Below are 57,671 nucleotides of genomic sequence, written 5' to 3' on the forward strand. Positions count from 1 at the left end.
ATTATTGAGGCAGTTAACTTAATTTTTTTCTTCCCGTGTAATACACGGGAAGGGAGGTTTCTCCTCTCCATGTAATACGCGGTACAATCGGCGTTTTTATGTTAAGTAATGTTTCGCCAACGGTATCAGTTACGCTCCCTAATGGGACATGAAAGTATCCAAACCACTTTACGTTATCAGAAAGTTACTTCACAAAAAGCAGAATCAGCTGCACGTCATGCTTTAAATATTCTGATAAATCCAGACACTTAGAAGCAACATTTATTGCCTATTCGTCATCTCCATCAACAGCATCATTTACCAAAAAAGTGCTGAAATTAATTCAATTAATTATCTCTACCCAAAAGAATATAAAATACTATGGGGTTGAACAGTGAGGGATCAAGCACCATCTAGTTGTTTTTGGTATTTTTTATGTTTTAAATATCACCTTAATGACCTTAATTGACCGTACTGCATATCCTAAATTCAAACAATTTCCCAACCCGAAAGAGCTTGCAGAGCTTTATACACCACAAAGCGCAGAAATCAAGTTTGCAAAGTCCAAAACTAAGAGCCACGAAGGATTTCTTAGTTTTATGGTCATGCTAAAATCCTTCCAACGGCTTGGTTATTTTCCCCACCCCGAACTAGTACCAATTGCGGTTATCAAACATTTACGGTCGTGTTTAAAGTTACAAGATTGGGTAAAAGCAATTCCATCTGAACGCCAACGCTACACTTATCTTCAGGCGATTCGGGATTATCTGAAAGTCAAACAGTATAATAAAACAGGTCAAAGATTAATAGCCGCATTAGTTGCAGAAGCTGCGGAGGTTAAAGACCACCCTGCTGATTTAATCAATGTAGCCATTGAAGAATTAGTTAAAGAACGATACGAGTTACCAGCATTTAGCACTCTTGACCGATTAATTCGCCACATTCGTTCAATGGTCAATAATCGCTTGTTTGTACTTTGTTCTGAGGGGCTTTCCATCAACGAGCAGATTTATTTAGACCAATTGCTAGCGGTGACAAATAATGAAGTAGATGAAAATGCCACTCTTAATTTACTAAAATCGCCACCTAAAAGTGCCAAACTTAGTGGGATGAAACTCCTACAAAGTAAGTTTGATGTTCTCATGACCTTTGGTGATGCCAAGCGACTGCTACAAAGTATTGCCATCACCAAAGTTAGACATTTTGCGGCACAGGCTAGGGCTTTGGATATCTCGGAATTTCAAGATATTAATTTACCCAAACGTCGGACGTTGCTGTTATGTCTATTGTACGAGGCACAGGTTAACACCCGTGATTATCTTGTCGATATGTTTATTAAACGTATCCTCAAGATTCAAAATAATGCTAAACAGCGATTGCAGGAATTACGCGACAAACATTTGACGGAAACATCAGAGTTATTGGCTACCTTTGGGCAAGGTAGTGCGAACAATGTTTTTGCTCGACTATGTTTCTAATGTGGCTCTTCGGCATGAGATTACAGCGATAACGAATATTGTGGAGATGTACAATGCCTTTCTGGACTGGGTGTTCTTCGGTAAGCTGGGAGCGATTACTGAAAATGATCCTATTGAGCAGGAAAAGCGGCTGAAATATCTTGATTTGGTAGCAAGCGCAGTTATTTTGCAGAATACGGTTGATATGTCGTTGGCTATCCAAACGTTAATGTCACAGGGAGAACTGATTCCTATGCGACACCTTGCAGCAATGAGTCCATACATAACAAGACATATCAAAAGATACGGTGATTATGTGGTGAATTTACATAATATTCCCCAACCATTGGAGGCTGCTATTAATCTCCCACCAGAAATCTTTGAAATGTAGATATAGCAACGCTTTCCAGACCATCTTGCAGGTTTTTACATTCGCTATATTTACCCCTTATAAACTAATCTTATCATTAAGCCTAGCAGTTAGCTTTTGTATATTTCCGCCAAAAACTGTATCTTAAACTACCATTTTTTAGCGATCGCAAAAGTTTTCGGTCTACTGACCTTGGCAGAAGTCTCAGGGTAATTTGACCCCTGGAAGAGTTGCTCAAGCTATGGGTGGAGTTTTCGCGGCCATTGGTACTCCTGCCCAACCACCCAAACCTCGCGGAAAGTCCCCGGGTTGGGAAGCAGGAAAAAAGCGTCACCGTAAAAACCGATGCCCGATTGTTAAAAAAATCGTAACACGACCACGTAAAGAGCCATCAGTTGCGGTTTAATACTAAAGATTATTCTTGTGCTGTGGAATACTTACTATTTGGATTTTATCTGCTGCAATCTCGTCAAAATCAGTACTCATAGACACTTCCCTCCAAGCATCTAATTCTGATTTCATAAACTCTAATGCAGCTTCAATAGTTTCTACCGTATAGGCTCCCAGAGCCAATCTAGCTGGTGGATTATCGCTATCAACCACTTTAGTTATTGCCAGAGCCACTTTTTTCGGATCACCTGGTAAGCCCCCGTTGATAACCTCTTGCACACCCTGGCGTATTTCATTAATCAATGGCTTATAGTCCTCAATTTGAGTTTCAGTTAAGACAAAAGAGCGCGTGAAAAATTCTGTACGAAGACCATTCGGTTGAGCTGATGTTACTCTTATACCGAAAGGTGCAACTTCGCCAGCCAAAGAACCAGAAATTCCCTCTAGCGCAAGTTTACTACTAGCATAAACCCCAGGACCAAGTTCAAAACAAGCAACTGATGAAATATTAATAATGTGTCCGCTACGTTGTTGTCGCATATGGGGTAATACAGCTCTGAGAATTTCTAATACACCAAAAAAGTTCGTTTCAAAGGTATGGCGAACTGCTTCATTACTAAGTTCTTCAATTACCCCCGCGACCTCACATCCAGCATTGTTAACTAGTACATCAATACGTCCAAAACTTTCAATTGCCTGTTTTACAGCTTCTCGTACTTGTTCAGGTTTTGTTACATCAAGTTGCACTGCTAATGTACGACCCGGAAAACTTGCAGCTAAATCTGCTACCTGCTGTGGATTTCGTGCTGTTAGCACCACAGTCTCACCCCGTTCGAGTACTGTTTCTGCTAATGCTCGACCAAGGCCACTTGAAGTACCAGTAATAAACCATACTCGTGTATGTTTATCTGAGGACATTACCATGGAAATTCTCCTTTGAAAATATGGACGTTGCATCATTGCAGGATTACAGTTAAATTTGCATAAGCTGAAACTATGATAAATGCCCAAATTCTTTTGCTGTCAGCCAAAAAACTACCAACATAAATATAAAATCTGCCAATATTGAACCAATATATATACCTTTTAAACCAATTAAGCTTGAGAGAAATATCATCATTGGCACATTTAATACTATGCTTTTAATAAATAATGCTAATAAAACAACTTTAGGCTTACCGATAGATAAAAAAAGGATATTACTACAGTAAGCTAAAGGCCATATTGGTACTAGTAGATTGAGAATCCTAAAATTAATTATATCTTCTATCGTAAAATTAATACCTGGCAAAATCATATTCAAAGATACTGTTGGAAATATTTGTAAAGGTAGCCAAATAAATAATAGTAATGTAGTTCCTATTATTGCGAAAATTAAGTATGCATTCTTAACCCTTTTGTACTTCTTCGACCCATAGTTCATACCTATTACTGGTTTTAATGCTTGTGCTAAACCGACAATAGGAATAGCCATCAATAAATTCACTTTCATTGTTGCACCGAAAAAAGCAATATCAATATTTTTTCCATAATCAGAAATTAGATTCAACATTACAAACTCTTGAACCAATATCATCACTGGATAAAACAGGGAAGATATTCCTATTGAAAATATTTCTGTAAGCAAGTCTATCGCGATCGCTAATTTTTTGATATGGACAGGGATAATACTTTTACCCGTAATGAAATAAGATAGATTCAGAATACTAGAAACCAGCATTGCCATAACTGTAGCAAGAGCAATGCCTTGAATTCCCCAATTATATACAGTAATAAATATATAGTTTAATAAAATATTAACACTTACAAAAATAAAGTTAAATAGCGTGTTCAATCTAATATTTCCTTCTGCATTTATAACTTCACCACAAGCTTCTCCCAATATCAAAAATATAGAACCTAATACATATATTTTCAAATATTTTGTACCTTCTGATGCGGCTTCACCATTCCCACCCATGAGTGTAATCAATTCTTGACCAAACATATAACCAATAATTGTAATAAAAGAAGAAATTACAATACTTAAAATTATAATATTTCCAAATATTTTAGATTGAGTCTTAACATCTCCAGACCCAATGGCTCGACTAAGAACAGAAGCGGAGCCTTCCCCTATCAAGCTAGCAAATCCATTTACTATACTTGTAAGTGGCATTGCAAGTGAGATACCAGCTAAAGCATTTTCACCAATGAACCTTCCCGCAAATAAAGCATCGATAAAAATGTTTAAATTAAGCATTAATATCCCCAGAATACTGGGTATTGACAGCTTAAACATTAATTTAATCAAATTACCTTGAAGGATTTCGTTTGTAATTTGAGATTGTTTTTGTGAAGTCATTTATTTACTCAACCTTAGCCAAATAGCTAACACGATACTGCTTTAGTCATAATAAACCAAGTGTAATTTTTGGGTAAAGTTTCAGGGTCAGTCGTAACTTGCCAATATTGAATGGGATGGTGCTTGCCAAATACTATTTCCCGAATATACCTCGTTTCTTGTTTGCCATCTGAGAAAATACGATTATAAGGTCGCCAATTGTTATATCTTACTTGCTGACCTTGTGGTAGCCACACTCCATGATTGCTCCGAATCGCTACTACAAAATCTAGTTGCAATTCACACAATACGCTAAGAAAGTTGCAATCGCTTTCCCCATATCGCTTTCCCCATATCGCTTTCCCCATATCGCTTTCCCCATATAGACTATCTGCTAAGGCCAGCTTAAATTTAAACCCCATCGCTCGGAGTTTTCTAATCATTTTTGCAGCAATTTCTGGCTTGGTCTGATACACATCTTCTTCTAATAATCTTTGTTTGGGTTTATATACTTCAAACATCAAAGGAAATGTCATTCATAGGACTAATATTTGATTTTTGAAATACACGTAGGGTGGGTAATGCCTAACCTATCTGGGTTAAATCCGGGTTTTGGTGAACATTGCCCACCCTACAAATACTTAATTTTTTTCAAAAATCAAACCGGATTGCTATATCAGCCCGATAACACCTACTTCAAATGACCATAGTTAATCTTAAAATAAATATCATAAAAATACTGATGTGGGAGTAACCTTTTCAAGAGAGATATATAAGACGACAGCAAAATCGACGAAATTGAATAACCAAAATATTGTCTTTTAGGATTTCTATCTTCTAAGGACTTTAAAATAACATTTGCAATTTTTTCACAGGACATACCATTCATATGTCCTGCAACGGTTTCTTGAATAAAAATTCTAGAATTTTTATCATAAATAGCTTTAGCTTCTGACGACATATTGGCAAACGTCTTTTCATAGCTAGCTTCGACTTTTTTAAAAACCTCTGTTTTTAATTGTTGTGGAAAGATAGATATAACCTTAACATTAGAAGAACGTAATTCCATTCGCAAAGAATCTGTAAATGATTCAAGTGCAGATTTTGCAGCACATAAAAGTCCGAAATATGGTTCGGCGATTCTGCCACTAGCCGAACTAATGTTAATAACCCGTCCTTTGGCTTTTCTAAGCATTGGTAAAAATGCTTGAGTAACAGCAATTTGTCCTATAATACCTACTTCAAAATTTTCTCTTACGTCTTCTATGGGAACGCATTCTAAAGGTCCAAATACTATTGCAGTTGCATTATTGACTAATCCTAAAAGCCCTTCATCACCGACTGCTAACAAAACCAATTCAGATGCGGCTCGAATTTGTTCTTCTTTTGTGATATCCATGATGATTGGAGTTAAATTACCATACGCAGCCTGCTTTAGTGACTCTGCATCTTTTTCTGTGCGGACTCCTGCAAAAACTCGATACCCTTTTTTGTCAAGAAAAAGTGCAATTTCCCGACCGAGACCTGTGGATGTTCCTGTAATTACAACCGCGCCTTTACTACTCTTAGTCATACCTAATTTCTCCATATGCCCGTTATCTAATAGCTAAGCTAAAGCCAAAAAAGTTACTGTGATTGTTTTTTATTTATGTAAATACCGAATTCATAACCATTTTCACCCTACTTTTAGGATGACATTGGAGACCTACAATCCTTTCTTGTTCTGGTTGCCTATTAACCAGCGCTAATTCATAGCGAGAAAGAATTGTTGCTAACACAAGCTTCATTTGAAACATGGCAAAAGTACCTGCGATGCAACTACGAGATCCACCACCGAAAGGTAAAAATTCATAGGGAGAGAATTTTTTTTCTAGAAAGCGCTCTGGTTTAAATTGTTTCGGCTCTGGGTATACATCTTCTCGTTGATGTGTTGAATAAATATTACAAAAAACTTCTGTTCCCGGAACTAATTCGTAGCCCATAAGTTTTACTGGGAACTCAAAACGTAAATTATTGGTTTAGAACCATCCATGATGGTAAAGATATCGCCATAGCGCTTGTAAATAGAATCCATACAGCCAAGCGGATTAGTCAAAAGCTGTAGACCTAATAGCCAAGTAGGTGTTTTTGGACTTGGGGGTAGTGTCATAAATATTACTTGCTATAAAAAACTCCATAGATTAAACTGACCCAATTACTAATGATTGTGATTGTCCTTTATGTTGATACCGACCCTGCACGATCATCTTAACGCCAGAAGCCGGATAACAAAGAAGACCATCAAATTTTGGTTTTTCTGGTTGTTTTCTCACTAGCTTTAACTGATAGTGTAAAAGAATTGTTGTCAATACCAATTTCATTTCAAACAGAGCAAATGTTCCACCAATACAAACACGAGAACCGCCACCAAAGGGCAAAAATTCATAGGTAGAAAACTGTTTTTCGAGAAAACGCTCTGGCTTAAATTGTTTTGGCTCTGGATATAAATCTTTACGCTGATGTGTAGAATAAATATTTGCAATTAGTATTGTTCCCGGACTCAACTTATAGCCCATTATTTCAATAGGAGACTCTACTATCCTGGGAAACGCAAAAAGTTGAGTTGGGTAAATTCGTAAAACTTCGTTGCAAACAGCATTGAGATAAGGTAATGCCAAGATGCTTGTGATATTTGGGTTTTTGCCAAGGCGATTAAGTTCCTCTAGTAGACGATCGCGAACATGAGGTAAACGGTGAATCCAGTACAAAGCCCAAGCGATCGCAGTTGCTGAAGCTCCTTGAGCCGCTCCAATCGGTGAAATTAATAAATCTCGTATTTCCTCATCAGAAATCGGCTCACCTGTCTCATCTGTTGCCAATACTAATTCCGAAAGAAGATCAGTACGAGATGGATCTGCTTGCTTGTGGCATTCTTGAACTTCAGCATACAACAGTTGAAAAAGCTGTTGCCGGAGGTAAAGCAAATTTCCTTGAGGACTCCACCTTCCTAAATTCCATCCCCAAAAGGGTAGTTTTGCAACCAGTTGCAGCAGTGGGGAGAGTTCATGTTTAAAAACAGAAGCAAATAATTTTTTGATTCTTTCATAGCGTTCCCCTTCACGCAATCCCATAACAATTTCTATACCTATTGCTAAGGTAATATGCTCTAGCATTGAGTAAGCAAGAAAAGGTTTTCCAATAACTTGTTGACTCATAATGTTTTCTGTCAGTTCGCAGATATGTTGTCCGCAGGCTTGCATCCGCGCACCGTGAAAAGCTGACATTAACAATTTACGCCGATTTTTATGACGCGATCCATCTAGTTGGAGAACTCCTTTTTCTCCTGTAAATAAGGCAAACTCTTCTTTGTTTAATGCGCCCCTGGCTATAATTTCCTTACCTCGCATGAAAATCTCCTTTATTCCTGAAGGATTGCTGACATAAACTGTTGGTGTAGAACCAAACATTACAGTCACAATGTCACCGTAACGTTGAGAAATAGCATCCATATAGCCAAAGATATCAGCCTCAAATTGTAGAGCTAGTAACCAAGAAGGAGCTTTCGGTCCTGGAGGTAGTTGCATCAGTCTCTTTTACTCCTATTGCACATTTAAATTATGAACAGCATTATCAATGCATATTCTCAATTGTTTAGCTAATTCATGAATATGAGGTTCAAGTAGCATTGAAAAATGATTTCCTGGAACTTCAACAACCTGAGTCGATTCACTAGAATATTTATCCCAACCTAGAAAAAGGTCATCAGTACTCCAATCTGGATTATCAAAATCATGGATAATCTCTTCTTTTGCTCGAAAGACAGTTAAGGGACGGAGATAAACCCGTGGGACATAATCTCGCATTGCTTGGACATTGGCTTTGAAAAGTTGGTAATGACGGAGAAAATCCTTAAGCTCTACATCAGAAAAAATAAAGTTGGCTTTTTTGTTTACTAAATTCAGTTGCTCATCGAGCGACAAATCTCGAAGCTCCTCAAAGGGAACATAAAAATCGATGTCATTTTCTGTTTTGATTTCTTCAGCTATACGCAGCAAAAACTTTGCATCATCATCATTTGTTGATTCAATCGTTGTCTCTGGTAATATGGCATCTATAATAGCTACTAAACCTACTGCTTGACCCTGTTTTTGGAGTTGCTGCGCCATTTCAAAAGCAAGCACACCACCGTAACAATGACCACCTAATAAATAGGGCCCATTTGGTTGTACTTTCTGAATTTCTTGCAGATAGCGAGATGCTGTTTCCTCCACTGAAATAATTTTAGGTTGTTCGGGGTCTGGCCCATGTTCCAATCCATAAAATGGATATTCTTCACCTAGGATTTTGGATAATTTAAAGTATTGACTAATATCTCCGCCAGCACCATGCATACAGAAGAAAGGTAGCTTGTCACCAGAAGAGTTAATTGCTACCAAGTGAGAATTAGAAATTTTGCGAAATGGTTGACTAACTATTGCTGCTAGTTTTTCAATAGTTGGATTTTCAAAAAGAGTAGATAGGGGAAGATTATGTCTAAATTTATCATAAATTTGAGCCATTAGGCGAACACCTAAAAATGAGTGTCCTCCTAAGTCAAAGAAGTTATCTGTTACTCCAATAGGACTAGTATTGAGGAGATTTTCCCAAAGTTTTGCTAAGGCTAATTCGGTAAAGTTTCGTGGAGCAACAAAGGCTTTATTTGTATTTGATTGGATAACTTCACTACTTGGCAATGCACACTTATCTACTTTTCCATTAGGTGTCAGTGGAAGTTTATCAAGTACGATAAAAGCGGACGGCAACATATAGTTAGGTAGCTTCTGTTGCAAATATGATAACAGTTGTGTTGTTATATCCTGCTTGTTTGTGACAACATAGGCAATCAAACGGGAATTCTCTTGAGCATCATTGCTAGCAGTTACAACAGATTCTCGTACATCTGGATGTTGTGCGATCGCAGTTGCAATTTCACCCAATTCTACTCGAAAACCCCTGATTTTTACCTGTTCATCACAGCGACCTAAATATTCCAAATTACCATCTGGGAGATATCGGACTAAATCGCCTGTTTTATAAAGTTTATTTCCAGGTATAAAGGAATTATCAATGAATCTTTCCTGGGTTAATTCTGGGCGATGTAAATAACCCTTTGCTAACCCATCACCACCAAGATAAAGTTCTCCAATTACTCCTCTAGGTGTTGGTTGTAAATCACGATTCAATACATAAATCTGAGTGTTATCTATGGGGCGACCAATAGGCACACTGTCGGCTTGTTCTGGTAAGAGACTAGTATCGTAGTAAGTTGCATTGGCGGAAACTTCCGATGAGCCATAAAGGTTGATAAGTTTGGCAAATGGCATCAATTCTCGGAAAGTTTGAACTAATTTAACAGATAATGCTTCTCCGCTAGTTATCCAAAATTTTAAATGCGTTAATTTCTTAACTAGATGACTATAATTATCTAAAATTAGTCGCAGTAATGAAGGTACAAGTATAATTCGAGAAACTTTGTGTTGTGCTAGAGATTCTATAAATAATTGCGGGTCTAGTACAGTCGCATTGCTGATAATTACTGTGGGAATTCCTTGCAGTAAAGGAGCAAAAATTTCCCAAATAGAATCGACAAAACTAATAGCTGTTTTCTGACAGCAAACTTCTCCTGGAGTGAAAGGATAAGTCTTCCATAACCAGTGTAAGCCGTTTACTGTACCGCGATGAGTACCAAGCACACCTTTCGGTGTTCCAGTTGACCCAGAAGTGTAGATAATATAAGCAAGATTGTCTGAGAAAGATAAGTTAATGAGATTTTCTAAACTTTCTTGTGCAATTTCCTCTTTTTGGATATCCAAGCAAACAGTTTTAGCCGCAGATAATGATAGTTTTTCTAAAATTTCTTGCTTACTAATTAACAGCGATGCTTGGGAATCAGAAAGCATAAAATTTAAACGTTTCACCGGATAACTGGGGTCGAGGGGAATGTATGCACCACCAGCTTTGAGAATAGCTAAAATTCCCACTACCATATCTAGGTCGCGTTCTAAACATAGAGCAACTAAAGTTTCTTTTGTTACACCCTGTTTTTGTAAGTAATGTGCCAGTTGATTAACTCTATGGTTCAGTTGACGATAAGTTATTTCTTCAGAATCGCTAATTAGTGCTATAGATAATGGTGTTAGTTCAACTTGTTGCTCAAATAATTGATGTAGACATACGTCTTGAGAATAATCTGCATAAGTTTGATTAAACTTAAATAATAATTCTTCTTGCTCAGAAGCAGTTAGTAGCGATAATTCACTCAGACGTTGCTCTGGATTGGCAACAATATTTTCCAATAAAGTCTGAAAATTGTTGATAAATTGAGTAATTGTTGTTGAGTCAAAAATATCTGTGTTGTATTCTAACCAGCCTGTTAATCCCTCTTCGGATTCAGACATTGATAGAAAAATATCTAGTTGAGCAGTACCGCTATCAAACCCAAAAGTACGTAAAGTTAAACCAGACACTTCCTGAACGGAACTTGGAGTATTTTGCAGGACGAACATGAGATCATAAAGCGGATTTCGGCTTAAGTCCCGTTCGGGTTGCAATTCTTCTACAAGCATCTCAAAAGGCAAATCTTGATGTGCATAAGCATCTAGAGTCACCTCCCGTACTCGATGTAAAAGTTCGCGAAAACTGGGATTACCACTGAGATTATTACGTAACACCAAAGTATTAACAAATAAACCCAGCATCCCTTCCAATTCTGCACGGTTGCGGTTAGCAATTGGAGAACCGATTAAGATATCTTCCTGGTCTGTGTAGCGGTATAGTAATACGTTAAATGCTGCCAGCAAACTCATAAATAAAGTAGCGTCTTCTCGCTGGCTTAATTGCTTGAGAGCATTAGTTAGGGATGCTGAGAATGCAAAGTATTGCTTGGCTCCAGTGAAAGTATTAAGGTTAGGACGCGGACGGTCTGTGGGTAGTTGTAGTACAGGTAACTCACCTTGGAGTTGTTCCTTCCAGTAATTTAATTGGGTTGCGAGGAATTCACCCTGAATGCGATCGCGTTGCCAAATGGAAAAATCTGCATACTGAATCGGGAGTTCGCTTAAGGAGGAAGGTTGATTTGTTGAGAAAGCAGCATATAGCGTTGACAACTCGCGCAGGAACACACCGCAAGACCATCCATCTGTAATAATGTGATGCATGGTCACAAGCAAAATATGTTCTTCTTCACTCAATCGCAGTAAAGTAGCTCTCACCAATAGCCCTTTAGCCAAATTAAAAGATTTTTTAGCTTCCTCTGCTGCAAATTGTTTAACTTTTGGTTCCCAATTTTTACCAGATAAATGTTGTAGGTTAATAATAGATAAATTCCAAGTAAATTGGAGAGCAATTTCTTGTATTGGCTCTCCATTTACAAGTCTAAAATTTGTTCGCCAAACTTCATGACGCTTGAGAATTTCATTCAAGCTTTGCTCAAGTGCTGCAATATTGAGGTTTCCCTGTATGTGAAAAGCTATAGGAATATTGTAGAAAGAACTGCCGTGATAAAGCTGGTCAATAAACCACAGCCTTTGTTGGGAAAAAGATAAAGGGATATTCTGGCAACCTTGACGTTTAGGAATTACATCAGCTTGAAGTTTTCCCCCTTTCCATTTTTCCAAGAGAGCTTTTTTCGCTGGTGATAAGTTAGAATATTTTGTATCCATAACTAATAATTAACTATCAATTACAAATTAAATTGCTTCTACTAAAAGTAGATATGTCCGCATTTCTCACAAGCGGTGCGATCAGAACTTCGACCGTTTATACTATTGCAAAACAGATGGCTTACGACAAACAAACAAAGGAGCACTAACAGGTCCATCATCACCAAAATCTCTGGAACTATATTTATTAATTTCTATGAATCCAGCATTAGCTAAAGCAGATTTAATCTCTGATATCAAATAATCTTTTACTAGCATAGTACTATCTGAACGTTGCCAAACTTCATTTATCAATTCAAGGGAGGTAAACTTGACTTCCCTAATCTTTTCCTCGTGGTTGTGGTTGTAGTATCTTTCAATAAGAATAGATGTATCACCTTCAATAATTCTATTGAAATATTCAAAATTATATCTATTCTCAAATATTGTTGTGAGCCATGCTTCTTCTACTGTTGGAGTGGTAAATGCAAAAATACCATTACAACGCATCGCCGTATACACTTTTTGGAATACAGTTGTCAATTCTTCAAGGTTTAGGATATGACAGAAAACATCGATTGAAATAACCGCATCATAAATTGGTTGCAAATCTAATTTACGTATATCACCAAGGATAAATTTACTTTCAGGTACATTCGTTCGAGCTATACGCAAAAGTTTCAAACAGAGCATTATCACGCATCGCCCCCATAACGTTTTGGAAGACAGTTGTCAATTCCTCAAGATTCAGAAAAAAGCTGAAAACGTTTTTTGAATAAACCGCATCATAGATGGGAGGCGACTGAAATTTACGTATATCACTAAGGATAAATTTACTTTCAGGTGAATTTATTCGGGCAAAACGTAACAATTCCTCACAAACATCAAGTCCAGTAGTTTGATAACCTCTTATTTGAAGCTGTTGGAGTACCTGTCCGTTAGAACAACCAATATCGAGAATATGTGCTCCTTTGGGGAGATGTTTTAGCATTAATTGCTCTAAAACTGGCATTACAAGTTCTTCCGTATAGAAAGGGATTAGATTATATACCGACGCAATAGGAGAGTGATTTGCATCATTGTTAACTAAAGACATACGTTTGTTTGTTATTTTTCAAAGTAAGGTTTAAAATTGAACAATTCAAGAATTCTCTACAAGATTAGCTAAAAAAGTTTCTGCATCTTCTTCAGATAATTCCTCAATTTTTTCCAACAAAAGTTGCTCAACTATTTCTGCCTGCTTAATTGGTATCATCGCATCCAATAACAGGTCGCGTAGTGGTAAGTCTACAGGAAATTTAGCTCGCAATCGAGACATTAATTGAGTTGCAATTAGGGAGTCTCCCCCTAACTCATAGAAGTTGTCGTAAATACCGATTTCTGTAATCCCAAGTACCTCTTGCCATATCTCTGTAATTTGTTTTTCCAACTCATTTTTGGGAGCAACATAGGAATTACTTAGGCTTGGTCGAGAGTAGCGTGATGATGAATCTAATTGATTATTAGATTTTGAATCTACCAAAGAGTCCAGACTATTTGTATGATTTTTCCTTGCGTTAATGTCTACTGTAGAAAGAATACTTTGAGTTGGTTCCCTAAAAGAAAACACACGTTTAAATACTTCTACTGCTTCTACTGAGGTGATAGCTAATTCTGCTCCAGAAAATCGTTCCGGTGGTGTTTCGTTCTGGCTTGCACTCAGTTGGAATTTATCCCAATTTATAACATACCACGGCAAATAATTCTTTTGATTATGTCGATTGCTAAAAGTATCGATGAATTGGTTAACTGCTGAATATAAGCCTAACCCAAATCCTCCTAAAATGGAAGACAAAGAAGAAAAAATGATACAAAAATCTATATTAAAATCCTGTAAGACTTGTTCTAATACTAGAATGTTACTACTTTGTAATTCTAATAAATTTTCAAATTCTACTCCAGTAATTTCGAGAATAGAAGCAAATAGGTTATCGCGCTGGATACCAGTTGAATAAATTACACCATTAATTTGTTCAACATTTGCAGATGCAAAAGCTTGATGCATCTGCTCGTAATTAGTGGTATCGGCACGTAATAATAAAATTTCTGCACCTAATTTCTCTAATGCTAAAACTTGCTGGATTTTGAAACTCACTTCATCATCTTGAGGATGAGTTTCAAGCCATTGTGAGAAATTATCTTGCTCTGGAAATTTAACATTTTCAATAAATATGAGTTTTGCTTGGAAAGTTTTTGTTAAATATTCTGCAAGCACGACCTCAATAGTTTCTAAACCACCGGGAAAAAAGTAAACACTTTGTTTTCTTAAAGATATTTTTTTCTCAACTATTAGCTCTGTGTTAACTGACTCAAATATTTGTACCCAACGGTGGCGATCGCGATAAGCGACTACCGTATCTAAGGATGCAGAGGTTAACTCGTTCAAAAGTTTGTCAATAATATTACTCTCACAATTTTCTTGTCTTTCTTCTAAGTTTCTGCTGTAAGTTAAAGCAATATCAATGCACTGACAGCTAATATTGGGATACTCTTGAGGAATTACATTACATAAACTTAATATTGTAGCTTTCTCTGGGTTTAGTTCTTCATTCCCGTTAACCTCTTGAATGTTGTTTGATATCACCCTAAGTTGTAGGGAAGCACTAATTTTTAGTCTACTAAGGCTCTGGGTTAAAAATAGTAGGCTTTTAAATTCTAAATATTTTACTGATAGAAGGTTATCAAGATGAGTTAAACTCCATAGATAAACAATTTTTTCGGGAATTTTATTTAAAGATATTAGTTCTTGTAATAACTTATTATAATCTTCATTTATACATGGAGCAATTGTATAGATACCCTCACTGAGTTTACTAAACTCATCTCCTTGCTTAACAATAATTATACTTTTAACCTGATTTCTTAACTTATCAATTAGTTGCTCCCCTACTCCTAAATCATCAACAAAAAATAGCCATTTTTCTTCTTGTGTTGATTTTATTTCTTCGGATGATGTATAAGTCAGTAGAGAACGCTTCCATGAGGGAACATAGAACCAGTCGGCAATATCTTGCTTTTGATCTAATGTTGTCGCTTTGATGTTTACGGAATGCGATCGCGATTTAGGCTCAATCCAATAGCGTTGTCGCTCAAAAGGATAAGTAGGTAAAGGCAAACGATGACGCTGTTCGTAAGTATAAAATCCCGACCAATCTATTTCTACACCAGAAAGCCACAACCGACCCAATGTTTGTAATAAAAAGCTAACATCAGATTGTTGCTCTTTGACATGGCGTAACGAAGTCAATACCTGTTGTTTAGCATCTTTCTCTAAATGCTGCGTCGTTAACGTGCCTAAAGTTCGCCCCGGTCCCACCTCCAGAAAAACACCTTCAAACTGCTGTATTAATTGCAATATCCCATCTGAAAACCTGACTGTTTTTCGTAGATGCTGACACCAATAATCCGGACTTGTCGCTTGTTCTTGAGTAATCCAACTACCAGTGACATTGGAAATAAAGCGTATCTTTGGTGGATTCAGCTTAACTGTTTTAATTGCCTCAGCAAATGCTGACAATATCGCTTCCATCATCACAGAATGAAACGCATGAGATGTATGCAACTGACGACATTCAACTTCTTGAGAGGATAATTGCTTTTCTAGGGCTGCAACAGCGTCGTTTGTTCCAGAGACTACGCAGGAGGATGGGCTATTAATTACTGCAACTTGTAGAGATTCTCGATATAATTCGTTTCTATTGAGCAGCAGTTGCACATCTTTTTCCGGCAGCCTAATTGCCAACATACTTCCTGGGGATACCTGTTGCATTAACTGTCCCCTTTTTGCCACAATTTTCAAAGCATCTTCTAAAGAAAATACACCTGCAATCGTTGCAGCCACATATTCGCCAATACTATGACCAATCATCACCTCTGGACGCACTCCCCAAGACATGAATAACTGAGCTAGGGCATACTCAACTGCAAATAATGCACTTTGGGTAAGGGATGTTTGTTGGAGTTGATTGGAAACAGTTTCTGTTTCTTCTGGATTGGGATAAAGTAGGGAGCGGATATCAAGACCAAGGTGGGGTTGTAAAATAGCAGCGCAACTATCTACGTGTTTTTTAAACGTCAGTTCTACTTCATACAGTTCCCGACCCATGTTTGCATATTGTGACCCTTGTCCCGAAAACATGAAGATAACTGGACAGTGACCAGGTTTGTGCTGGTGGCTAAAAATACGTTGTGGATTTTGGCTGTCGAGGGATTTGATTGCATCATCTCGGTCTTGACAAATAATGATACGGCGATAGTCAAAAGCTCGCCGACCTACTTGCAGGGTGTAAGCTACATCTGGTAAGGGAGTATCGGGGTTTTGTTCGAGATAATCGCGCAGTTGGGTAGTTGCTGTATTTAAGGCGGTGCTGGTTTTGGCTGAGAGAAGTAATAACTGCCAAGGACGGGATGGTGGAAACGCGAAATTTCGCGTCTCTACAACTGGCGCTTCTTCTAATATGATATGGGCATTAGTTCCACCAATACCGAAGGAACTCACACCTGCTCTGCGGGGTGTACCGTTGGCTTTCCACTCGGTAAGTTTAGTGTTGACGTAAAACGGACTATTAGCGAAATCTATCTGCGGATTCGGCTTTTCAAAATGCAAACTGGGAGGTATTTGTTGATGTTTTAATGCCAGAACTGTTTTGATTAATCCTGTCACACCCGCTGCTGTATCCAAATGTCCAACATTGGTTTTGACTGAACCAATCGCACAAAATCCTTTTTTATTGGTGCTAGCGCGAAAAGCTTGTGTGAGAGCCTTAATTTCAATTGGGTCTCCTAAAATCGTTCCTGTACCGTGCGTTTCTACATAACTAATAGTCTCAGGTTCGATGGAAGCTAAAGCTAAAGCCTCTAAAATAACTTTCCTTTGACCATCAACACTAGGAGCTGTATATCCAACCTTTAAAGAACCATCATTATTAACGGCTGAACCTTTAATTACTGCATGAATATAGTCACCATCACTAATAGCATCCTCTAATCTTTTCAAGACTACCACACCTAAACCATTACCACCAATTGTTCCCTGAGCTTGAGCGTCAAAAGCTCGACAATGACCATCAGGAGATTGAATTCCTCCCTGTTCATAGTAGTAACCAGCTTTTTGTTGCACTCCAACGGTTACACCACCAGCTAAAGCTATATCACTTTCACCATTCAGTAAACTTTGGCAGGCTAGATGAACCGCAACCAATGATGTAGAGCAGGCAGTTTGAACGTTAATACTTGGCCCTTTGAGGTTTAATTTATAAGATATTTGTGTTGGTAAAAAATCTTTATCATTACCAATAACAATATTGTCTTCCGATTTTATTAAATCCTGATTAGTATATAAATTGGTCAGCAAGTATGTACTAATACCAACGCCAGCAAAAAGACCTATTTGACCACTATAAGTTTCCGAGTTGTAACCAGCATTTTCTAGAGCTGACCAAACACATTCCATAAAAAGGCGGTGTTGTGGGTCTGTAATTTCAGCTTCTCTGGGAGAAAAGCCGAAAAAGGAAGCATCAAATAACTCTATATCTTCTAATACACCGCTTGCTTTCACATAATTGGGATCATTCAGCGATGCTGAATCTATCCCAGCAGATATTAATTCCTCGTCTGTGAAAAAAGAAATTGACTCTACACCATCCCGCAGGTTTTGCCAAAAGCTATCAACTTTATTTGCTCCAGGAAAACGACCTGCCATACCAATAATAGCGATTTCGTCTTTATCATTTAAACTATGAATAAAATTCTCTGCTATGTCCATCGGTCAAAACCTGTTCATCAGTATTTTTTGTCTTCAATATGCAATTGAGATTTCTGAAGCAATCTGAATCTGGTCATTTAAAACTGCATCAATATCTGCTTCAGTAGTTAAGGGATTGGCAATGACTGCACGCATGGCGATTACAGGGATTTCTTTACCCAAACTGATAGTTGTTTTTGTCGTTCGGGAGATAAAAGTGCGACCAATCTGACGCTGCATCTTCTGCAAAGTCTCATTAAAATTATTAATCAATTGATTATCTGTTTCCGATAATTTTTTGTTGGCAACTATTTCTCTAAATTGCTCTGGAATATAACGGTAAAGCAACAAATTAGTATCAGGGTCTGCTAATAATTCAAATTCAGGCATTGCCGCAACCTGAGCAGCCATGTATTGAGTTTTACGGATTCCTTCGTCAATCAAAAACTCATATCCATTCAGACCAATTAGCTTTAGACCAGCATGTAAAAATAAAGCCATACCTGGTCGAGAACCTTCTAAAGCACGTTTACCTAAATCGAATGACCCTTTACGCATGGTATAGCTAGCCTGCTTTTCAATGGAAGAAGCCAAATGAGGGTTGCGGAAAAATACCATGCCAATACCCATTGGTAAATACAATTGTTTATGTCCATCAATGGTTACTGAATCAGCTTTCTCAATCCCAGCAAGCTTATGTTGATATTTTCGAGAAAAGATGACCGGACCACCCCAAGCAGCATCCACATGAAAATGTATATTATTTTCTTGGGCAATCTCTGCAATCTCTTCTAACGGATCAACGCTACCGGAATCTGTAGTTCCAGCAATGCCAACAATGGCGATGATATGCAAGTTTTGTTGGCGACAATCTGCAACGGCTTGACGTAAAGCTTTGATATTGACTCGATTGTTAGAATCTACTGGGACTCGCATCAAATTTTTAGTGCTTATGCCCATTAAATCCGCAGCTTTATCAAAAGAGAAGTGCATCAATTCGGAACCAATTACAACTGCTCCTTTGTAACCGTAAAAATTTAAAGCTGCACTTAAACCTTCTTTTTCTATACCTAAAAACTCATTCTTTGCACCTAAAGACTTATTTCGAGCGCACCACAGAGCAGTAATATTGGCTGTTGTGCCACCAGAAACCAAAATTCCTAATGTACTTTGATTATTTTGAATATGCTGGGCATAAAAATTATCGGATAAATTATAAATTTGCCGATGCATCATTGCTAAAGCTTCGCGTTCACAGAAGCTCAGGGCTTTAGCTGTCTCTATTTTGACAGCATTTTGATTCATCGCTGTCATTAGTTTGGCTAAAGGACGCACAAAAGCAGGAAGTGCCGAGGTCATATGACCGATAAATTGTGGTGCAGATGTGTGTATTGAATGAGCAACAACATTTTCATTTAAGGATTGAAAGTAGCTTTCAAAATTAGTAGGTTGTGCAGGTATTTTGGTATCGCCAAAGTTTTTAACTATACATTCAATATCAACATTGGTATTTGCACTGTCTGCAATTAAAAAATCTTGAGAGAAATCCTCAACCATTTCATCTATTCGAGTTTCAATTGATTTACCTTGAATAGGCGCAAATATTTGTTTTACATACTCACCAATCTCAGTAGACAATACTTTTTCTGATGGAGGTAAATTCTTTTTAGATAAAATTTCTTTTTCACTTAATGTCATGTGACTTATTGAATAACTAATAATGTATTTTTCTATCGTCAGTGGAGAGTAAAGCAATGATGTTTGGATGCTCCCGTTGAGAGCAAACTTTAATTTTCTAGATTTTATTCGTCTGATTGAGACGAAACTACCCTTTCCTTAGTCACTGCTCGATGTTCTTTTCTCGCCTGTTTCCGACGCTGTGTCGAAGCTTTCCTACTTTCAGAACGATGAGAATGTTGTATAAAAGATGTTTCTTCTCTTGATTCCTGGCTAAAATATCTAGCTAAGTGACTCACGGTAGGATGTTGAAACATTTCCACGAAGAGCAAATCTTTCTGGAATATTTTTTGTAATTTACTATGAATCTGAACTAAAAGCAGCGAATGACCACCCAATTCAAAGAAATTATCATAGATTCCCACATTATCAACATGAAGTACTTCTTGCCAAATATCAGCAATAGTTTTTTCTATCTCTGTTTGGGGTGGCTGATAAACTAATTCCAATTCTGGACGTACTGTATCAGGCATAGGCAGCGCTTTGCGGTCAACCTTACCATTAGGTGTTAATGGTAGCGCCTCCAACGTCACAAAAGCTGCTGGCACCATGTAGCTTGGCAACTTCGACTCTAAAAAGCCGCGTAATTCAGGAATTGCCAGTGTTTGCTCTGTTTGAGGAACTATATAGGCAACTATTCGTTGAGAATCTGCTGATTCTTCGCTAACTACAACCACAGTTTCTCGCACTGCTGGGTATTGGCTGATGATTGCCTCAATTTCTCCTAATTCAATCCGCAAACCACGTATTTTTACTTGGTTATCAATCCTACCAATATACTCTATCTCCCCATTTGCTAAATAACGAGCTAAATCTCCTGTTCTATAAAGACGTGTTGGTTCATCACTAAAAGGATTAGGAATAAATTTCTCTGCCGTCAACTCAGGACGGTTTAAGTAACCTCTACCTACTCCCACACCGCCAATATAAACTTCACCTGTTACACCCACAACAACAGGGTTGAGATACTTATCAAGTAAATATATTTGGATATTTGCTATTGGTTGACCGATGAGAACTGTGTTTTGATTGGTAACACTATCTTTTTCACACTGCCAAAAAGTCACATCCACAGCAGCTTCTGTTGGACCATAGAGATTATGCAGTTGGGCATTCAGTCGATTAAAGAAGCGTTGCTGTAGTTGGACTGGTAACGCTTCACCACTGGCTATTACTCGCACTAAAGACTGACATTTTTCTAATCCTTCTGCTTCCAGGAATGCTTGCAGCATTGATGGGACAAAATGTAAGGTTGTAATTTGCTGCTTTAGAATTAAATTAACTATGTAGCTGGGATCTCTATGACCTTCTGGTTGAGCTACTACTAACTGCGCACCCGTCATCAACGTCCAGAAAAATTCCCACACAGATACGTCAAAACTGAAGGGTGTCTTATGCAACACACAATCTGCTGCGGTTAATTGGTAGGCATCTTGCATCCACAGTAAGCGATTGCAGATTCCCTGATGGGTGTTCATTGCACCTTTCGGTTTTCCTGTGGAACCTGAAGTGTAAATGACGTAAGCAAGGTTATCAACTGTGATGTTACACCCAGGATTTTCTCTGTTTTCATCAGCGATTAATTGCCAGTCGCTATCGATACAAATTACTTGAGCTTGATTTGTGGGTAAATTTTCTACTAAGTGCTGTTGTGTTAACAATACACTTGGTCGAGAGTCTTCTAACATATAAGCCAAGCGTTCTTTGGGATAGCTAGAGTCTAGGGGTACATAAGCACCACCTGCTTTGAGGATGGCTAATAGTCCAATGACTATAGAAAGCGATCGCTCTACATAAATCCCCACCAGTACCTCTGGTTTGACTCCTAGTTGTTGCAAATAATTTGCTAGTTGATTTGCTCTAGTATTTAGCTCACGATAGGTTAATTGCTCCGATTCAAATACTACAGCTAGTGCATCAGGTGTTCGTTCTACTTGTGCTTCAAATAATTCATGGATGCATTGTTGTTGGGGATACTCAACTTGAGTATCATTCCACTCTACAAGCAACTGATGTTTCTCTGATTCCCTCAACAGTGGTAACTCCGACAAACGCTGCTGTGGGTTTGCAACAATACCTTCAAGCAACGTCTGTAGATGCTCCACCATCCTGTGGATAGAAGTTTCTTCAAATAAATCAGTACTGTATTCTAAACTTCCAACTAACCCGGACTCGGTTTCTATGATATGTAAGTTTAAATCAAAGTTGGCAGTATCACTATTAGTTTCTAAAGGACTCAAAGTTAAATCAGGCAACTCTAACGCAGACATCGGTGCATTCTGAAGTACAAACATCACTTGAAACAGTGGTGTATGACTTAAGTCTCGCTCTGGTTGCAGTTGTTCAACTAACAACTCAAACGGCAAATCCTGATGTGCAAACCCACACAATGCTACTTCCCGCAAGCGTTTTAATAGCTCTTCAAAGCTGGGATTTCCTGCCAAGTTAGTTCTCAAAACCAGGATATTGACAAAAAATCCAATTAGCCCTTCTATTTCCGCCCGGTTTCGGTTAGCGATGGGTGAACCAACTACAATATCTTCTTGCCCTGTATAACGCCATAGCAGTGTTTGAAAAGCTGCCAACAGCGTCATAAATAAAGTACTTCCCTGCTGCTGGCTTAATTTGTTTAAGGATGCAGATAATTCTTTTGATAACTTAAATGAGTAAGTCGCACCCCGGAAAGTCTGAATGGCTGGTCTGGGATGGTCTGTAGGTAACTCTAAGACTTTTGGTGCATTTTCTAACTGCTTGAGCCAATAAGATAGTTGAGTTTCGAGTACTTTTCCTTGCAGCCATTGTCGTTGCCAAGTTGCGAAGTCTACATACTGTATTGGCAGTTCCGGCAATGGTGAGGATTGTCCAGAAAAGAAGGCTGGATAAAGTGTTGCTATTTCTTGCACCAGTACGTCTGTTGACCATCCGTCGGAGACGATGTGGTGCATTGTTAGTAATACAATATGTTCTTGTTCACTAAGACATAATAGTTTGACTCTCAATAAGAGGTCGCTTTTTAGATCAAAAGGTTTTTGTGCTTCTTGAAAAGCCAGTTGTTTGACTTCGGCTTCTTGTCGATTTGCAGGTAAGGAACTAATATTAAATATTGATAATTTTAGGGGCTTTTCTTCAGAGATGACAGCTACTGCTTGGCCTTCTATTATTTGGAAATTGGTTCGTAACGCTTCATGGCGATTGATAATTTCGTTGAAAGTTTGTTGTAATGCTTCTACATTTAATTGTCCTTGTAGACGAACAGCAGCAGGAATATTATAGAATGGACTGTCTGGTTCTAATTGAGCTAGGAACCACAGTCTTTGTTGAGCAAATGATAACGGTAAATTTTCCTGGCGTTTTACTGGGCAAATAGGCTGCTTATCAGCGACTAAATCTACACTATTATTGCGTAAAAAAGCGACGATATCTTGTTTGCGTTCAGCTATTTCTTCTTTGATAACTGCTGTTAACACATCTTTTGGAGCATTACAGCGTAGGCGATTTTCTTCAACCCAGAGCTTGACATCCAGACTGCAAAGGTAAGACAAAAACTCTTCAATAGTTTTCATAATTCTATCTCCTCGCGGTCATTGTCTACCGCATCTGTAGAAATAAGCTGTAGTTGTTTTACTGTAAGCATCTTTTCGATATGTTCTACCAATTGAGCCACTGTCGGTGCTTCAAACAAACTGCGTAAGGGTAACTCTACCTTAAATGCTTCACGCAATTTGGAAATAGCTTGGGTTGCAAGTAAAGAATGTCCACCCAAATCAAAGAAGTTATCGTGAATACCTACTTGTTTAATTTTTAAAACCTGAGTCCAAATATCAGCCACCAAGGTCTCTTTATGTGTACGAGGTGGAACAAAGCTTACGTCCACTTCGCTTGTAGATTTCTGTGGCACAGGTAAAGCTTGACGATCTACTTTACCACTCGGTGCTAAAGGCAAGGCTTCTAATACCACAAAGGACGACGGTATCATGTAATTGGGTAATTTATCCTGTAGTAAGCAGCGTAAATCACTCACCAACTGATTTTGGCTGCTCCAAGTAATCTTCAAATCGGAAGTTTTATTGGAATCAGCTTTGTTCAGAAGCACTTGATCTTCTGAAATCAAAATGGCATAAATATTATAGAGATTAGTACTTTTCAGCAATGACTCCTGCTCAACAGTTATGCTATATCTATGACTCTTGAGCAACGTTGTAACTTGTTCTAGTTGACCATTAATATCCTCAATCTCCATCACAATTTGCCTAATCTTTTGCCAGTCATTATCTTGGATACCAGCAAGTACATCCAGTTCGCTTCTTTCTGCATCTATCTTTAGTAAATCAATCTGCTCAACATCATTCTCACGAATTACATCAGAAATCGTTGTCAACTGACAAGTAAAACTATTACCAGTCAAACGTTCTGCCAACAGATCATCAAGAATCTTCTCATTTAACTTTAGTGTTTGATCCTCAGTTGCCTGTTGTCGATTTATCTCGAATGATTTGACTATCTCTCGATCTTCAATACTGTCTGCAAAGCGTCCTGACATCATCGAAAGGTAGGGATAAAAGGTAAATGTCTCACTCTTGTTATCTCTACCAATGCCAGATTTGAACAGCTTTACATTTAAGTTATAGAGAGATGAATTGAGTTGCAACACTTCAAAAATAGGTGGGATAGGCTCAAAAGCATAAATAACAGCATTTTTACATCTTTGACCCACGAAGAGCGTAAAAAAGCCGATGTTAGCCCCTACATCAAATATGCAATCTCCTTCGCTCAGAGTAATTCCATGTCTCAAATAAGTTTGCTCTTCAAATATTTCTTTGTATTGAAAGTCCGTTTCGTTTTTATTAAGATGGAAAATTGTCATCCCATTCGGCAAATCATAGCGTTGCTGATTAGTAAGTTTCCGCTCCCTTTCTAAATGTAGAAGTTGCTGAATTACTGGTGCATACTGGGAATCAGGAACAAGATAAGCCACTAAGTACTTATCGCCAGATTCACCCTCTCTAACCATTACTGCTGCGTCCTTAATTCCAGGATGCTGCTCTAATGTAGCTTCAATTTCTCCAAGTTCAATCCGGAAACCACGAATCTTCACTTGATGATCAATACGTCCAAGGAATTCAATATTTCCATCGGTCAGCCACCTTCCTAAATCTCCAGTTTTATAAATTAAATCTCTGCGATTTTCTGGTAACTTCTTGCTTGTATGTGTAAACGGATTAGGAACAAAGCTTATATTGGTTTTTTCTTCATTCTTCCAGTAGCCATTACCTACACCAATTCCCGATACGCAAATCTCTCCTGGAGCACCAATAGGTAATAATTTCATTTCCTCATCCAGAATATAGAGATTTAAGTTTGCTAATGCTTTACCAATTGGAACTGTGCGTTGATTTTCGCCAAAAGGCTTATCAACAATAAACTGAGTGATATCATCAGCAGCTTCGGTAGGGCCGTAAGCGTTAACAATTTTGATTTCGGGATAAATCTCAAGCCACTTATTCACCCAACTCACTGATACTGGTTCGCCCACAACCATCATCCATTTCAAATCAGGCAATTCTCTTTCGTCAATTGGTAGCTGTGAAGTATATTCAAGTAAGCCCCGAAATAATGCTGGTACTAGTTCAACAACTGTAATTTTTTCTGATTTTATTACTTGAAATAGTTGTTTAGGAATGGCAACAGTTTCAATATCTACTATTACTGTCTTTCCACCAATTAAAAGTGGTGCTAAGAATTGCCAGACAGAAATATCTGTGGAAGAAGGAGCGCTTTGGAGAAAACAAAATTCTTCTGTTAAATGCAACTCATCGAATTGGGCATATATGTGATTGACTGCACCATCATGTCTGACAATTGCCCCCTTTGGTAGTCCTGTGGAACCGGAGGTGTAGAGCATATAAGCTGGGTCAACAGCATCATTTATTTGCTCTAGATTATCTTTGGGAAGATGACTGAAATCCAGTTTATCGTGTATTGTTAGTTCTTTCTGGTTATGGGCAAGACGTATATTTTCAGTAACAACCTCATCTAAACAGATAACAGATTTCAAATGAGGACAGTTATGTATTAAATCTGTGAGAATATTTAATAACGAAAAATCAGTTAATAGAAACCTCACTTCGCTATTAGATAACATATATTTAATTCTATTGGACGGATAAGTGCTATCAATTGGTATGTAAGCTCCGCCTGCCTTATATATAGCAAGAATAGCAATCAGAAAATTAATATCGCGGTCTTTAAATACGCCAACAAATTCGCCTTTTATCAGTCCTACTTTACGCAACATTACAGCTAACCGGTTAGCTTTTTCATTTAGCTCTTGATAAGTTAACTTACTTTTTTTATAAACTACAGCTATATTATTAGGACTTTTACTTACTTGCTCTTGAAATAATTTATTTATTGTTTGTGTAATTGGATATTCTTGAATATTATTATGTTGTTCAAGTAATTGATGCTTATCAGATTCATTTAACAAAACAAGATCTGATATTTTAATATCAATATTACTGACAATACTTTTAACTACATTTATGTAGTAATGACTCATTAATTTAATAGTATCGTCATTAAAAATGAGTTCATTATACTCTATAGAGCCACTAATAACGTCATTTTCTACAAGAAAAGAAATGGTAATATCGTTATTAAGTTTTGCTAACTCGGTTTTACTGTGAATATTTTCTAATAATACCACTATATCAAAAATGGGACAGCGATTCTCACTTTGAGGCAGATTTAATAACTCAACCAACTCATTAAAATAATAGTCCTGATGACTATAGGCTTGAATTACATTATCTGTTAATTGAAGGAGAAAATTTTTAAATGTAATTCCATTATTTATCTGAGTGCGTAAAGGAATAATTTTGTCATTATTTAAATAATCTAGATTTATCCCATCTATTTTTTTATAGACTGGTATTCCAACAATTAAGTCATTATTACTAGTATACTTTTGCAGTAGTATTTTGAGTAACGATAAAAGTACCAAGTAGACCAAAAAGTAAGACCCTTTAGTTAATTTTATTATTACTTGAGATAAATTATTAGGTAACTCAAAACTATGGCTTTTATTTTTCCCATTATACTGTGGAGGTCTAACATAATCTGGTATGAGATTTGTTTCTGGTAACTCTCCGGAGAGTTTGTTTAACCAGTAGATTTTTTGAGACAATAACTCTTGAGGTTCTAATGTTGTAGTCATGTTTTTACCTAATTTCGGTTTGTTAGTCTAGTAAAAAAATAATTATTTACAGGTATGTGGCACGGATAAAATTTGCTGTTTACATATTATGCTTTGCTTGGTATTACATACTAACGACAATTGTAATTTCCAGTTAATTAAAAATCAAAACTCAGTTGGTATATTATGAAAATACAATTATCTTAGTTTGTTTAAAATCTGCTTTACAGACACTCATTAAAAGCTGCTTCCATAATTGAACAACCTTTTTTTAAGGTAGACATTTCAATAGTTAGAGGAGGTAATAATTTAATTACAGTATCATTTCTCCCGGCTCTTTCAACTATTAATCCCTTTTCAAAACAACGCATTGTGATATTTTTAGTTAAACTGTTACTACCACAATTTGCCAAATCTATACCCCAAATCATGCCTATCCCACGTATAGCTATACTTTCTTTTATTGGTAATATTTTTTGATATAGAAAGTTTTGCAAAAAAAGCTCTTTGACTTTAACATCCTGTTCCAAATTGCTACTTTCTCTATACTCTAAAGCAGCTGTAGCTCCTACAAATGCTAATTGATTACCTCTAAAAGTGCCATTATGCTCACCAGGTTCCCAAATATCTAATTCTGGCTTAATTAATAATACCGACATAGGGAACCCATATCCACTAATTGATTTAGAGAGTATCACTATATCGGGAACAATACCCGCTCTTTCAAAAGAAAAGAAAGAACCTGTTCTACCACAACCAACTTGAATATCATCGCAGATTAATAAAATATCATTCTCATCACACAACTTTCTTAGTCTTTGCATCCACTCAATTGAGGCAACAACAACTCCACCCTCAGCTTGTACTGTTTCAAAAATTATCGCAGATGGTTTTTCAATCCCGGAATTAACGTCGTTTAAAACTGACTCTATGTATTTTATTGTGTCAAAACTTTCCATAAATCCATAAGGATAAGGCATAAATGTTACATTATTTAATGTTCCAATTGCCCCTGCTCGAATTTCGGTATTACCAGTAATTGATAAACTACCTAAAGTCATTCCATGATAAGCTCCCATAAAGGAGAATATACCTGGCCTTTTTTTGACTTTTCTAGCTAATTTTAAAGCTGCTTCGACGGCATTTGTTCCAGTCGGGCCACAGAACTGGATGCGATAATCTAAATTTTTTGTACTTAGTATGACTTCATTAAACTTAGCTATAAACTTCTCTTTAGCAGAAGTATACATATCTAAGCCATGTGCTATTCCATCGGCATCTAAATATGATATGACCTTTTGTTTTATATAGTCATGATTATGTCCATAATTTAAAGCACCTGCACCTGCAAAAAAATCTATGTATTCTTCACCTGATTCAGCATAAATTATGGAACCCTTAGCCCGATGGAATATGTCAGGGAAACTACGGCAATAGCTTCTGACGTTTGATTCATACTTTTCAAAAATATTCATACAACTTCTCTTTGTTTACGACTGTTATTCACTCTGATATATTTATTTTTGGAAAAAATTATTTTTTACAATTAAGAAACATAATTTAAATACGATTTATAAAATTTGAATATTACTTGAGGGGGTATTTTAAATACTAATCCCATAGCAAGTAACAAGTTATAGTATGAGTTTTGGATGGGCATACCTTTGAAACTAGCTGATAGAGCATTCAAAGAGCTTTTTCTTGTGTGCCAATCAATATTAAAAGAAATCGACATATCTAAGCTTCTAACATGATGCAATGTCCCAGATGGCATATATAAAATCTCACCAGGATTAACGATAAACTTAATTGGACTGGCATTTTTATATTCAGGATATTTATTGAAGTCTGGATTTTCTGGATTCACAAGAAACCATCGCCAGCCTCTGCGATAACAATATTTGGCATCTTCAGGTAGTAGTATGGTAAATTGTTTGCGTCCAACAATTTGAAAGAAAATATTGTTAGTGAGTAGACAATCAAAATGTAGTGGAGTAATACTATTAGAACAACCCAAGAAAAACTGACAATAACGCCACCACTTATCCCAGTACCATTCTGGTAAATAATCTAAAGGGAATGGTTGAGCATCTTCTATTAATGAAGGAATTAAGCTAAATAAAGGTAGGTCGTGACAATATGGGGGTGAGGAATTATTTAGACAGTCAGCTTCATAATTTTCTATTAATCTTATATACTTTTCCATTGTTAGCCTACATACTTCAATCCCTCCATCACTAAATCTTTTAGCGTAAATATTCAGAGATGGTGATAATTGTTTGAAGTATTTTAATGACCATTGACTAAAGCCATTCCAGCTAGGAATAACTCCAGAAATTATGACAGGTTTTCCTTGACCAACATAATTTTTTGTAAATTCATGACTTGAAAGCTTGTATCTTCTTTCAATTTCATCTAATACTATCATGATTTGGATACTCCTAGAACTGATACTTCATTCTCTAAAATTGATGTGATTAATCGCTGTTTTTCTGTAGAAAACAATAAATCTTTTATCTGTATGTTAGGGTCAGCGATAAACTGATGCAAAAGCATTTCAATATCTCTGAGTATCCCGATGATAGTACTAACATCAAACCTTCTAGAATCATAGGAAAATGCTATTGATAATTCTTCCTCAGGATATATAACTAAAGCAAGAGGATAGTTACCTTTATAATATAATTTACCTAGCGTAAATCCTAAAAACTCTTCCCAATAATCGTGTGTAAATTTTACATCTGGCAACTGTTCAATAACTACATGACTATCAAATAAATCTATGTCTCTTGGTATTTCGCTCCAATTATGAATTTCTGTTAATGGAGTATATTCATACTTACGTGTCTCAGCTAGCTGAATCTGTAAATTTTGCATCCATGATAGCCAAGACTGGTTAGTTTCTACTTTCACACAAATTGGTAGTGTATTTACAAATACACCAGCTATTGATTCCGAACAATACAAATCTGTAGGACGGCCAGTGACGGTGCAACCATACATTACATCGCTTAACCTGCTATAGCGGCTAAGGAGGATAGCCCAGATACCATTAATTATTGTTGCTAAAGTGAGACGATATTTTTTTACCAAGGATTCTATCGTCCGTGTTTTTTCTGATGATATTTTGATTATTTCCTCATCGTATCTTTCTTCCTGAGAAGACGATTTATCAATCCTTTCTATATAAGTAAGGGGAGTTGGTCTTTTTACACCTTGTAATGTTTGCCGCCAAAAAATTTCGGTTTTAGCTATGTCCTGCTCCTGTAACCAATTAATGTAATCCCTATAAGGACGGGTAGGAGCTAAAGATATTTCTTTATTTTGAACAAGTGCTTCATAAATTTGCGCAAACTCATCCATTAGTAATGCACCAGTCCAACCATCTATGATTATAAAGTTATATGTCCAAATAAGCTGGTAGAAGTCATCAGTAAGGCGAATTAAAGATAGACGCATTAAGCATGGCCGTGATATGTCAAAGTTCAATTCACGATCGCTCTTAATAAAATTTTCCAATTTATTTTCTTGTTCGATTCTGTCTAGATTGCGCCAGTCATATTGATTTATCGATACTTTTACTTGTTTGTATACAACTTGTAGTGGGTTATCAATCTCCTCCCAGTAAAATCCAGTGCGTAAAATAGTGTGTCGATCTACTAAAAACTGCCAAGATTTTTCAAAAATATCTGTATCAAGATTACGGACAGTATAGAGATGTTGAAAAAAGTATAGCTGCGATTCATTTTCCGCATACAAACAGTGGAATAAAATACCTTTTTCCAAAGGCGTAAGTTCATATATGTCTTCAATATTTTCCGTTTTCATTTGTTTATTTTCTCAATCTTTTGGCTAATTTTTGTTATAAACTTATCCAATTTTTGCTTGTTTAAGTTAGCTTTTGGAAAGTCAGAGGGGGTATACATTACTGTTTCAACCGATTTACAGTGAATAATGAGAGAACGTATTGCTTCGATAAAATCATCGGACAAAGTTTCAATTGTTTCTCGGCGGTGAATAGACTTACTGTATCCCCAATGCAGTTGCAATTGTTCTTGAACGAAAATTGCATTAAGTTCTATTAAATAAATTCGGTTTTTAGGCTGACTGTAGTTGATGCCTTGAGAATTTTTGGGTAGAGCAAATAAAGACGAATCTGAAATCACTTGCTCATAGTGACCTAAGTAATTAAAACTCACTTCACTCTCAGGAAAAGCTCGCAGTTTTGATTGTATCTCTTGTTCGCAACCCAAGTACTGTAGTACACCGTAACCAATCCCATTATTAGAAATACCATGTAAATATTCTTTTATTGCTACTAATGAATCTCCCACTTCAGAGAATTCTGTTATATCTAAAATAGCTGGAAAACAAGTGCTTAATAAACCAACAGTACGGGACAGATTTACATCTTTGAATATTTTCTCTCTACTATTATCCCTGATATCAACCCGCAGTTTTCGTTCTCCCGTCCATTTTGCAAAAGCTTGCACCAAAGCTGTTAGTAAGACATTATTAATTTGAGTATTATAGGCTTTGTGTATCTCGTCTAATAAAGCTTTTGTGTCTTGTTTGCTTAGACAAACTGATACGGTATCCCAATTAGCTACTGTATTATCAGCTGTTGAATAGTCAACGGGTAAGCAGCTAAATGGTTTTTGCATCTCTTGGAGCCAATAATCCTGCTCTCGGATCATTTCTGAAGATTGAGCATACTTTTGGAGAGATTGTACCCACTGTATATATGAGATAGTATTAATTGGCAGATGTATTGTCTCGCCTTGACTAATTTGCTGATAAGCTGTTTGCAAGTCTTCTAGCAAAATTCGCCAAGAGATACTATCAACTGCAAGTTGATGAATGATAATTAGCAAGTAGCTAGTTTGTTGTGCCGCTAGGTCAAAGAATGCGAACCTTACAAGATGTCCCTCAAATAGGTTCAAACTCGCCTCTAATTCCGCAGCTTGTGACTCTATCGCGATTTTTTGCTCAATTTCTGACAGTGCCGATAAACCTACTCGTTTTATTTCAATAGCATCATTGGAACTAGCATAAATTTGTTGCCAACCAGATTCTTTTTGGACAAAACGCAAGCGAAATACATCATGATGTTCAATCAAATGCTGTAAAGCCTGCTCTAACAAATCGGGATTGCACACCTGCTGTATTTCCAGTAGTAAAGATTGGTTGCAATGATGTATATTTAGCTGATTCTGTTTAAGGAACCAATGTTGAATTGGTGTAAGGGGTAACTCTTTTGTTCCTAAACCCTGCTCCAGTTGATTAGTGTGGGTAATACATAAATTTGCTGCTAATTCATCAATTGTTTGATGTTTAAAAAGCTGCTCGGATCTGAACTTCAAATTTGCTTGGTTAGCTTTGGCAGCAATTTGAATCGCATTTACGGAATGTCCTCCCAATTCAAAAAAGTTATCGTGGATACCTATTTGTTCGATACCTAAGATTTCTTGCCAAATATCAGCCAGCAATTGCTCGATTTCTTTTTCAGGAGCAACGTAATCATTAGCTAAATTAGGACGAGCATATTTTGCTTTGGAGGTATTGACTGAAGATAAATTTTTCTCTAGAAGAGCTAATTGCTGTTCCAAATAATTGTTAGAAGTACTCTTCTGAATTAAAGCTTGCAGATATTGTGTCGATACAACAACTTGGGATAGGCTACAGGGCAAAACACGATTAAAAGCATCAACACCTTCTTGAGGCAATATTCCTTTTTTTAGAGTTTCTTCACGACTCTGTTGAATTTCGCTTGGTATTACAGTCTTAACTGTCATCCCTATTTCTTGCCAACCATCCCAATTTATCGATACTGTGAATTGAGAAGATATAGAATTTTTATAGTGAGCATAAGCATCTAGAAAGGCATTGGCTGCACAATAATCTACCTGCCCAGTATCACCTAATATAGAGGTTATGGATGAAAAAAGCACAAAGAAATCCAGATATATACTCTTTAAAACCTCGTCCAATACTAATGTGCCTTTAACTTTTGGTGCTAATACATTGCTTGCCATATCCTGGGTTTTGAGTTGGATAATACCACTACCAGCAATACCAGCCGCATGAAGTACACCATTAATTTGACCAAACTTTTGTAATGCTTGAGCAATTACTGCTTGCATTTCTTGAAAATTAGTCACATCGGCACTTTTGACCTCAACTTCTGCCCCTAATTCTTCAAGCGATCGCACTTTCTGTATCTTATTACTAACAGGATCTTGGCTATCATGATTTACTAACCATTGTTCCCACTCGGAGCGTTCAGGTAGTCCCCCTCGTCCAATTAGTATTAACTTAGCTTTTACTGTCTTTGCTAGATGTTGTGCCAATAGCAAACCAATGTCACCCAGTCCCCCAGTAATTAAGTAAACTCCACTTTCCCTTAACTTAGTTTTGCCTGCAATAGAGTCATCTAAGGGTATAGCTTCAAAGCTTTGAGCCCAACGATGAGATCCACGGTAAGCAATGATCTCATTAGTCTGCTGTAATGTTAATTCAGTTATAAGGTTATCTATGAGTTTCTCTGATAAATGGGTTTGAGCAGAATCTATTACTATATCAACACTACTGCAATTGATGTTTGGATACTCTTGGGGAATTACCTTGCATGGTCCTAAGACTGTAGCCTTCTCTGGACATAAATTTTCATCTCCAGTGACATCATGTAGATTGGTGGTTACGACCATTAGCTTCAAAGAATTGGTAATATCTTGTCTTCCTATTGCTTGTGCTAGAAATAGAAGACTCCAGAAACCCAAATTTTGGGTTTCTTCAAAAAACTGATGCGATGATTCTGTTTGTTCTATCACCTTATAGGAGGGTAAGGTAACGCTCCAAAAGTGAGCGATCGCATTTGGGTTTAAATCCAATCTGCTAAGTTCTGCTAGCAATGTATCATAATCATTACTGGTTTGAGGATTAATTGCGTAAGCGCGATCGCCTAACTTGTTAAAACGCTCTCCAATTACTACGGTTATGACATTATGACCCTGTGATTCCAACTGCTCTACAACTTGCGAACCAACTCCAAGAGTATCAACAAAGACTAAACAACATAGTTTTTGTGATGATTTCGATGGTAAGTGGGGAGAACGCTTCCAGGAAGGAATATAAAACCAGTCGGCAATATTCGGTTTTTTGTGTAATGCCTGTTGTGCTTGCATAGCCAAGTTAGCTTCAGGATTGACATCAATCCAGTAACGCTGACGCTCAAAAGGATATGTTGGTAAAGGGATGCGGACGCGTTGTTCATTGGCATAAAAACCAGACCAATCTACTTCTACCCCTGCCAGCCAAAGGCGACCCAATGTATTCATTAAAAAGGCAATATCTGACTGCTGCTCGTAGGAATGGCGCAGGGTGGGGAGCATCACCAATTTAGCTCTCTCCTCACCTTCTAGACATTGGGATGCGAAACTAATTAATGCTTGACCAGGGCCAACCTCTAATAAAATCGGATTGTCTTTTTGCCATAACTGTTGCACTCCCTGAGCAAAGCGTACTGCTTGACAGAGATGCTTTACCCAATAACTGGGATCTGTTGCTTGCTCTGCTGTAATCCATGTTCCTGTGACGTTAGAAATATAGGGAATTTTCGGGGGTTTCAGGCTAAATGTTTTGACTAAATCGCCAAATGCAGGTGCGATCGCCTCCATCATCACAGAATGGAAAGCGTGAGATGTCTGCAAACGCTTACCAATTAAATTTTTCTCGCCCAGTTGTCGTTCCCATTCTTCCACCGCATCCTTAGCACCTGCAATCACACACAATGATGACCCGTTGATTGCAGACAAGGAAATATTTTCATTCAGGAGGGGCTGTATCTCTTCTTCTGAGAGGGGAACTGCCAGCATCGCCCCTTCTGGCAACTCGTCGATCATTTGGGATCTTCTAGCTACTAAGGTTAAAGCATCTTCTAGAGACAAAACCTCGGCTAGAGTTGCTGCTACATATTCGCCGATGCTGTAGCCAATCATCGCCACAGGACGAATCCCCCACGATATCCACAATTGAGCTAGAGCATATTCAACAACAAATATAGCTGGTTGGGTGAGAACAGTTTGATTTAGTAGAGATGTTGACTGCAATGTCTCTGCATCTGCCTGTTCCTGACCACGACCTAACATTTTTCGCAAATCTAATCCACTTGAAGGGGTATCTTGTTTTTGCTTGCGATTGTCGCTATTTCTATTGGGATACAAGACATCTCGTAAATCCAGACCAAGGAAGGGTTTGAGGATTTCGCAACATTGGTCAACACAACCACTGAATGTTGGCTCATTTTGGTAAAGCTCAAGAGCCATATCAAGATAGTGAGTTCCCAGTCCAGAAAACATAAAGGCAATAGGGCGTTGCTGAGTTTTCTGAGTACTTGTAATAACTCGCCTTGGGTCTTGGAGTGCATTTACAGCATCTTGCACATCTCGACAGACAACCGTGCGCCGGTAGTCGAAAGCCCTGCGCCCAACCTGCAATGTGTAAGCCGCATTGGCAAGGTTTAAATTGGGATGTTCTTGGAAATAGTCAACTAAATTTGCTGTTGCCGCTTCCAGTGCGGAACTGGTTTTGGCAGATAGCATTAATAATTGCCAAGGGCGAGAGGGGGGAGAAGTTTCCACAACCGGGGCTTCTTCGATAATTATATGGACATTTGTTCCCCCTAATCCCAGCGAATTCACTCCCGCACGTCGGGGAGTACCATTACTTTTCCACTCGGTAAGTTGGGTATTAACATAGAAAGGGCTGTTAGCAAAGTCTATCTCTGGGTTAGGTGTTTCAAAGTGCAAACTTGGAGGTATTTGTTTGTGCTTCAGGGCTAGGACGGTTTTGATTAATCCCGTTACCCCAGCCGCAGCGTTCAAATGCCCAATGTTGGTTTTAACCGAACCAATGGAGCAGAAGCCTTTCTTTTGAGTACTTAAGCGGAAAGCTTGTGTTAAAGCAGCAATTTCAATTGGATCTCCTAAAGCTGTTCCGGTTCCATGAGCCTCAATATAAGTAATAGTCTCAGGTTCTACTTCGGCTACTAATTGGGCTGTTCTAATTGCTTTTGCTTGGGTGTCGATGCGGGGTGATGCATAGCTAACCTTTAATGAACCATCATTATTAGTAGCTGAACCTTTGATTACAGCATGAATTGTATCGCGATGTGAGAGAGCATCTTCTAATCGCTTTAATACTACAATGCCGACACCTTCGCCATCAACATAACCCTGTGCATTAGCATCAAATGCACGGCAGTGTCCATCAGGAGACAGTGTTCCCCCTTCATTATATATATATCCAGCTTTTCTTACTGCATCAACGTAAACACCACCAGCTAGAGCCATATCACATTCACCATTTAACAAGCTTTGACAAGCTAAATGGACAGCAACTAAGGATGTTGAACAAGCTGTTTGAACTGTATAACTAGGTCCAGTCAGATTAAGTTTATAAGAAGTACGTGTAGAAAGGAAATCTTTATCACAAGCTATAGCTAGTTGTTCTCCATCTACTGATATAGACTTTAGATTTGAATAAACGTTGAGCGGGTAGGAATATGAGCTAGCTCCTGCGAAAACACCTATTAAAGATTCCTCTATTCCAGATTTATATCCCGCATTCTCTAATGCTTCCCATGCACACTCCAAAAAAATGCGGTGCTGAGGGTCAGTGATTTCTGCTTCTCTGGGATTAAATCCAAAAAAAGAAGCATCAAATAATTCGCCATCTACTACACCACGTGCCTTAATATAATTTGGGGAACTTAGAAGCTCTCTATCTATTCCTGCTTTTAACAGTTCTTCATCGCTGAAAAAAGAGATTGATTCTACGCAGTTTTGAAGATTATTCCAGAATTCATCAGTATTTTTGGCTCCAGGAAATCTTCCTGCTAATCCAATAATTGCTATTTCTGAACCATTAGTAGAAGTTGACGCTGTTGGAATACTCATTGTCTTAATTATTCCTGGAATGTTATCAATACAATTATTTATTCAAACTTGTTGACTGAGCATATGCAACTTGAGGTAAATTGCAGATGACGAAACACCACTTAATCTTAATAAATCTTAGATATTCTCAATAGTTTTGATTTTTTGCAGACGCTTTCTTTGTTGAGCTTTTCCATCTGCAATTTTTTCGGGTATATTAGCCATCATATCATGAGACAGTTGTTTATTTTCGTTCTGTTCCAAAGAATTTGCTAAAGAGTTGATGGTTGGATATCTAAATAGGTCTAGGAGAGACAAGTTTCGTTTGAGCACTTCACGTAACTTGCTATTAACTTGAACTTGAAGCAATGAGTCACCACCAAGTTCAAAGAAATTATCGTAAATACCTATCTCTTGAATTCCCAGGATATTTTGCCAAACTTTGGCAATAGTTGCTTCTAATTCATTTCGAGGTGCTACATAATCATTTTGTAAATTAGGACGTGGATAACTTCTTGTTGAAGCATATTTATCTTCTAAAAATGCTAATCCTTCTTCCAGATTTTCATTATTTGAAAAATCCTGATTTCGTAAAGATTCAACTTTTATCCATTGCTGAATTCTTGCTTGTAAATCTCTAGTAGAAACAAGAATTTGACTCACTTCATTTAGCGTTAACAAACGTTCAAATACTTCTACACCAGCCTTAGAGGTGATCGGATATTTAGACAAATTTGCTTCAATATTTATATCTTGTTTTCCCCCTATTTCCCAATCATCCCAGTTAACACTACTCCAACAGCAAGATTTAGTTTGGTTATGTTTGTGAACATAAGCATCCATAAAAATGTTAGCGGCAGAATAGGAAATAAATCCTAAACCTCCTAAAATAGATGCTAAAGATGAAGTAAATTGACAAAAATCAAGGTCTTGTTGCTGTAAAACTTTTTCTAAAACAAATATTCCAAATACTTTGGAGTCAAATTGCAATTGAGCCAAGCGATAAGAAGTTTCTTCAATAGCGCAATGTGCTTCTTCGCTATTACCTGCTGCATAAATAACGCCGTTAATCGTACCAAAGCGCTCATTTACTATTGCGATCGCTTTTTGCATTTGTTCTTCATTTGCCACATCGGCAGCGATCGCTAAAACCTCAGCACCCAAAGCCTCAATTTCTTGTACTTTGCGAATCTTATGGCTAATGCTATCCTCTTGATCGTGAGTTTCCAACCATTCTTGCCACTGGTCTTTTTCGGGAAGTCCCTTTCGTCCAAGCAGAACCAATTTCGCCTGGACAGTCTTTGCGAGATATTCCGCCAATACTAAACCAACACCTCCGAGTCCACCAGTGATTAGATAAACTCCTTGTTTCCTTAACTTAGTTTTACCAGTAATATTTTCATCTAAACGGATAGGCTCGTATGTTTGAACCCAGCGATGATTTTTGCGATAAGCAATTAAATTGTCAGTTGGCTGTGCTGTAAATTCGGCAAGTAGATAATCAATATGCTTTTGTGATGGCTTATGTCGCGATGCCAGCACAATATCAAAGCAACAGCAGCTAATATTAGGATATTCCTGGGGAATTACTTTGCACGGACTTAATATCGTTGCTTTCTCAGGACACAAAATCTCTGAACCAGTTACATCATGTACATTACTGGTGACAACCATCAGTTTAATCGGCTCAGTGAGATTTTGCTGTCCCAAAGCCTGTGCTAAGAAGACAAGACTGTACAAACCGAGATTTTGATAATCTTCAAAAAACTGACGCTTTAAGTGTATCTGTCCGTCTGGCTCTTGGCGAGTTAAAGTATCGTCAGGTGTGATGGTCCAAAAGTGCGCTATCTGTTGTGGCTTCCAATCCTGCTCTTGCAGTCCTTGGAGTAAAGCATCATAGTCATCTTTTTGTTGGGGATTAATTGTGTATGTATGGTCGTCAAGTCTGGTAAATTGCTCTCCCAGCCCCACTATTACCACATCCTGCCCCTTTTGTCTGAGTTGCTCGGCAATTTCAGAACCAACTCCGTATGTATCTACAAAAACTAACCAGTATGACTTTTGCTCTAGCAATTCTCCCTTTTTGAGAAGCTCAAGTGGCGTAGATTCTTTCCAACGAGGAACGTAGAACCAATCAGCAATATCTGGCTTCCTACCTGAATTGGTCTGAGATATCATTGCTAAAGTAGCATTTCTATTTACCTCAATCCAGTAACGTTGTCGTTCAAAAGGATATGTTGGTAAAGGAATACGATGACGGCGCTCATGAGTGTAAAAACCCGACCAATCTACTTTTACACCAAATAGCCACAGCTTACCTAAACTATTAAGTAAAAATGCCACATCAGACTCTTGCTCTTGAGGGTGGCGAAGTGATGTCAGCACTGGGGATTCTTCTTTTTGATGCTGTTTAACAAAAGTGCTTAACGTTCGTCCTGGCCCTACTTCCAAGAATAACGTTTCGGGTGTTTTCGCTAACTCAATAATTCCTTCGCAAAAACGTACAGGCTGTCTGAGATGTTGTACCCAATAATTAGGATCTGTTGCTTGGGCTGTTGTAATCCAAGTACCGCTGAGGTTGGATATAAAAGGAATTTTTGGGGGATTAAGTTTTAGTTTTTGTAAAAATTGGACGAAGGTTCCAATGATGGGTTCCATCATTTGAGAATGAAAAGCGTGGGAAGTATGCAAACGCCTACAGCTAACACCTATTTGTTGTAGTTCCTGTTGCAATTGCTCTATAGCTTCTGTGCAACCCGATACCACGCAGGAACAAGGTGCATTGCTCGCTGCGAGAGATACTTCCTGCTCTAGCAGTTTTTGTACATCCTTTTCTGGAAGCCCAATCGAGAGCATAGAACCATCAGGCAACTGCTGCATTAGTTTTCCTCGCGTTGCCACTATTGCCAAGGCATCTTCTAAAGAAAAAACTCCAGCCAAAGTGGCAGCTACATATTCTCCTATACTGTGACCAATCATCATCTCAGGGCGTACACCCCATGCCATCCACAACTTGGCTAAAGCATATTCAATTACAAACAGCGCTGGTTGAGTAATTGCTGTTTGTTGCAATTTTTGTGTTGCTTCTTGAGCTTTTTCTTCGTTGGGATAGAGAACTGTACGCAAGTCCAATTCCAACTGAGGTTTGAGCAGTTCGCAGCAGTAATCAACTTGCTCTCTAAATACGGCTTCGGTCTTGTATAATTTCCGACCCATATTTACATATTGCGAACCTTGTCCGGAAAACATAAATACAATCGGGCGGTTACAAGGTTCTTGATAATGTGTGAAAGCTCTTTGAGGGTCTCGCAATGCATTAATTGCGTCTTCCTGATTTTGGCAAACTACCATGCGGCGATGATTCAAATTCCAGCGACCCACTTGTAAGGTGTGAGCAACATCGGCAAGATTTAAATCTGGATGTTCCTGGAGATAATTAGCCAGATTTTCTGTAGCAGTTGAGAGTGCTGTACTTGTCTTGGTTGAAAGTAATAATAACTGCCAAGACCTTGAAGGGCTAGAAGGTTTAAGTATGGGAGCTTCTTCTAAAATTACATGGGCATTTGTTCCACCAAAACCAAAGGAACTAACACCCGCACGGCGAGGAGTACCATTAGTTTTCCACTCAGATAATTTGTTATTTACATAGAAAGGACTGTTCACAAAGTCTATCTGGGGTGATGGTTCTTCAAAGTTTAAGCTAGGCGGGATTTGTTTGTGTTTTAAGGCTAGTACGGTTTTAATCAAACCTGCAACCCCAGCAGTTGAATCTAAATGCCCAATATTGGTTTTCACAGATCCAATACGACAAAAGCCTTTCTTTTGAGTTTTCGCACGGAAAGCCTGCGTTAAAGCAGCTATTTCAATGGGATCGCCTAGTTTAGTACCTGTTCCATGTGCTTCAATGTAGCTAATAGTATCAGGTTCAACTTCAGCCATAACTTGAGCCGCCCTAATTACCTTCGCTTGACCATTTACGCTCGGTGCTGTGTAACTAACTTTATCTGACCCATCGTTGTTAATCGCAGAGCCTTTGATGACCGCATGGATGCAATCTCCATCTGCGATCGCTTCTTCTAAACGTTTGAGAACTACAAGACCCAAACCCTTTCCTTTTACGGTTCCCGCAGCCTTTGCATCAAAAGCACGGCAATGTCCATCGGGAGATTCGATTCCTCCCTCCTGATATAAATAACCATCTGCTGTTGATATTGAAACTCCTCCTGCTAAAGCAATATTACACTCACCACTGAGCAGACTTTGGCAGGCTAAATGTACAGCAATTAATGAACTTGAGCAAGTGGTTTGCACCGCATAACTGGGTCCGTTTAAGTTTAATTTATAAGAAGTAAGTGTAGTAACGTAATCTGGAGAAGTTCCCTTTTCTATCTGTGCATCACCGACAGAGGCTACAATATCGTAATTTGAATAAATGTTAAGTAGATAACTGCCAAGGCTTGTACCAGCATAGACACCAATAGGCTTTTTATATACTTCAGAGCTATAACCGGCATCTTCAAGTGCTTTCCATGAATGCTCCAAGAAAAAACGCAGCGAAGGGTCCATGACTTCAGCTTCTCTGGGACTGAAGTCAAAGAATGAAGCATCAAACAAGTCTATATCTTTGACTACACCCTTTGCTTTTACATAATTTGGGTTGCTTAATAAAGCAGGATCTACACCTAAATTTTTTAATTCTTGGTCGGTGAATATATGTATCGATTCTACACCATCTCGAAGATTTTTCCAGAATTCATCAATATTGTTAGCATCACAAAAACAGCCGCTCATGCCGATAATAGCTATTTCCAAACCAGTTTGATTATTTAAATATGCTGAATTTTCCATAGGTGAGTTGTCCATAAATAATGTTAACTATTGGCCTATTGCTTATTAGCTATTTATTAAACATTCTGTTGTTGATTGCGTAAAAAGCGTTGCTTTAATCTTCTTTTACCAAATTCTAACTCTTCATTTAATTCATTGCTTTGATTTGCGAATACATCATCTTCTTCTTGGTTTAAATACCGAGATATGGAGCTGATAGTTGGATATTTAAAAAGATCAGTTATAGCTAAGTCTGGTTTAAATAGTTCTCGCAGTTTACTGTAGACTTGAAGCACGTTTAAAGAATGACCGCCAAGATCAAAAAAGTTATCTTCAATACCGACTTTTTCTACTTTAAGTATTTTCTGCCATATATCGGTAATTGTAAGTTCCATGTCATTTCGCGGTAACACGTAAACTGTTTCTAATTCTGGACGAAGATTATCTGGTTTAGGCAAAGCTTTACGGTCTATTTTTCCACTTGGCGCTAGAGGTAAATTATCCAGCATCACAAAGGCAGAAGGAACCATGTGGTCAGGTAATTTTTCCTTCAAGAAGCTACGCAGTTCGCTAATACTAGGAGATGGCTCTATCTTTGCAACCACATAGGCAACTAATACTGTGTTATCTACTTCCTCTTGATAAGCCACAACTACATTTTCACGAATATTCGAGTGCTGACCAAGAAATGTCTCTATTTCACCAAGCTCAACCCGGAAGCCACGAATTTTTACCTGATGGTCAATACGTCCGAGAAATTCTATGTTCCCATCGGGAAGCCACCTGCCTAAATCTCCTGTTTTATAAATCAAATCTGCACGATTTTCTGGTAACTTCTTCCTTCCATCTATAAACGGATTCGGAACAAAGCTTAATTTAGTTTTTTCTTCGTTTTTCCAGTAACCAGCACCCACACCAATTCCCGATACACAAATCTCTCCTGGAACACCAATCGGTAATAATTTCATTTGCTCATCCAGAATGTAGAGATTTAAGTTCACTAGCGGTTTTCCAATTGGAATTGTTCGCTGATTTTCTGGTAAAGGCTTGTCAACGATAAACTGGGTAATATCATCAGCAGCTTCGGTCGGGCCATAAGCGTTAACAATTTTGATTTGCGGATATACTTGAAGCCACTTATTTACCCAATTAACCGACACAGGCTCCCCTACAACCATCATCCATTTCAAATGAGGCAATTCTCTTTTGTTATTTGGTAGCCCCGAAGTATATTCAAGCAACCCGCCAAATAATGCAGGTACTAATTCAACAACTGTTATTTCTTCTGATTTGAGTACTTGAAATAGCTTATCAGGAATTGCAACAGTTTCAATATCTACTATTACCGTCCTTCCGCCAATTAATAGCGGTGCCAAAAACTGCCAAACGGAAATATCAGTTGAAGAAGGGGCGCTTTGGAGAAAACAAAATTCCTCGGTCAATTCCAACTCATCGAACTGGGCATAAATGTGATTAACTGCACCATCATGTCTAACTATTGCTCCCTTGGGTAGTCCTGTGGAACCGGAGGTATAGAGCATGTAGGCTGGGTCACTAGCATCGTTTATTTGTTCTAAGTTGTCCTCGGGAAGGTTAATAAAACCAAGTTGATCGTATATTGTTAGTTCCTGGTTATGAGTTAGTTGTACGCTTTCGGGAATAACCCCGTCTAAACAAATAATAGATTTTAATTGAAAAGAGTTATCTATTAATTCTGTCAAAACAGTTAACAAGGAAGTATCAGTTAAAAGAAACTTAACTTCACTATTAGATAACATATATTCAATTCTATTTGACGGATAAGTACTGTCAATCGGTACGTAAGCACCACCAGCCTTATATATAGCCAGAATAGCGATAAGAAAATTTATATCACGGTCTTTAAATATGCCTACAAACTCACCTTTCCTGATTCCTAGCTTACGCAAAATTACAGCTAGCTGGTTAGCTTTTTCATTTAACTCTTGATAAGTTAATTTCGTACCTCCATCAACTACTGCTATATTGTTAGGGGTTTTATATACCTGTTGCTCGAATAACTGATTTATTGTCTTATCGACTGGATATTCTTCATAGTTATTATTGTACTGTTTCAATAATCGGTGTTTATCAGCTTCTTTCAAAAAAAGAATATCTGACATTTTAGTGTTCACATTATTGATAATATTATCAAGAACATTAGTATAGTATCTGCTGAATAATTTGATATTATCATTTTGAAAAAGATTTTCACTGTACTCTATACTAGCACTAATAAATTCATCATTAATTGAAAAAGAAAATGTAATATCATTGTTGAGATAATTTAAATCATTTTTATTATGAATATTTTCTAGTAAAACCACTATGTCAAAAAGTGGACAACGATTAGAGTTTGTCGGTATCTCCAATAACTGAATTAACTCATCAAAATTGCAGTTTTGATTGTTAAAAGCATCTAAGATTGCGTCTTTGACTTGAAACAGATAATTTTTGAATGATAGTTGAGGTGTTACCTGAGTAAGCAAGGGAATAACTTTGCGATTTAAATCATTTGTAGCAATCTCTTCATATACAGGTATCCCAACAAGAATATCGTTATTTCTAGTATATTTTTGCAGCAATATATTCAATGCAGACACCAGTATCCAGTAAGTTGAAAAATAAGAACCTTTAGTTAGCTTAATGATTGCTTGAGATAAATCATTTGATAAATCGAAACAAAATAGTTTGCTTCTATCACTAAACAGTATAGGTCTGAGATAATCCAGCCTTAAATTTGTTTCTGGTAATTCTCCTGATAATTTATTTATATAATAAATTTTTTGTGACAATAATTCATCCGAGTGTAAATGCATAATCATTACTTTCCTTGATAACAAAATAACTTACAAAAGTTATAGATAAAACTCAATCTTTGATAACTAGTAATTTTTCATTTGTGATATTGACTTCTCAACTGTTATAATAATCATTTAATTTATTGTATCAAAATTTAATGACATTTCTTTTTCTAACGCTAATAATTTAATATGGGTTTTTTGCTCTGTAAGCAACAATAACTCCTTAATACGTACTTTAGGATTCTTCACCATACCTTCGAGCAATATTTTTAAATGCTCCAATATATTAATGATTGTTGCAGCATCAAAGCGGCGAAAATCATAATTAATTCCAATCGTCAGTTCTGAGCCAGGATAGCCAACTATATTTAGAGGATAGTTTGTTTTATAATAGGTAGTTTGCTCAGAGATGTTTAGACTCCCCCATTCTTGCAGAAACTTACCTGTTTTTTGGTTCTCGAACACCACAAAGCTCTCAAACAATGGTACATTACCCGGTACTTTACTGCACTTTTGAATATCTACCAGTGGAGAATACTCATACTCTCGAATTTCTATCAATTGAGTTTGTAATTGCTGAAGCCAAGATAATAAATACTCGTCGAAATCTATCTTGATGTGTACTGGTAAGGTATTAACCATTTCCCCTACCATTGACTCCGATCGCTCTAAATCTACTGGACGACCAGAAGTAGTACAGCCATAAATTACTTCATTTTTGCCACTGTAACGACTAAGGAGTATAGCCCAAGCTCCCTGAACTAATGTATTCATAGTCAGGTGATGCTGTCTTGCTAATGAATTTAGATTCTTTGTAGTTGCTTCTGATAGACTGATTTGTATATCCTCATAGCGTTCTTCTAAATTAGACAATTTGTTTGAGTATAAGTTAGTTAGGGGAGTAGGCTCTTTTACTCCATTTAGTTGTTGTCGCCAAAACTCCTCTGCTTTGGATAAATCCTGCTGTTTCAACCATTTAATGTAGTCTTTAAAGCAACTGCCATCTGCTAAGGGTGCATCTTGACCCCGACAATATGCTTCATAAATTTCAATCACATCATTTAATACCAATGGATATGACCAACCATCTAGAATGATCAGGTTGCTACTCCAAACAAGATAGTAAGCGTGTTCTTGAATCTGGATTATAGCCACACGCATTAGAGGTGCTTGGGAAAAATCAAAACGCCGCAAGCGATCGCTGTCGATAAAAGATTTTAAACGCTCTTGTTGTTCTAATGAATTGAGTTCCTGCCAATCCTGGTACTCTACAGGTACTTCTACTTGCTGATGCACAACTTGTAATGGTTTATCTAATTCTTCCCAATAGAAGCTGGTACGCAAGATTGTGTGTCGGCTTGTGACTTGCTGCCAAGCGTATTTAAAAGCAGCAAGATTCAGATTGCCACTAAAAGTGTAGACAAACTGCATATGGTATAGTCCCATTTCCGGGGCGTGCAAACCATGAAAGAGAATACCATGCTGTATTGGAGATAGTGGGTATATATCTTGGATATTTTCTCTCATTTTATTTTATTACTCCTTGAGTTGATTTTTCCCAAAAACCGTTCAAGGTCTTGTTGGTTTAAGTCTGCTTCTGGAAAGTCAAATTGTATTGGTGTAAGAGAGACTAAATCTGTGATGAGTCCTTGTTCAGCTTTGTTTACCTTTCTTATAACTGCTACAGGTGCTAAATCAGCAACTGTTTGATGTTGAAATAACTGTTTAACGGTCAGTTGTAAACCAGCTTTGTTGGCTCTAGTGATAACTACAATACCAAGGATAGAATCCCCACCTAACTCAAAAAAGTTATCCAAAATACCCACTTGTTTTACACCAAGCACTTCTGTCCAAATTTCAGTCAGCTTGGCTTCTACAGAATTACGAGGTGGTACTAGCTCTTTGTCTAATTCTGGTCTTGCTGTATCAGGTGCGGGTAGTGCTTTACGATTAACCTTGCCATTAGGTGTTAGTGGTAACGTCTCCAATATGACAAAAGCTGTTGGAACCATGTAGTTTGGCAACTTTGATTTCAGAAAGCTACGTAGTTCAGTAATTGTTAGTGTTTGATCTTTCTGAGGAACTATATATGCAACTAGTCGTTGAGAATCTGCTGAATCTGAGCGTACTACAACTACTGTTTCTTGTACTCTTGCGTCTTGTGTAATGAGCGTTTCAATTTCTCCAAGTTCAATGCGGAAACCACGTACTTTAACTTGGTTATCAATCCGACCAATGTACTCTATTTCTCCATTTGGCAGATAACGTGCCAAGTCTCCTGTTTTATACAAACGTGTAGTTTCTTTACTAAATGGGTTGGGTATAAATTTCTCTGCTGTTAGGTCAGGGCGCTTGAAATAGCCTCGTGCAACACCATCTCCACCGATATGCAATTCCCCTGCTACACCAATAGGAACTAACTGGCTGTATTGGTCTAGGATGTAAAGTTGTGTGTTGGCGATCGGGTGACTAATTGGTACAATCTTACCATCAGTTTTTATTTGAGATGCTGCTGACCAAATGGTGGTTTCTGTGGGGCCGTACATATTCCACAAAGAGGCACACCGATGCAATAATTGATTAGCTAAGTGTCCAGGTAAAGCTTCTCCACCACAGAGAATTTTTAATTGATGATTTCCACTCCAGCCTGCTGTTAGAAGTAGTTGCCAAGTAGCTGGTGTGGCTTGCATAACTGTAGCTTTTGAGTCTATCAGTTTTGCTGACAACTGCGTTCCATCGGAGGCGATTTCTCGACTGGCGACTACCAAGCGAGCACCTACTATGATTGGTAAGAAAAGTTCTAGCGCAGCAATATCAAAGGATATAGTGGTGAGTGCTAGTAAGGTATCTTCCTCAGTTAAACCTGGGGTTTGCCTCATTGAGTACAAAAAGTTGCTCAAAGTGCTGTGGGGGATTTGTACGCCTTTAGGTTTGCCTGTTGAACCAGAGGTGTAGATGACATAAGCTAGGTTATTAATACTTAGTTCAGAGAATAAATTTTCCTTGCTTTGTTGGGCAATGCTCTGCCAGTCGGTATCTAAACAAATGACTTGCGCTTTGTGTTGGGGTATTGTCTCCACAAACGACGCTTGAGTGAGCAACACTGGCGCTTGAGTATCTTCTAGTATACAAACTATGCGTTCTTGAGGATAACTAGGGTCTAATGGTATATATGCACCACCTGCTTTGAGGATGGCTAATAGTCCGATTACCATATCAAGCGATCGCTCTACACAAATGCCCACCAATACCTCTGGTTTCACCCCCAACTGTTGCAAATAGTGTGCTAATTGATTTGCTCTAGCATTTAGTTCCCAATAAGTTAGTTGTTCATCCTCAAACACAACTGCTATTGCATCAGGTGTGCGTTCTACCTGCGCTTCAAACAATTGATGAATGCATTGCTGTTGAGGATATTCAACCTCAGTGTTATTCCACTCCAGTAATTGCTGATTTAACTCATCAGTCGTTAATATTGGTAAATCTGATAATTTTGCTTGTGGATTTGCTACAATCCCCTGTAGCAAAGTCCGGAAATGCTCTATTATCCGAGTAATAGTTTCAGCATCAAACAAATCAGTGTTGTATTCTAATAACCCCCTCAATTCTGATGCATCCACTATGTGCAAAGTTAAATCAAACCTAGCAGTTTGAGTATGAGTAGGCAGCCAATTCAAAGTTAAATCAGGTAGTGTCAATTGCTTTTGGGTGTCTTCTTGCCAAGCAAACATCACCTGAAACAATGGCATCTGACTGAGATTTCTATCCGGTTGCAGTTCTTCCACTAATTGCTCAAAAGGGATATCTGCATGGGCATATGCACCCACGCACACCTGGCGCACTCGATTCAGCAATTCCAAAAAACTGGGATTACCACCAAGATGAGTCCGTAGCACAAGGGTATTGACAAAAAAGCCAATCAGCCCTTGAATTTGACCTTGGTTGCGGTTAGCAACTGGGGAGCCAACGCAGATATCTTCTTGCTCTGTATAGCGATAAAGCAAAGCTTGGAAGGCTGCCAGCAGAGTCATAAATAGAGTTACCCCTTCGGCGTTGCTCAAATCCCTGAGCATATCAGTTAAGCTCGCTGATAGCTCAAAAGAAGCTACTGCGCCTCGGAAGCTTTGAACTGGCGGTCTGGGACGATCTGTGGGTAGGGCTAAGGTTGCTGCACCTGCCAACTGTTGTTTCCAATAATCAAGCTGCGTCTTTTGTAATTCCCCTTGCAACCATTGACGCTGCCAAATTCCAAAGTCGGCGTACTGAATGGGTTGTTCAGGAAGAGGAGATATTTTATTTGTAGAAAAGGCTTCATAAAGTACAACTAATTCACGGATGAGTACTCCTATAGACCAGCCATCAACAACAATATGGTGAATCGCAAACACCAATAAGTATTCTTCTACATCTATTTGCAGCAACACAACTTGCAGCAAGGGAACAGTTGTTAAGTCAAAGGGTTTTTGAGCTATTTCTGTTGTTAACTGCTCGATTTGTGCTTGTCGTTCAACTTCTGGCATCAAGTCCAATTTCACCACTGGCAACTTTACCGTTACAGCGGGATGAATCACCTGAACTGCTTGTTCTTCAACTATTTCAAAAGAAGTACGTAAAGCTTCATGGCGTTGCACAATTTCGTTGAAACTTTTTTCTAAAGCATCGACGTTTAGCGCACCCAAGAGTTGTACACACGCTAGTTCACTGTAATAAGGATTGTCGGGGTCTAATTGATGGAGAAACCACAGGCGTTGTTGAGCAAAAGATAGGGGAGCAGGACTGATTTGGGAACGTTTAGGAATGACTTCTAATTGAGATTCAACTTCACCCCGCAGCCGTTTTTCGAGGAGCGATCGCTGAGTGGATGAAAGTTTTGACCGTCGTTGTAAAAGTTTATCTTTTGTGTTGTCCATAATGCCCCTATCAAGCTACAAGCACTTCTAATTGAGAATTTTGACGTTTACATATTCAGGCAAGGGTTGAATGCGTGTGAGGTCATTTTCTAAAATTTGCAAATTTCCCTCCTTGGCAATTTCTTGGAAGCCTGCAAACTTGTAAGAGACGTACATCATTCTGTTGCGATCGTTGGAAAGAAACTCAGAACGCAGACGAACATTGTTATTTTTAGCCAATGTCATAATATAGTTCAGCATAATTGTGCCGACACCTCTAGACATCACACGACAAGACATCAACAAAAGTTTTATAGTCCATATTAATTCTTGGCATTCCACAAGAATTAAGCCAATTTTACCGTAACTACCGTACTTATCATCCAAACTTGCAATTAAAAGTTTATGCTTGTCTGATTGCCGAAAATGATTTAGTTCGTTATATGAGTATGTATAGCCAGTTGTATTAAGCTGGTTGGTTCTGACTGTTAATTCTTCGGCTCTTTGCAAATCCTCTTCTTGGGCAGAAGAGATAGTAAAAGTCATATTGAGTGTAGCTAAAAATTCTTCTTGAGTGCCAACAAACTTTGTTTCAGAATTATTTCTAACTATATCACTAATATACATTAATCGTCTTATTTTTGAATCTTTCGTAATAAAACGAGGATTCATTTCTGGCATATCTAGCAAATCTGCTAGTTGAGCCACATTAATACAAAAAACTTCAGGCAGTGAAAAATTGACTTCTTCCAGTTCAAATAATTGGTCATCTATAAAAGCAAATGTATCAATACCCAGGTTGAGGGACTGAGCAATTTCCTGAATAGAACTAGATTTGGAGTTCCAGTTTATTTGGGGATAAAGAAAATATTCGTGCAATTCAAACTCTTGGAGTTGTGCCATTGCTTTGGCGGCATCATTTTTACTAGCGATAGATTGTAAAATGCCACGACTATCCAATATTTTGATAATCTCGACTACCTCGTTTCGCAAAGAAACGCGATTATCTTCCAACAACACACCATCCCAAAGCGTATTATCCAAATCCCAAACCACACATTTAATAGCTTTTTGAGCAGCTTGTTTATTATTTAAAACTTCAGCTTTAGTACTACTCATGTTTTCACATCCTTGCCAATATTTTTTGAGGCACAGTAGGAGTAGATTGTGACATATACTCCTGATAACCGTAATCAGCAATGGTTATCTGTTGTATTTGCGTGCTTCCTTCAATTATTTCCATGATTTTGGCATCTCGCAAATATCGAGCAACAGAATATTCACTTGTGCAACCATTGGCACCGTGGATTTGTACAGCATCATTGGCAATTTTGGTTGTGGTTGTAGAGGCGAAATATTTAGCAATTGAAGTCTCCATTATGGAAGTAGGATCGCCAATTTGTTTAAGATAGCCAGCTTGATAGCACAATAACCTTGCTGCTTTTACATTAGCTATCATTTCAGTGATCATTTGTCGAATCAATTGGTGTTCTTTAAGATAAACACCAAACTGTTGTCGTTCACTTGTATATTGAATACAAGCTTCTAGACAAGCTTGAGCAATACCAACAGAACCCCACGCTACACTATATCTTCCATAATCTAGTGCAGAAGAAGCAACATAAGAGAAACCGAAACCTAACTTGCCTACTAAATTTTCTTGGGGAATTCGACAATCTTGAAAATGTAATTCTGCTAACATGGAAGCTCTAACACCCAAGATCCCAGAAATGGGTTTTATTGAAAGTCCTGGGCTATTGTTTTCCACTAAAAAAGCAGAGGGTTTACCCGAACATTGGGCAAATACTAAAAAAACATCTGCAATTTGTCCGTAGGTAATCCACTTTTTCTGCCCATTTAAGATATAAGAATCACCCGAAAGTGTCGCCGTGGTTTCTATACTTTTGGCATCGCTACCCACGTTAGGTTCGCTTAAGGCGAAAGCAGCTACCACTTCACCAGATGCTAACTTGGGAAGCCAATACTCTTTTTGAGATTTATTACCCCATTTACACAAAGCATAACTAACCATACTGTGAACAGTGAGCAAGCTTCGTAGCGAAGAACATCCCCGGCCAATTTCTTCATTCAGCAGCCCATAGGTAATAATATCTATACTTTTCCCACCAAAATCCTTAGGTAATATCGCACCTAAATATCCCTGATGAGCGAACTTTTCAATAAGTTTGGGAGGAGTATACTCTTCTTGGTCGTAGTGATTTGCGTCAGGAACAATCTCTTCGTTGACGAAAGTTCTAAATTCAGCTTGAGCGTTTTTTTGTTGAGCAGTCAATTCAACTTTCATTTTTTGACTTCCATATACAAATATTCATCAATGTCAATAATTTATGCTGGCGTCACTACATTTGTTTTGCTTTCTACTAAACGAGTCATCGCATTTATTGTTTTAAAATTCGCAAAATCTAAATCTTCATTTTCAATAGTAATTTTAAATTCTTGTTCAATGAATAAAACAAGTTGCATGGCAAACATAGAATTAACAAAACCAAGAGCGAAGATATCTTCATCTAGCTGTAAGTCATGGTTACGAAAAAAACGTGAGAGAAATTCTTGAATTTTTGCTTGAGTTTGTTGCATTTTTAATTTACCTGATTCTAATTGACTTCAAGATACTACATTATAAGTATAAAAACCCTGTCCACTCTTGCGGCCATGCAATCCTGCATCTACCATTTTTTTCAGCATTGGGCAAGGTCTGTATTTGCTATCATTGAAACTTTCATACAAGACTTCGATGGAGAAAAGAATTGTATCTAATCCAATTAAGTCAGCAGTTTCCAAAGGCCCCATTTTGTGACCAAAACAATTTTTGAAAATTCTATCCACTTGTTCAATTGAAGCAACTTGATCTTGTAGCAAGAAAATAGCTTCATTTATCGTCAACATGAGAACTCGGTTGGAAACAAATCCAGGTGAATCATTGACAAGGATGCTTTCTTTACCCATCTGTGACAACAATTCTTTAGCTGTCGAAATTGTTTCATCAGATGTGTGATATCCACGAATCATTTCCACCATCGGCTTCATTGGTACCGGGTTCATGAAGTGCATTCCAATAACTTTGTCAGCACGTTTAGTAACTGAAGCAATACGAGTAATGGAAATGGCAGAAGTATTGGCTGCAAATATGGTACTTTCAGGACAAATAGCATCAAGCTGGGCGTATATCCCTTTTTTAATATCCCATTTTTCCGTGGCATTTTCAATCACAAATTCTGCTGATTCCAGAAATTGATAATTGGTAGAAAATTTAATTTTATGCAGAATATTCTCGGAATTTTCTACTTTTTCATTTTTATTGAAAAATCCTTGAAAACGAATATTTTTTTTGATTTGTGCATTAGCACGTTCCAAGATTTCTTCGGAAATATCTATGAGAATTACTTGATGACCACTTTGTGCTAGGTTTTGGGCTAACCCAATTCCCATTACACCTGCTCCAACTACACCGACAACTTGAATTTTCATGATTTTTATCCTGAACTGACCTAATTTGACAATTGCACATTAAGAGTTTTATCTCTTTCCCAATTGCCAGATAATTGCTCTATTTCTTCTATGAGAATTTCTTCAATTACTAAAGCTAACTCATCTACAGTGGGTGCTTCAAAGAGAGAACGAACAGGTAGTTCTACTTGGAAATGTTTGCGAACCTGAGAAATAAGTACAGTTCCAGTGAGAGAGTCACCACCTAATGCAAAGAAGTTATCATGAATACCGATTGGCTCAATACCTAGTAACTCTTGAAAAATATCAGCCAGTCTAGATTCTACATCGCTACTAGGAGCGACATAAGCATTCTTTAAATTTGGTCTGGAGTGGCGAGAAGATAAATTGACTTGTTGAACATAATTTTTCTCTTGTAAAGATTCTAGCTTAATCCATTGGTTAATTCTAGATTGTAAGTTACCAGTTGAGACAACTATTTGATGATATTGACTCCCCAATAGAATACGTTCAAGGGCATTAATACCTTCTTGGGGCTGGATGGCGAATTCTGCCAAACTTGTACTAGCAAATATTTGTTGTTTGTCTGTTGGAAATTGCCATCCATCCCAGTTAATGCTCATCCAAGGAATAGGATTTTTCTGATTGTGCTGGTACGCAAAAGTATCGATGAAAAGACTTGCTGCTGAGTAACTAACAGAACCTAATCCTCCTAAAACAGAGGTTAAGGAAGACATCAATAAACAAAAGTCAAGTTTTTGGGATTGCAAAGCTTCTTCTAATATTAAGAGTTTTTGTCTCTTTTGTTGAAATTGCTGTTCCCAGTTTTTTGGATCTATTTCTGGAATAGAGGTGAATAATTTCTCTAGAGGTATCTTCACTGTGTGAAATACGCCGTTGAGTTGACCAAGTTGTTCTTCGGTTTGAATAATAGCACTTTGCATCTGTGCTAAATTTACCACATCAATACTTTTAATTGAAACTTCTGCACCCAGCTTTTCTAGTTCCTGCACTTTTTGAATCTTGCGGCTGATGTTATCTTGCTCATCGTGAGTTTTCAGCCACTCTTCCCACTCCTCTCGGTTGGGAAAATCTTCTGCTTCTAAAATTAGGAGTTTTGCTTGTAGTGTCTTTGCTAAATGTTCAGCTACCACAAGTCCTATGTCTTCAATTCCACCAGTAATTAAGTAGACTCCTTTTTCTTTTAACTTTGGTGTTTCAGGGATATTTGCATCTAATTGCACAGATTCAAAAGTTTGTATCCAACGTTCCAAACCACGGTAAGCAATCACTGAATCAGAAGAATTGGCTTTGAGTTCCGTTAGTAGTTTGCTGATAAATTTCTCTTGTTGCCAATTTTCTGATAAGGGAATAATAACATCAATGCTGCGACATTTAATATTTGAATATTCTTGGGGTATGACTTTAACAAGTCCAAGTAATGTTGCTTTTTCTGGACAGAGATTTTCGACTCCAGTGACAGCTTGCATGTTGTTGGAAATGACTGCAAGTTGTAACTCATCGGTAAAGTTCTGTTTTCCTAGCGCTTGTGCCAAAAACAGCAAACTTTGGAATCCTTGGGCTGTGTTAAAATCTACAAGTTCTGACTGTGTGACACTCCACAGATGAATAATTCTGTTTGGTACGAAATTTTGGGTGTGAAGTTCGTGAATCAGAGTGTTGTAATCATCCCTTTGTTGAGGGTCTATTGTATATGTACACCTACCAAGGTGTTCTTTTGAAGATTCGCTAAATTGCTCCCCAATTTTGACAGTAATTACCTCATGACCTTCAAGTTCGAGTCGCTTGACAATTTGAGCGCCTAACCCATAGTCATCTACAAATACCAACCAGCGTTCTGCTTGTTTGACGTTTGACTGTGGTGGTAGTGAACGTTTCCAGGAAGGAATGTAGAACCAGTCAGCAATGTTGGGCTTTTTGCCAAATGAAACTTCATGCGTCTTGTCTGGTTTTTGTTCGTGAAGTAATGCTGTAAATGCTGCTGGTACTTCGCGTGTTGTTTGCGTAGTAGCCTGAGCGACAATTATGTGGTCTGTGAAAGGTGCGAATTCTGAGAAAGCTGTCACCTGTAAAAAACCATGAGATTTGAGTTCTTGTTGCCATTTCTCCTTAGATAAAAAGGGATTGCACATATTACCATCGCCATCTGCATCTTCTATCGGATTCATCAGTAGCGCGTCAATGAACTCAAATTCTAACCTGGGTTGAGTTGTTTCCCAAAATAGAAGTAAACCTCCAGGAGCGAGTAAAGAGCGAATGCGATCAAGAGTTTCTCCAATATTTTGAGCGACGTGCAGCACCTGGAAAGCTACAATTACATCAAAGCTGTGGCTTGAGTATCCTTGTTCTTGTAGCGATCGCTCAAGGTCTAGTAACCGATATTCGATAAATGGATAATCGCTAAACTTCTTTTTGGCTGCATTCAGGAAAAAACCTCCCACATCAGTAAAGGTATAATTAGTTTTTTCTGATGGCAGTATGGGTAATAACTCTGCCGTGCCTGTACCAGTTCCAGCGCCAAGTTCCAAAATTCTCAGATTGACTTGAGGAGGTAATGCTTTTAACACCTGTTCTAAGCATACCCGCATGATTGAGTTGTAATATTTATTTTCAGGGGATTGTTGAACTGAAAATTCTCCTGACTTTAATAAGGTAGAAACATGAAACTCCAGTGGTTCTTTTTTCCCAGTCAGCAGAGCTACCATATTTTCGCCATATAGTTGCAGCAAATCTATTTGTTGCAGTGTGTCTGCCCATTTAGCTCTGACTTCTACCAAAAGCTCACTCACAAAGTCTGTTGATATTGGAATAAAATTAGTAAATAGCTCTTGTTCTCGATTTAACTGGCCTTGCTCTACCAATATTTCCAGCCATCGACTTAACAATTCTTTATAAGTAGAAATAATCTGACATTGGTCAAATAATTCTTCCGAAGAATACTTTTTATTGGGATTACTAAAAGCTCCTAAACGTGTTAATGCAAGATTAATATAAGCAATACATAAACGGTCTAAACATTCTCTTTTCTGTTGAGAAATCTGCTGATCAAATTCCAACGCCCCTGCACTAGCTTGAATTTGACCAGCTTCTACCAGAGATTGCCAAAGCTCTGATACTGTTAATTTGGGTTGGAAAATTGTTTGTACAGATGATAATTTTTGCGGTTCAATCCAATATCTTTGTCGCTCAAAGGGATATGTTGGCAAGGGAAGGCGATGTCGGCGCTCATGGGCATAAAATCCCGACCAATCTACCTTGACTCCTTCAAGCCACAGATGTCCTAATGTGTTGAGGATGAAAGCAACGTCAGACTGGCGATCGTATGCATAACGCAAGGAAGATAATATTGCTTTGTTAGCATCACCAACATTATCTAAACATTGCATCGCCAAGCTGCTTAATGCTTGTCCTGGCCCTATCTCCAACAAAATAGGACTGTGTTGTGTCCACAACTGATTTATTCCATCGGCAAAACGCACGGCTTGGCATAGATGCTGTGTCCAGTAGCCGGGATTTGTGGCTTGCTCTGCTGTAATCCAAGTTCCGGTAACATTTGATAAATAAGGAATTTGTGGTGGTTTGAGATTGATAGTTTGCACCAGTGCGGTGAAAGAATCAGCGATCGCCTCCATCATGTAAGAATGAAAGGCATGAGAAGTCTGCAATTGCCGACAGGCTAACCCCTTAGCACTCAATTCACGTGCCAATTCCTCTACAGCCTGTGTAGTTCCAGCAAGCACACATTGAGATGATCCATTAACTGCTGACAAGGAAAGGTTTTCATTCAAGAAAGGTTGCACTTCTTCTTCTGTTAAGGGAACCGCTAGCATTGCTCCCCCTGGCAACTCTTGAATCATTTGCGCTCTTTTGGCAACAAGAGTAATCGCATCTTCTAGAGACAATACTCCAGCTATTGTTGCTGCGGTATATTCACCGATGCTGTAACCAATCATTGCTACTGGACGAATGCCCCAGGATATCCATAATTGAGCTAAAGCATACTCAATGGCAAACAGTGCTGGCTGAGTGAGATAGGTTTGATTTAATTTTTGGGCGGCGGGATCTGGTGATTGGGAATCGCGACCAAGCATTTGGCGTAAATCGATACCCGATTTTTCTTTTGTTGCTTCTTGCTTGGCACAGGAAGGAGGATAAATAACTTCTTTGAGATTAAGACCCAACAGAGGTTGAAACAAGGAGCAACAGCGATCCAGATGTTCGCGGAAAGTTGGTTCAAATTGGTATAATTCAGAACCCATATTTACATAATGAGTTCCCAAACCAGTGAACATAAAGGCTACTGGGCGCTCATTCATGTCCTGAGTGCTAGTGAGGACTCGTTTGGGATTTTGGAAAGCTGCGATCGCATCTTGAGTATCTTGACAAACAACTGTCCGCCGATGGCTCAAACCATGTCGCCCGACTTGCAATGTATAAGCGACATCTGCAAGATTGAGTTCTGGGTGCTGTTGCAGGTGATTAACCAAATTTGTAGTCGCCGTCTCTAAAGCAGAGTCAGTTTTGGCAGAAACTACCAGCAATTGATACTTTCTCCCCTGCTCCCCTGCTCCCCTGCTCCCCTGCTCCACTTCAGGCGCTTCTTCTAAAACAACATGAGCATTAGTCCCCCCAAGACCAAAAGAACTGACTCCAGCGCGGCGTGGTGTCCCGTTTGTTTCCCATGCAGATAGTTGAGTATTAACGTAAAAAGGGCTGTTGGCAAAGTCTATTTCGGGATTGGGTTCTTCAAAATACAAGCTGGGTGGTATTTGTTGATGCTTTAAAGCCAAAGCTGTTTTAATTAAGCTCGTCACCCCA

At 38.0% G+C, this 57,671-nt stretch carries 27 protein-coding genes and 4 pseudogenes (1 of these 31 running past the window's edge); 4 read left to right on the plus strand and 27 right to left on the minus strand.

The window, feature by feature from the left end:
• Positions 1 to 126: 126 nt before the first annotated feature.
• The 4 genes and pseudogenes from LC586_RS20785 to LC586_RS41185 all read left to right on the plus strand — a co-directional run.
• Positions 127 to 252, plus strand: a pseudogene (locus tag LC586_RS20785) (tyrosine-type recombinase/integrase); the annotation flags it as partial.
• Positions 253 to 434: 182 nt separating this feature from the next.
• Entirely contained in the window at positions 435 to 1,457 is a 1,023-nt protein-coding gene (locus tag LC586_RS20790; RefSeq protein ID WP_229486603.1) for a DUF4158 domain-containing protein, read from the plus strand.
• Position 1,458: 1 nt separating this feature from the next.
• Positions 1,459 to 1,827, plus strand: a complete 369-nt coding sequence (locus LC586_RS20795; RefSeq protein WP_196519572.1) for a Tn3 family transposase — start codon at positions 1,459 to 1,461, stop codon at positions 1,825 to 1,827.
• A gap of 169 nt (positions 1,828 to 1,996) precedes the next feature.
• Positions 1,997 to 2,212: pseudogene (locus tag LC586_RS41185) on the plus strand (NF041680 family putative transposase); the annotation flags it as partial.
• Between the two features lie 2 nt (positions 2,213 to 2,214).
• Here LC586_RS41185 and LC586_RS20800 read toward each other — a convergent pair.
• The 27 genes and pseudogenes from LC586_RS20800 to LC586_RS20930 form a co-directional block, all read right to left on the minus strand.
• Positions 2,215 to 3,120: an oxidoreductase gene (locus LC586_RS20800; protein ID WP_229486604.1), complete on the minus strand. Its 906-nt coding sequence runs from the start codon at positions 3,118 to 3,120 to the stop codon at positions 2,215 to 2,217.
• Positions 3,121 to 3,190: 70 nt separating this feature from the next.
• Positions 3,191 to 4,540 (minus strand): MATE family efflux transporter, encoded by a 1,350-nt coding sequence (locus tag LC586_RS20805; RefSeq protein ID WP_229486605.1) that lies wholly within the window; start codon positions 4,538 to 4,540, stop codon positions 3,191 to 3,193.
• Positions 4,541 to 4,581: 41 nt separating this feature from the next.
• Positions 4,582 to 5,055 (minus strand): annotated as a pseudogene (locus tag LC586_RS20810) (transposase family protein); the annotation flags it as partial.
• Between the two features lie 155 nt (positions 5,056 to 5,210).
• Positions 5,211 to 6,092, minus strand: a complete 882-nt coding sequence (locus LC586_RS20815) for an SDR family NAD(P)-dependent oxidoreductase (protein ID WP_229486606.1) — start codon at positions 6,090 to 6,092, stop codon at positions 5,211 to 5,213.
• A 73-nt stretch (positions 6,093 to 6,165) separates the two neighbouring features.
• Positions 6,166 to 6,519, minus strand: a pseudogene (locus tag LC586_RS20820) (cytochrome P450); the annotation flags it as partial.
• A complete protein-coding gene (locus LC586_RS20825) occupies positions 6,507 to 6,668 on the minus strand; it encodes a cytochrome P450 (protein WP_229486607.1) in 162 nt (53 codons plus the stop codon). The gene LC586_RS20825 and the pseudogene LC586_RS20820, both read right to left, overlap by 13 nt.
• A 31-nt stretch (positions 6,669 to 6,699) precedes the next feature.
• Positions 6,700 to 8,082, minus strand: a complete 1,383-nt coding sequence (locus tag LC586_RS20830; protein WP_229486608.1) for a cytochrome P450 — start codon at positions 8,080 to 8,082, stop codon at positions 6,700 to 6,702.
• A gap of 15 nt (positions 8,083 to 8,097) precedes the next feature.
• On the minus strand, positions 8,098 to 12,198 hold the full coding sequence (locus LC586_RS20835; protein ID WP_229486609.1) for a non-ribosomal peptide synthetase: 4,101 nt from the start codon (positions 12,196 to 12,198) through the stop codon (positions 8,098 to 8,100).
• A 102-nt stretch (positions 12,199 to 12,300) separates the two neighbouring features.
• Complete coding sequence (locus tag LC586_RS20840) at positions 12,301 to 12,852, minus strand: methyltransferase domain-containing protein (RefSeq protein WP_229486610.1); 552 nt, start codon at positions 12,850 to 12,852, stop codon at positions 12,301 to 12,303.
• Positions 12,824 to 13,273, minus strand: coding sequence for a class I SAM-dependent methyltransferase (locus LC586_RS20845; protein ID WP_229486611.1), 450 nt, complete (start codon positions 13,271 to 13,273; stop codon positions 12,824 to 12,826). The genes LC586_RS20840 and LC586_RS20845 overlap by 29 nt, the downstream gene beginning before the upstream one ends.
• Before the next feature lie 45 nt (positions 13,274 to 13,318).
• Positions 13,319 to 17,980: a type I polyketide synthase gene (locus tag LC586_RS20850; protein WP_229486612.1), complete on the minus strand. Its 4,662-nt coding sequence runs from the start codon at positions 17,978 to 17,980 to the stop codon at positions 13,319 to 13,321.
• Between the two features lie 33 nt (positions 17,981 to 18,013).
• Positions 18,014 to 19,657, minus strand: a complete 1,644-nt coding sequence (gene panP, locus LC586_RS20855) for a pyridoxal-dependent aspartate 1-decarboxylase PanP (protein WP_229486613.1) — start codon at positions 19,655 to 19,657, stop codon at positions 18,014 to 18,016.
• A gap of 104 nt (positions 19,658 to 19,761) precedes the next feature.
• On the minus strand, positions 19,762 to 23,259 hold the full coding sequence (locus tag LC586_RS20860) for a non-ribosomal peptide synthetase (RefSeq protein WP_229486614.1): 3,498 nt from the start codon (positions 23,257 to 23,259) through the stop codon (positions 19,762 to 19,764).
• Positions 23,256 to 26,912 (minus strand): non-ribosomal peptide synthetase, encoded by a 3,657-nt coding sequence (locus LC586_RS20865; RefSeq protein ID WP_229486615.1) that lies wholly within the window; start codon positions 26,910 to 26,912, stop codon positions 23,256 to 23,258. Before LC586_RS20865 ends, LC586_RS20860 begins: the two co-directional genes overlap by 4 nt.
• 203 nt (positions 26,913 to 27,115) lie before the next feature.
• The gene (ectB, locus tag LC586_RS20870; RefSeq protein WP_229486616.1) at positions 27,116 to 28,366 is read right to left on the minus strand and encodes a diaminobutyrate--2-oxoglutarate transaminase; all 1,251 of its coding nucleotides are present in this window, start codon (positions 28,364 to 28,366) and stop codon (positions 27,116 to 27,118) included.
• 71 nt (positions 28,367 to 28,437) lie between these two features.
• Entirely contained in the window at positions 28,438 to 29,319 is an 882-nt protein-coding gene (locus LC586_RS20875; protein ID WP_229486617.1) for a cupin-like domain-containing protein, read from the minus strand.
• Entirely contained in the window at positions 29,316 to 30,719 is a 1,404-nt protein-coding gene (locus LC586_RS20880) for a condensation domain-containing protein (RefSeq protein WP_229486618.1), read from the minus strand. Before LC586_RS20880 ends, LC586_RS20875 begins: the two co-directional genes overlap by 4 nt.
• A complete protein-coding gene (locus tag LC586_RS20885) occupies positions 30,716 to 36,847 on the minus strand; it encodes a type I polyketide synthase (protein ID WP_229486619.1) in 6,132 nt (2,043 codons plus the stop codon). The genes LC586_RS20880 and LC586_RS20885 overlap by 4 nt, the downstream gene beginning before the upstream one ends.
• A gap of 117 nt (positions 36,848 to 36,964) precedes the next feature.
• The gene (locus LC586_RS20890) at positions 36,965 to 41,674 is read right to left on the minus strand and encodes a type I polyketide synthase (RefSeq protein ID WP_229486620.1); all 4,710 of its coding nucleotides are present in this window, start codon (positions 41,672 to 41,674) and stop codon (positions 36,965 to 36,967) included.
• 56 nt (positions 41,675 to 41,730) lie between these two features.
• Positions 41,731 to 44,496, minus strand: coding sequence for a non-ribosomal peptide synthetase (locus LC586_RS20895; RefSeq protein ID WP_267921706.1), 2,766 nt, complete (start codon positions 44,494 to 44,496; stop codon positions 41,731 to 41,733).
• A 111-nt stretch (positions 44,497 to 44,607) separates the two neighbouring features.
• Complete coding sequence (locus LC586_RS20900; RefSeq protein WP_229486622.1) at positions 44,608 to 46,002, minus strand: condensation domain-containing protein; 1,395 nt, start codon at positions 46,000 to 46,002, stop codon at positions 44,608 to 44,610.
• Complete coding sequence (locus tag LC586_RS20905) at positions 45,999 to 49,385, minus strand: non-ribosomal peptide synthetase (RefSeq protein WP_229486623.1); 3,387 nt, start codon at positions 49,383 to 49,385, stop codon at positions 45,999 to 46,001. The genes LC586_RS20900 and LC586_RS20905 overlap by 4 nt, the downstream gene beginning before the upstream one ends.
• A 27-nt stretch (positions 49,386 to 49,412) precedes the next feature.
• Complete coding sequence (locus tag LC586_RS20910; protein ID WP_229486624.1) at positions 49,413 to 50,483, minus strand: HAD-IIIC family phosphatase; 1,071 nt, start codon at positions 50,481 to 50,483, stop codon at positions 49,413 to 49,415.
• 4 nt (positions 50,484 to 50,487) lie between these two features.
• A complete protein-coding gene (locus LC586_RS20915) occupies positions 50,488 to 51,669 on the minus strand; it encodes an acyl-CoA dehydrogenase family protein (protein ID WP_229486625.1) in 1,182 nt (393 codons plus the stop codon).
• A 41-nt stretch (positions 51,670 to 51,710) separates the two neighbouring features.
• Positions 51,711 to 51,962, minus strand: coding sequence for an acyl carrier protein (locus LC586_RS20920; RefSeq protein WP_229486626.1), 252 nt, complete (start codon positions 51,960 to 51,962; stop codon positions 51,711 to 51,713).
• Positions 51,963 to 51,989: 27 nt separating this feature from the next.
• Positions 51,990 to 52,853 carry a 3-hydroxyacyl-CoA dehydrogenase family protein gene (locus tag LC586_RS20925; RefSeq protein WP_229486627.1) on the minus strand — a complete coding sequence of 288 codons (864 nt, stop codon included), beginning with the start codon at positions 52,851 to 52,853 and terminating at the stop codon, positions 51,990 to 51,992.
• Between the two features lie 20 nt (positions 52,854 to 52,873).
• On the minus strand, positions 52,874 to 57,671 hold the 3' portion of the coding sequence (locus LC586_RS20930; protein ID WP_229486628.1) for a type I polyketide synthase. 1,073 nt of this gene lie beyond the right edge of the window; the window shows 4,798 of its 5,871 coding nt (coding positions 1,074-5,871); its start codon lies beyond the right edge, outside the window — the gene reads right to left on this strand; it ends in the stop codon at positions 52,874 to 52,876.

It is taken from the genome of Nostoc favosum CHAB5714 (genome assembly GCF_020829495.1).
GTDB classification, from domain to species: domain Bacteria; phylum Cyanobacteriota; class Cyanobacteriia; order Cyanobacteriales; family Nostocaceae; genus Nostoc; species Nostoc favosum.

Bases quoted from the DNA above. Each gene is read 5' to 3' on its own strand.
- LC586_RS20830 (WP_229486608.1), bottom strand. From the start codon at position 8,082: ATGCAACTACCTCCAGGACCGAAAGCTCCTTCTTGGTTACTAGCTCTA.
- LC586_RS20800 (WP_229486604.1), bottom strand. From the start codon at position 3,120: ATGGTAATGTCCTCAGATAAACATACACGAGTATGGTTTATTACTGGT.
- LC586_RS20900 (WP_229486622.1), bottom strand. From the start codon at position 46,002: ATGAGAGAAAATATCCAAGATATATACCCACTATCTCCAATACAGCAT.
- LC586_RS20875 (WP_229486617.1), bottom strand. From the start codon at position 29,319: ATGATAGTATTAGATGAAATTGAAAGAAGATACAAGCTTTCAAGTCAT.
- LC586_RS20905 (WP_229486623.1), bottom strand. From the start codon at position 49,385: ATGGACAACACAAAAGATAAACTTTTACAACGACGGTCAAAACTTTCA.
- LC586_RS20890 (WP_229486620.1), bottom strand. From the start codon at position 41,674: ATGGAAAATTCAGCATATTTAAATAATCAAACTGGTTTGGAAATAGCT.
- LC586_RS20825 (WP_229486607.1), bottom strand. From the start codon at position 6,668: ATGACACTACCCCCAAGTCCAAAAACACCTACTTGGCTATTAGGTCTA.
- ectB (WP_229486616.1), bottom strand. From the start codon at position 28,366: ATGAATATTTTTGAAAAGTATGAATCAAACGTCAGAAGCTATTGCCGT.
- LC586_RS20925 (WP_229486627.1), bottom strand. From the start codon at position 52,853: ATGAAAATTCAAGTTGTCGGTGTAGTTGGAGCAGGTGTAATGGGAATT.
- LC586_RS20895 (WP_267921706.1), bottom strand. From the start codon at position 44,496: ATGATTATGCATTTACACTCGGATGAATTATTGTCACAAAAAATTTAT.
- LC586_RS20915 (WP_229486625.1), bottom strand. From the start codon at position 51,669: ATGAAAGTTGAATTGACTGCTCAACAAAAAAACGCTCAAGCTGAATTT.
- LC586_RS20910 (WP_229486624.1), bottom strand. From the start codon at position 50,483: ATGAGTAGTACTAAAGCTGAAGTTTTAAATAATAAACAAGCTGCTCAA.
- LC586_RS20790 (WP_229486603.1), top strand. From the start codon at position 435: ATGACCTTAATTGACCGTACTGCATATCCTAAATTCAAACAATTTCCC.
- LC586_RS20860 (WP_229486614.1), bottom strand. From the start codon at position 23,259: ATGAAAACTATTGAAGAGTTTTTGTCTTACCTTTGCAGTCTGGATGTC.
- LC586_RS20850 (WP_229486612.1), bottom strand. From the start codon at position 17,980: ATGGACATAGCAGAGAATTTTATTCATAGTTTAAATGATAAAGACGAA.
- LC586_RS20865 (WP_229486615.1), bottom strand. From the start codon at position 26,912: ATGACTACAACATTAGAACCTCAAGAGTTATTGTCTCAAAAAATCTAC.
- LC586_RS20880 (WP_229486618.1), bottom strand. From the start codon at position 30,719: ATGAAAACGGAAAATATTGAAGACATATATGAACTTACGCCTTTGGAA.
- LC586_RS20835 (WP_229486609.1), bottom strand. From the start codon at position 12,198: ATGGATACAAAATATTCTAACTTATCACCAGCGAAAAAAGCTCTCTTG.
- LC586_RS20845 (WP_229486611.1), bottom strand. From the start codon at position 13,273: ATGTCTTTAGTTAACAATGATGCAAATCACTCTCCTATTGCGTCGGTA.
- LC586_RS20815 (WP_229486606.1), bottom strand. From the start codon at position 6,092: ATGACTAAGAGTAGTAAAGGCGCGGTTGTAATTACAGGAACATCCACA.
- LC586_RS20885 (WP_229486619.1), bottom strand. From the start codon at position 36,847: ATGAGTATTCCAACAGCGTCAACTTCTACTAATGGTTCAGAAATAGCA.
- panP (WP_229486613.1), bottom strand. From the start codon at position 19,657: ATGACATTAAGTGAAAAAGAAATTTTATCTAAAAAGAATTTACCTCCA.
- LC586_RS20920 (WP_229486626.1), bottom strand. From the start codon at position 51,962: ATGCAACAAACTCAAGCAAAAATTCAAGAATTTCTCTCACGTTTTTTT.
- LC586_RS20805 (WP_229486605.1), bottom strand. From the start codon at position 4,540: ATGACTTCACAAAAACAATCTCAAATTACAAACGAAATCCTTCAAGGT.